The sequence below is a fragment of the Nonomuraea cavernae genome, from assembly GCF_014646355.1.
Lineage (GTDB): Bacteria > Actinomycetota > Actinomycetes > Streptosporangiales > Streptosporangiaceae > Nonomuraea > Nonomuraea cavernae.
Map to the genome: position 1 here is coordinate 359,099 of NZ_BMNH01000004.1, position 45,133 is coordinate 404,231.

At 72.1% G+C, this 45,133-nt stretch carries 39 protein-coding genes, 1 pseudogene and 1 riboswitch; of the genes and pseudogenes, 16 read left to right on the forward strand and 24 right to left on the reverse strand.

The annotated features are described in order from the left end of the window. Positions 1–371: pseudogene (locus IEY82_RS40290) on the forward strand (RNA-guided endonuclease InsQ/TnpB family protein); the annotation flags it as partial. On the opposite strand, the gene IEY82_RS10960 reads toward IEY82_RS40290, so the two are convergent. The 5 genes from IEY82_RS10960 to IEY82_RS10980 form a co-directional block, all read right to left on the reverse strand. Further along, positions 341–496 carry a hypothetical protein gene (locus IEY82_RS10960; RefSeq protein ID WP_189123910.1) on the reverse strand — a complete coding sequence of 52 codons (156 nt, stop codon included), beginning with the start codon at positions 494–496 and terminating at the stop codon, positions 341–343. The pseudogene IEY82_RS40290 and the gene IEY82_RS10960 overlap by 31 nt on opposite strands. A 112-nt stretch (positions 497–608) precedes the next feature. Beyond that, positions 609–1,928, reverse strand: a complete 1,320-nt coding sequence (locus IEY82_RS10965; protein WP_189123911.1) for a hypothetical protein — start codon at positions 1,926–1,928, stop codon at positions 609–611. A 71-nt stretch (positions 1,929–1,999) separates the two neighbouring features. Further along, entirely contained in the window at positions 2,000–3,673 is a 1,674-nt protein-coding gene (locus IEY82_RS10970) for an amidohydrolase family protein (RefSeq protein WP_189123912.1), read from the reverse strand. A 145-nt stretch (positions 3,674–3,818) separates the two neighbouring features. Continuing rightward, positions 3,819–4,871, reverse strand: a complete 1,053-nt coding sequence (locus IEY82_RS10975; RefSeq protein WP_189123913.1) for a LacI family DNA-binding transcriptional regulator — start codon at positions 4,869–4,871, stop codon at positions 3,819–3,821. Further along, a complete protein-coding gene (locus IEY82_RS10980; RefSeq protein ID WP_189123914.1) occupies positions 4,855–7,389 on the reverse strand; it encodes a beta-glucosidase family protein in 2,535 nt (844 codons plus the stop codon). Before IEY82_RS10980 ends, IEY82_RS10975 begins: the two co-directional genes overlap by 17 nt. Before the next feature lie 352 nt (positions 7,390–7,741). Here IEY82_RS10980 and IEY82_RS10985 point away from each other — a divergent pair, with 352 nt between their 5' ends. The 6 genes from IEY82_RS10985 (at position 7,742) to IEY82_RS11010 (ending at position 14,744) form a co-directional block, all read left to right on the forward strand. Further along, positions 7,742–9,088, forward strand: coding sequence for an extracellular solute-binding protein (locus IEY82_RS10985; RefSeq protein WP_225264333.1), 1,347 nt, complete (start codon positions 7,742–7,744; stop codon positions 9,086–9,088). Then, complete coding sequence (locus tag IEY82_RS10990) at positions 9,085–9,996, forward strand: carbohydrate ABC transporter permease (RefSeq protein WP_189123915.1); 912 nt, start codon at positions 9,085–9,087, stop codon at positions 9,994–9,996. The genes IEY82_RS10985 and IEY82_RS10990 overlap by 4 nt, the downstream gene beginning before the upstream one ends. Positions 9,997–9,998: 2 nt before the next feature. Further along, positions 9,999–10,901, forward strand: coding sequence for a carbohydrate ABC transporter permease (locus IEY82_RS10995; protein ID WP_189123916.1), 903 nt, complete (start codon positions 9,999–10,001; stop codon positions 10,899–10,901). A gap of 82 nt (positions 10,902–10,983) precedes the next feature. Further along, on the forward strand, positions 10,984–13,017 hold the full coding sequence (locus IEY82_RS11000; RefSeq protein ID WP_189123917.1) for a M14 family zinc carboxypeptidase: 2,034 nt from the start codon (positions 10,984–10,986) through the stop codon (positions 13,015–13,017). A gap of 139 nt (positions 13,018–13,156) precedes the next feature. Then, on the forward strand, positions 13,157–14,128 hold the full coding sequence (locus IEY82_RS11005) for a DUF2157 domain-containing protein (protein ID WP_189123918.1): 972 nt from the start codon (positions 13,157–13,159) through the stop codon (positions 14,126–14,128). A gap of 106 nt (positions 14,129–14,234) precedes the next feature. Then, on the forward strand, positions 14,235–14,744 hold the full coding sequence (locus IEY82_RS11010; RefSeq protein ID WP_189123919.1) for a hypothetical protein: 510 nt from the start codon (positions 14,235–14,237) through the stop codon (positions 14,742–14,744). A gap of 77 nt (positions 14,745–14,821) precedes the next feature. On the opposite strand, the gene IEY82_RS11015 is transcribed toward IEY82_RS11010, so the two are convergent. Next, a complete protein-coding gene (locus tag IEY82_RS11015) occupies positions 14,822–15,547 on the reverse strand; it encodes a SpoIIE family protein phosphatase (protein ID WP_189123920.1) in 726 nt (241 codons plus the stop codon). Positions 15,548–15,831: 284 nt separating this feature from the next. Between IEY82_RS11015 and IEY82_RS11020 the strand changes: the two genes are divergently transcribed. The 3 genes from IEY82_RS11020 to IEY82_RS11030 are packed head-to-tail and all read left to right on the forward strand — an operon-like array spanning position 15,832 to position 18,796. Beyond that, on the forward strand, positions 15,832–16,986 hold the full coding sequence (locus IEY82_RS11020) for a sensor histidine kinase (RefSeq protein WP_189123921.1): 1,155 nt from the start codon (positions 15,832–15,834) through the stop codon (positions 16,984–16,986). Further along, complete coding sequence (locus tag IEY82_RS11025) at positions 16,983–18,101, forward strand: hypothetical protein (protein WP_189123922.1); 1,119 nt, start codon at positions 16,983–16,985, stop codon at positions 18,099–18,101. Before IEY82_RS11020 ends, IEY82_RS11025 begins: the two co-directional genes overlap by 4 nt. Beyond that, complete coding sequence (locus tag IEY82_RS11030; RefSeq protein ID WP_189123923.1) at positions 18,071–18,796, forward strand: sigma factor-like helix-turn-helix DNA-binding protein; 726 nt, start codon at positions 18,071–18,073, stop codon at positions 18,794–18,796. The genes IEY82_RS11025 and IEY82_RS11030 overlap by 31 nt, the downstream gene beginning before the upstream one ends. Before the next feature lie 17 nt (positions 18,797–18,813). Here the strand turns inward: IEY82_RS11030 and IEY82_RS11035 are convergent, their stop codons facing one another. Further along, complete coding sequence (locus IEY82_RS11035) at positions 18,814–20,223, reverse strand: amidase (protein ID WP_189123924.1); 1,410 nt, start codon at positions 20,221–20,223, stop codon at positions 18,814–18,816. Between the two features lie 323 nt (positions 20,224–20,546). Further along, positions 20,547–20,696: riboswitch (cyclic di-AMP (ydaO/yuaA leader) on the forward strand. 11 nt (positions 20,697–20,707) lie between these two features. Here IEY82_RS11035 and IEY82_RS11040 point away from each other — a divergent pair. Further along, positions 20,708–21,376: a CHAP domain-containing protein gene (locus IEY82_RS11040; RefSeq protein ID WP_189123925.1), complete on the forward strand. Its 669-nt coding sequence runs from the start codon at positions 20,708–20,710 to the stop codon at positions 21,374–21,376. Between the two features lie 385 nt (positions 21,377–21,761). After that, positions 21,762–25,082 carry a LamG-like jellyroll fold domain-containing protein gene (locus tag IEY82_RS11045; protein ID WP_189123926.1) on the forward strand — a complete coding sequence of 1,107 codons (3,321 nt, stop codon included), beginning with the start codon at positions 21,762–21,764 and terminating at the stop codon, positions 25,080–25,082. Between the two features lie 37 nt (positions 25,083–25,119). On the opposite strand, the gene IEY82_RS11050 is transcribed toward IEY82_RS11045, so the two are convergent. From IEY82_RS11050 to IEY82_RS11125, 16 genes are all read right to left on the reverse strand, one after another. Continuing rightward, on the reverse strand, positions 25,120–26,109 hold the full coding sequence (locus IEY82_RS11050; protein ID WP_189123927.1) for an endonuclease/exonuclease/phosphatase family protein: 990 nt from the start codon (positions 26,107–26,109) through the stop codon (positions 25,120–25,122). Positions 26,110–26,169: 60 nt separating this feature from the next. Beyond that, complete coding sequence (locus IEY82_RS11055; RefSeq protein ID WP_189123928.1) at positions 26,170–26,529, reverse strand: WXG100 family type VII secretion target; 360 nt, start codon at positions 26,527–26,529, stop codon at positions 26,170–26,172. A gap of 24 nt (positions 26,530–26,553) precedes the next feature. Beyond that, positions 26,554–27,459: a WXG100-like domain-containing protein gene (locus tag IEY82_RS11060; protein WP_189123929.1), complete on the reverse strand. Its 906-nt coding sequence runs from the start codon at positions 27,457–27,459 to the stop codon at positions 26,554–26,556. Then, the gene (locus tag IEY82_RS11065; RefSeq protein ID WP_189123930.1) at positions 27,456–27,836 is read right to left on the reverse strand and encodes a YbaB/EbfC family nucleoid-associated protein; all 381 of its coding nucleotides are present in this window, start codon (positions 27,834–27,836) and stop codon (positions 27,456–27,458) included. Before IEY82_RS11065 ends, IEY82_RS11060 begins: the two co-directional genes overlap by 4 nt. Before the next feature lie 82 nt (positions 27,837–27,918). Continuing rightward, complete coding sequence (locus tag IEY82_RS11070; RefSeq protein ID WP_189123931.1) at positions 27,919–28,335, reverse strand: hypothetical protein; 417 nt, start codon at positions 28,333–28,335, stop codon at positions 27,919–27,921. Between the two features lie 97 nt (positions 28,336–28,432). Next, the gene (locus IEY82_RS11075; RefSeq protein ID WP_189123932.1) at positions 28,433–29,323 is read right to left on the reverse strand and encodes a diacylglycerol/lipid kinase family protein; all 891 of its coding nucleotides are present in this window, start codon (positions 29,321–29,323) and stop codon (positions 28,433–28,435) included. A gap of 96 nt (positions 29,324–29,419) precedes the next feature. Continuing rightward, positions 29,420–30,478, reverse strand: coding sequence for a GNAT family N-acetyltransferase (locus IEY82_RS11080; RefSeq protein ID WP_189123933.1), 1,059 nt, complete (start codon positions 30,476–30,478; stop codon positions 29,420–29,422). After that, the gene (locus IEY82_RS11085; RefSeq protein ID WP_189123934.1) at positions 30,465–31,682 is read right to left on the reverse strand and encodes an ATP-grasp domain-containing protein; all 1,218 of its coding nucleotides are present in this window, start codon (positions 31,680–31,682) and stop codon (positions 30,465–30,467) included. Before IEY82_RS11085 ends, IEY82_RS11080 begins: the two co-directional genes overlap by 14 nt. Then, positions 31,679–32,401 carry a hypothetical protein gene (locus tag IEY82_RS11090; RefSeq protein WP_189123935.1) on the reverse strand — a complete coding sequence of 241 codons (723 nt, stop codon included), beginning with the start codon at positions 32,399–32,401 and terminating at the stop codon, positions 31,679–31,681. Before IEY82_RS11090 ends, IEY82_RS11085 begins: the two co-directional genes overlap by 4 nt. Next, the gene (locus tag IEY82_RS11095; protein WP_189123936.1) at positions 32,398–34,218 is read right to left on the reverse strand and encodes a carbamoyltransferase family protein; all 1,821 of its coding nucleotides are present in this window, start codon (positions 34,216–34,218) and stop codon (positions 32,398–32,400) included. Before IEY82_RS11095 ends, IEY82_RS11090 begins: the two co-directional genes overlap by 4 nt. Then, positions 34,206–35,471: a hypothetical protein gene (locus IEY82_RS11100; RefSeq protein ID WP_189123937.1), complete on the reverse strand. Its 1,266-nt coding sequence runs from the start codon at positions 35,469–35,471 to the stop codon at positions 34,206–34,208. The genes IEY82_RS11095 and IEY82_RS11100 overlap by 13 nt, the downstream gene beginning before the upstream one ends. Beyond that, on the reverse strand, positions 35,468–36,445 hold the full coding sequence (locus tag IEY82_RS11105; RefSeq protein WP_189123938.1) for a glycosyltransferase family 2 protein: 978 nt from the start codon (positions 36,443–36,445) through the stop codon (positions 35,468–35,470). Before IEY82_RS11105 ends, IEY82_RS11100 begins: the two co-directional genes overlap by 4 nt. Further along, positions 36,442–37,578, reverse strand: coding sequence for a UDP-galactopyranose mutase (gene glf / locus IEY82_RS11110; protein WP_189123939.1), 1,137 nt, complete (start codon positions 37,576–37,578; stop codon positions 36,442–36,444). The genes IEY82_RS11105 and glf overlap by 4 nt, the downstream gene beginning before the upstream one ends. 257 nt (positions 37,579–37,835) lie before the next feature. Then, positions 37,836–38,753 (reverse strand): DNA-3-methyladenine glycosylase family protein, encoded by a 918-nt coding sequence (locus IEY82_RS11115; protein WP_189123940.1) that lies wholly within the window; start codon positions 38,751–38,753, stop codon positions 37,836–37,838. Between the two features lie 177 nt (positions 38,754–38,930). Beyond that, positions 38,931–40,559 (reverse strand): FAD-dependent oxidoreductase, encoded by a 1,629-nt coding sequence (locus tag IEY82_RS11120; protein WP_189123941.1) that lies wholly within the window; start codon positions 40,557–40,559, stop codon positions 38,931–38,933. Between the two features lie 202 nt (positions 40,560–40,761). Further along, positions 40,762–41,526, reverse strand: coding sequence for an SDR family NAD(P)-dependent oxidoreductase (locus IEY82_RS11125; RefSeq protein WP_189123942.1), 765 nt, complete (start codon positions 41,524–41,526; stop codon positions 40,762–40,764). Between the two features lie 94 nt (positions 41,527–41,620). Here IEY82_RS11125 and IEY82_RS11130 point away from each other — a divergent pair, with 94 nt between their 5' ends. From IEY82_RS11130 to IEY82_RS11145, 4 genes are all read left to right on the forward strand, one after another. Continuing rightward, the gene (locus tag IEY82_RS11130) at positions 41,621–42,178 is read left to right on the forward strand and encodes a TetR family transcriptional regulator (RefSeq protein ID WP_189123943.1); all 558 of its coding nucleotides are present in this window, start codon (positions 41,621–41,623) and stop codon (positions 42,176–42,178) included. A gap of 483 nt (positions 42,179–42,661) precedes the next feature. Then, a complete protein-coding gene (locus IEY82_RS11135) occupies positions 42,662–43,060 on the forward strand; it encodes a YbaB/EbfC family nucleoid-associated protein (protein ID WP_189123944.1) in 399 nt (132 codons plus the stop codon). Positions 43,061–43,121: 61 nt separating this feature from the next. Next, positions 43,122–43,508, forward strand: a complete 387-nt coding sequence (locus IEY82_RS11140; protein WP_189123945.1) for a hypothetical protein — start codon at positions 43,122–43,124, stop codon at positions 43,506–43,508. Continuing rightward, a complete protein-coding gene (locus IEY82_RS11145) occupies positions 43,505–44,152 on the forward strand; it encodes a hypothetical protein (RefSeq protein WP_189123946.1) in 648 nt (215 codons plus the stop codon). Before IEY82_RS11140 ends, IEY82_RS11145 begins: the two co-directional genes overlap by 4 nt. A gap of 205 nt (positions 44,153–44,357) precedes the next feature. On the opposite strand, the gene IEY82_RS11150 is transcribed toward IEY82_RS11145, so the two are convergent. Continuing rightward, on the reverse strand, positions 44,358–44,822 hold the full coding sequence (locus IEY82_RS11150) for a hypothetical protein (RefSeq protein ID WP_189123947.1): 465 nt from the start codon (positions 44,820–44,822) through the stop codon (positions 44,358–44,360). Positions 44,823–45,133 lie beyond the last annotated feature (311 nt).

A 45,133-nucleotide genomic window follows, 5' to 3' on the forward strand; every position in this document is an offset into this window, starting at 1 on the left:
TGCGTCCTGGCGGGAGCTGTGCGGCATGCTGGAGTACAAGAGCCGCTGGTACGGGCGACGACTTGTCGTGGTGGACCGCTGGTTTCCCTCCTCCAGGCTGTGCTCTGTGTGCGGGACTCTCCAGCCGTCCATGCCGCTGAACGTCCGGACCTGGGTGTGCGCCTGCGGCGCCTGCCATGACCGGGACGTCAACGCGGCCAAGAACATCCTCGCCGCCGGGCCGGCGGAGAGCTGAAACGCCTGCGGAGCCGATGTAAGACCTCAAAGGAAGTCCCTTTCCTGGCGGGCGACCGGCTATGAAACAGGAACCCTCACGGGCGACCGTGAGAATCCCCCTCGTTCACGAGGGGGAGAAGGTCAAGTTCTGGTAGGGCTTCTCGCCGCTCACGATCAGGATGAACGTGCCGGGAACGATCCCGGGTACGACCTTCGCCTCGTCGAAGTCGATGAGCCGCACCGACTGAGGCTGTGGGAGCCTGCCGAAGTCCTGTGCCATGGTTGAGCCCCTCTCCGAATGGATGCGCCCGCGCCGGTCACCACCGGTAGCGGAGCTGTCACTCAGTGATGCTACTCTCCGCGGGCTCGAAGCTCTCGGGACCTCGGAGCCGTCACTTCGCGCAGGCTTCGCGGCAGCCGCCGAACCGACCGGCATCCGGCTTCACGAACGCCGTCTCCTCGGTGCCGCGCACCGCCGTGGTCATGGAGTCCGTCCAGATGTGGGCGGGGATCGAGCTGCCGGGCACGCTGGAGTAGCGGCGGCCGCCGATGGTCACGTCGGTCAGCGGGTGCCGGAAGCCGCCGCGAGGATCACCGACGCCGACCGCCGAGGCCAGAGCCGGGGTGTAGCCCGCGTACCAGGCGGCGGCGTGGGCGTCTACCGTCCCCGGCAGGCCCGCCGCGTCACGGCCGAGGCCCTTGACCGCGTCTCCGGCCGCGTCGGCCAGCACGCCGGTCACCGCGTCGGCGACCGCCGGGTCCAGCACCTGCCGGCAGCGCGGGACGAAGGAGCGCGCGGCGCCGGAGCCGTCGCGGATCTCGGTGACCGCCATCGGGGCGCAGTGCCGGCCGCGGGCGGCGAGGGTGGCGTAGGAGATGGCCACCGAGACCGGCTCCACCTCGTTGACGCCGAGCGTGAAGGTCGCGTACTCGGCCAGGGGATGGCCGTCGGCCCGGCCGAGGCCGAGCCGCCGCGCCATCCGCACCGTCTCGCACAGGCCGACCCTCTCCTCCAGCTTCATGAAGAAGGTGGGGACCGTCTCCCGGGTGCCCGACCGCAGGGTGTGGAACCGGTCGGCTCGCCGCGGGTCGACGACCCGGTGGGTCGGATCGCCGACCTTCACGTCCTGGCAGTTCCTGAACGCCGCGAAGCCGGGCGTCCGGTACTCACCGGAGACGGCGAAGCCGTCCTCCGACCGCATGCCGTTCTCGAACGCGGCGGCCAGGGTGTAGGCCATCGCCGTGCTGCCCTGCTGGAGACCGCTCGGGTCGCCGGTGCCCCTGCTGGTGGCCATGGCCCTGATCTCGCCGCTGCCCGGGACGACCATCGCCTGGCCGGCGACCTGCGGATCGTCGCGGTGGACGTGGTCGTCCACGGCCCGCTGCGACGCCTCCTGCATCGCCTGGTCGAGCGTCGTCCTGATGGTCAGGCCGCCGCCGGCGAGCAGCCGCTCGTCGTGCGCGCCGACCTCCGTCCGCACCCGCTGGCAGAAGTAGGGGTATCGGCTGTCCTCACAGCGGTCGGGAAGCTCCTCGACGACCGTCCCCTGGGAGTCCAGCCACACGTTCTTCCGCACCACCAGGGGCGCGACCGGCAGCCGGTCGCGGACGGGCTTCCCGTCGGCGTCGTCCCACAGCGACGGCGACACCGCGGCCCCCGCGACCACGGCCCCCGCGACCACGGCCACCGCGACAACGCGTAACCGTTTCATCGGCCCCCTTCGGCGCGCACCGGCTCATGGGCGATCATCCAAGCCCTGCCGGAACCGAACGTCAACCTGGATCATCCGGCCGTCTCGCCGGCCCGTCGCGCCGCGCGGGCCGTGGCCGCCTCCCAGGTGCGCAGGTAGGATTCGGCGCCGGCCGCCAGGTCCCGCACGAGGTCCGGGCCCGCGATGATCCGCATGTCCTCGATCCAGTCGGGCACCAGGCCGTAGTTGGCGACCCCGTCGGTGTTGACGTCCCAGACCCGTTGCCCGGTCCGCTGCCGGTCCAGGGTCACGCTTCCGTCGAAGGAGGCGAACGGGTACGTGACCGGGTCGGCGGAGTTGCCGGCGCGAGGGCCGGGCAGTTGGCCCATGCCGTTGACGTCCAGGCCGTAGCCGTACCCGGTGATCTGGCGCGCCTGCCTGAGCGGCTCGGTGCGGCGCCACTCGGCGACGAAGTGCGACGCGTCATGCCCGTACTGCGTGATCATGCCACCGAGGGCGTAGATCCGGTCGAAGTAGCCCGGGTCGGTCCAGCTGTGGGAGGAGATCACGCCGGGGTAGCCGGCGGCTTCGAGGATGCCGAGCGTGCGGTCGGCGGCCTTCACGCTCATGTGGTCGACCTCCACGAGCATGCCCCGTCGCATCAGCCCCTGGACCATGTACTCGCCGAGGGAGGTCAGGCCCTTGGTGTTGCAGTGGGGAGCGGGGGGATAGACCGGCAGCGAGATGCCGGGGGGCAGCAGTCCCGCGAGCTGGTCGGGCAGGATTCCGCCGGGTTCGATCGGGTTGTCGTGATAGGGCCCGGTGCAGGTGCGCGCCTTCCAGAAGGAGCCGCCGCTGAGGAAGTTGCCCAGGTTGACGATGGCACCCTGGGTGCCGGAGTCGAAGCGGACCCCGCACAGGGCGTTGTCGTACTTGTGGCAGACGAACATGCTGCGGACGCCGAGCTCGTACATCTCGTCCAGGCCGCGGTCGATCTGCCCCTTGGTGCAGTGCGGGATGCCGAGGGTCTGGCGGCAGCCGAACGGCTCGGAGGTCTCGATCCCGAGGACGACGGCGAGTTTGCCGGATTCGGCCGTGCGCCTGGCCTCGGCCGCGTCGCGCACGATCCGGAACCAGCCCAGGCCGGGACCGCCGTGCTCGGCGTCGATGTGGTCCTGCATTTCGCGGGCCCGCTGAGCCTGGAGCCTGATCGAGCTCATCTCGTCGCAGGAGTTCTTCTTGAGCGGGTAGATCGCGCACAGCTGGCGGTTGGCCACCAGGTGGTTGACCATGATCCGCAGCCCGCCCCGCCAGGCCCGCTCCACCCATGTGTAGTAGGCCTGCTGGTGGGTGAGCGAGTCGTGCGCCGGCCAGTCGCGGAAGGTGGGCCAGCCCACCGGGTCGTGGGTGCCGGTCGGCGAGCCGGTGCGGGTGAAGTTCTCGAACCAGGCCAGTTCGCCGTTGGGGTGGTGGTCGGCGCAGTCCGTCAGGGCCTTGGCGATGCCCTCGGCGTGGAACGGCCTGCCGCACATCAGGCTGCCGCCGAACGCCTCGTAGGAGAACAGGTGGCTGTGCGCGTCGACGAACCCGCGGACGTCGCCGCCGGCGGTCGCACCGGCCTGCGGCGGGGTCGCCGCGACGGCCTTCGGCGGGGCCGCCGCGACGGTTTCCGCCTGCGAGGCCAGCGAGACCAGCGAGGCGGACAGGATGAGGACGACGGCGACCGCCTGACGGGCGAGGCGGTGGGCGAGGGAGCGGGGAGACATCACGGACACCTCACACAGGACGGGGGTACCGGATCCATCGCCAGCATCCGCCCCCGCCGGCCCCCCTACAAGGCCCAAACATGAGGGCATCTCATCAATCTTGCTGAATCAGGCGCTCGGGCTGGGGCTCCGTGATCGACCCGCGTCACGCTCCCCGGTGTCCGGGCCGCCCGCCCGACGTGGCCGACGCGGGGGCGGTCGATCCTCGTACGACCAGCTCGGTGGCGAGCTCGACGTGATGGGAGTCGACCTGCTCGCCGGCCGCCAGCCGCATCGCGGTGCGCAGGGCGACCCGGCCCATCTCCCGCAGGGGCTGGCGGACCGTGGTCAGGGGCGGCGAGGCCATCCGGGCGATCTGGGTGTCGTCGAAGCCCACGAGGCTGAGGTCCTCGGGGATGCGCAGGCCGCGCGCCCGGGCCGCCTCGATGACGCCGAGGGCGGTCTCGTCACTGCCCGCGAAGATCGCCGTCGGCGCCTCGGGCAGGTCGAGCAGGGTGGCGCCGCCCGCCACGCCGTCGGGGTAGCGGAAGTGCCCCGTCTGCACGTAGCCCGGCGGCACGGGCACCCCCTCGGACTCCATGGCGGCGCGGTAGCCGTGCAGGCGGGCCTGGTTACAGGCGGCCGTCGCCGGGCCGCCGATGTAGGCGATGCGCCGGTGCCCGAGGGAGAGCAGGTGGTGGGTCGCGGCCAGGCCGCCGGCGAAGTTGGTCGAGCCGACGCTGGTCACGCGGGCGCGCGGCAGGTTGAGCGGGTCGATCACGACCAGCGGCAGCCGGGCCCGGGACAGGGCGGCCAACTGGCCCGAGGTCAGCTCGCTGGTGACCGCGATCAGCGCCTGACGACCGGCGGCGACCAGGTCGCGGGCCCAGGCGGCGGTGCGGTCGGTGTCCTTGCGGATGCTGACCACGACCCCGACGCCGACCTCGGCGCCGGCCTCCACCGCACCCTGGATGATCTCGGAGGAGTAGGCGTTGAGGTCGGTGTCGAACTGCACCTCGATCGTGGCGGACGGCGTGGCCTCGGCCCGGCGCGGTGACGGCGCGACGTAGTCGTGCTGCCGCAGCAGCGACTGCACCAGCGAGCGGGTCGCCGGCGCGACGTCGCTGCGGCCGTTGAGCACCTTGGAGACGGTCGCGACGGACACCCCGGCCGAGGCAGCGACGGTGGCCAGCGTGGTGCGTCTAGGACTGACCTGCATCTCTTCCCTCCTGTCGCCGGGCGGCGGAACCCGGCGACGAACCCACGTACACGGGCGTGACGAGCCGCCGGCCGTGGCCGACGACCCGCGTCGGGCCGGTCAGCCGGATGCCGGCGCGGCAGGGCAGGTCGGCCGCGGACGTGCCGACGAGTATGTCGAGGTCGCCCGGCTCGACGATCCGGCGCAGGTCGCGGCCGGTGAAGGCGGTGCGGTCGGCGTGGACGCGGAAGCTCACCTCGGTGCTCGCGCCGGGCTCCAGCCGGACCCTCGCGAAGCCGGTCAGCTGCCTCACCGGCCGGGTGACCTGGGCGAGGACGTCGCGCAGGTAGAGCTGGACGACCTCCTCACCCGCTCTGCCGCCGGTGTTGCGGACGCGGACCGACACGGTGAACTCGCCGTCGGTGGGCACCTCGGTGTCGCTGACGCGCAGGTCGCCGACGTCGAAGGTGGTGTAGGAGGCGCCGTGGCCGAACGGGAACAGGGGGGTCGGGTCGAGGTTGCTGATGCCCTGGCTGTCGGTGCCGAGTGGCGGCTGCAGATAGGTGCCCGGCTGGCCGCCCGGCCGGCGGGGGATTTGCACGGGCAGCTTGCCTGCGGGCTGGACACGTCCGGAAAGTATACCGGCGATCGCCCCTCCGCCCTCCTCACCAGGCATGAACGCCTGCACGAGCGCCGCGGCCCGGGCGTGTGTGTCGCCCATCGCGTACGGGCGGCCCGAGACGACGACCACGACGAGCGGCGTGCCCGTGGCGGCGAGGGCGGCCAGCAGGTCCTCCTGCGCCCCGGGCAGCCGGAGGTGCTCGGCGTCGCAGCCCTCACCCGAGGTCCCCTGCCCGAACATGCCCGCGAGGTCGCCCACGACGGCGACGCACACGTCCGCGTCGCGGGCCGCGTCCGTCGCGGCGGCGAAGCCCGAGCGGTCGTCGTCCCGGATGTCGCAGCCCCGTTCGTGGACGATCTCGGTGCCGGGCAGCTCGGCCCGCAGGGCGTCGAGGACGCTGGGCGCGTCGATGCCGAGCCCGAGGCCGGGGTGGCGGGGCAGCACGTGGTTGGGGAAGGCGTAGCAGCCCATGAAGGTGCGCGGCTCGGCCGCGCCGGGACCGACCACGGCGACCCGGCGCGGAGCCGGGCGGCCCTCCCCGAGCAGGGGCAACGCCGTGCCGGCGTCGAGCAGGACGACGGAGCGCTCGGCCAGTTCGCGGGCCAGCGCGCGGTTGGCCGGCGAGTCGAGGTCCACCTCGCCGGCCGCGGCGACCGAGCCCTCGGGGGTCCAGTCCCGGTCGAGCAGGCCGAGCTGCGCCTTCTGGGTGAGCAGGCGGCGCGCCGCCCGGTCCACCAGGGACTCCGGCAGTTCGCCCCGGCGTACCCGCTCGGCCAGGTGCCGGCCGAAGCCGCGGGTGTCGGGGAGCTCCACGTCGAGGCCCGCGGTGAGCGCCTGGACGCCGGCGTCCTCCGTGTCCGCGGCGACCCCGTGCGTCGTCGCGAGGAACGGCACCGCCCAGTAGTCGGAGACGACGGTGCCGGTGAACCCCCACTCCTCGCGCAGCAGGTCGGTCAGCAGCCAGGAGTCGATGGCGGCCGGGACGCCGTCCACGTCGGAGTAGGAGTTCATCACCGAGCGAGCCCCGGCCTCGGTGATGGCCGTCTCGAACGGCGGCAGGATCAGGTCCATCAGCTCGCGCCGTCCCATCGGGACGGGGCCGTGGTTGCGGGCCGCGCGCGAGGCGGAGTAGCCGGCGAGGTGCTTGAGGGTGGCGATGATCCCGGCGCTCTCCAGCCCCCGGACGTAGGCCGCGCCGAGCATCGTGACGAGGTACGGATCCTCGCCCATGGTCTCCTCGACCCTGCCCCAGCGGTAGTCGCGGACCACGTCCAGCACCGGGGACAGGCCCTGGTGCACGCCCACCGCGCGCATGTCGCGGCCGATGGCGGAGGCCATCCGCTCCACCAGCTCGGGGTCGAACGTCGCGCCCCAGGCGATGGCCGCGGGATAGACGGTCGCGCCGTAGGTGGTGAAGCCGGTGAGGCACTCCTCGTGGGCGAGCGCGGGGATGCCGAGCCGGGAGCCCTCGATGACCGAGCGCTGGAGCCGGACCAGCTCCGCGGCGCCCTCCGACACGGTCACCGGCCTGCTGCCGAACACGCGGGTCAGGTGGCCGAGCCCGTGGCGGACGGCCTCCTCGAAGGGGAGCGCCCCGAATGCCCCGAAGGTGTCCTGCGCCGGCGCCACGCTCGGCGTCCCATCGGCCTCGGAGCCGGTGCCGTCAAGTCCCGTGCCGTCAAGTCCCGTGCCGTCAGGTCCGGGGCTGTCAGCTCCGGGGCCGTCAAGGGAGGCATCGGCCGGTCCGTCGCCGGCCTGCGTGTGGTTGCCCACCCACAGGCTGCCGAGCTGGGCGACCTTCTCCTCCAGCGTCATCTCCGCCAGCAGGGCCTCCACCCGGTCGGCCACGGGAAGCGCCGGGTCCTGCCAAGGGCGTAGGTCCTGTCCCGCGGCGGGGATCCGATCGAGCGCCGTCATTGTTGGTCTCCTTAGCAGACGGTTCCTGACACATGTTTCGCAATGTTTCGGCGCTGTCGGGTGGCCTGGCCGAAGGACTGTCCCTGGCCTGGATAACCAGCTAAGCGCCCATGCGAGGGTACCTCAACGACCTGCCCTGCGCCGAGCCGAATTCGTGTCCCCGCAGGGGGTTGACAGGCCAAGGGCCGAAATCTAGATTGACGTGCCGCGCGGTCATTTCGGAAAAGTTTCGAGACCTGCTCAGACGATGGGAGGAACGGCATCGGGGGGTGCTGACCCATGACCGCCGGCCACCGCAACCGATGATCAACGCGCCGCGGCCCGCCCCCGGCATTCGAGTACGGAGATCAGCGTGGAGACCAGGACAACATCCCGCCGTACGTTCCTCAGCCTCTCGATGGGCCTGCCGCTCGGAGCCGCGCTCGCGGCGTGCGGCACCTCGGGACCGACCAGACCCGGTGGCGGCCCGAGCGGTGGCGGGGGTGGCGCCACCGCCACCTACTGGTACCTGTCGGTCCAGCCGCAGGAAGGCGTGCGCACCAGGACCATGGAACGGTTCAACGCGGCCAACCCCAACGGCAAGATCGTCGGGACGATCCTCCAGAACGACGCCTTCAAGACGAAGATCAAGACGGCGATCGGCGCCGGCCAGGCGCCCACGCTCATCTGGGGCTGGGGCGGCGGCGGCCTGCGCAGCTACGTCCAGGCCGGCCAGGTCGAGGATCTCACCTCGTGGTTCGACCAGAACACCGCCCTCAAGGACCGGTTGTTCCCCTCCTCCTTCGGCGCCGCCACCATCGACGGCAAGATCTACGCGATGCCCTGCGAGACGATGCAGCCGATCGTCCTCTACTACAACAAGCAGGTGTTCGAGAAGGTCGGCGCGCAGCCGCCCCAGACCTGGGGCGACATCATGGACCTGGTTCCCAAGTTCAACGCCAAGGGCATCGCGCCGTTCTCACTCGGCGGGCAGTCGCGCTGGACCAACATGATGTGGCTGGAGTTCCTCTTCGACCGCATGGGCGGACCCGAGGTGTTCCAGGCCGTGTTCGACGAGGAGAAGGACGCCTGGAACAACCCGATCGCCCTCGACGCCCTCGGCAAGGTGCAGGAGCTGGTCAAGGCCGACGGGTTCATCAAGGGCTTCTCCTCGATCACCGCCGACTCCAACGCCGACCAGGCGCTGCTCTACACCGGCAAGGCCGCGATGATGCTGCACGGCGGCTGGACCTACGGCGGCATGAAGCAGGACGGGGGCGACTTCGTCTCCGGCGGCCACCTCGGCTACATGAACTTCCCGCCGATCGACGGCGGCAAGGGCGACCCCGGCAACACCGTCGGCAACCCCGGCCAGTACATGTCGATCTCCTCCCAGGCGACCCCCGAGCAGAAGGAGATCGCCAAGAAGTTCTTCGCCACGGAGCTGATGGGCGACCAGGCGATCAAGGAGTGGGTCGGGACCGGCGCGGTGCCGATCGTCAAGGGCGCCGACAGCGCGTTCGCCAGCGCCGAGGACGCCGAGTTCCTGAAGTTCGTCTACGGCATCGCCGTCAACGCCAAGTCGTTCGCCCAGTCCTGGGACCAGGCGCTCAGCCCGACCGCCGCCGAGGTGCTGCTGGACAACATCTCCAAGCTGTTCCAGCTGTCGATCTCGCCGAAGGAGTTCGCCACGAACATGAACGCGGTCATCGGCAAGTGAGCACGGTCGCGACCTCCGCCACGGCCGCCTCGCGAGCGGGCCGCTCCGGCTCGCTCGCGTGGCTGGCCGTGCCGGCCCTGGTCATCTTCACCGGGTTCGGCCTGATCCCGCTGGCCGGAGTCCTCGTGCTCAGCTTCACCTCGTGGGACGGGCTCGGCGACATCGGCTTCACCGGTCTCGACAGCTGGCGGGCCGTGCTCGCCGACCCGCAGCTGCCGCACGCGCTGTGGGTGACGTTCCTGGTGATGGCCGCGTCCTGGGCCGTCCAGACGCCGGCGAGCATCCTGCTGGGCACGTTCCTGGCCGGTGACCAGCGCTACCGCGCCTTCCTGTCGGTGCTGTACTTCATCCCGCTGCTGCTCAGCTCGGCGGCCATCGCGATCACCTACAAGGCGCTGCTCGACCCCAACTTCGGGCTGGGCGCGGGGCTCGGGATCCCCCTGCTCGTCCAGGACTGGCTCGGCGAGCCCGTCCTCGCCTTCAGCGTGGTGATCTTCGTGGTGTCGTGGCAGTTCATCCCGTTCCACGCGCTGATCTACCAGGGCGGCGTACGGCAGATCCCCCGCTCCATGTACGAGGCCGCCGAGCTCGACGGCGCCGGGCGGGTCCGCAAGTTCTTCAGCATCACCCTGCCGCAGCTGAAGTACACGATCATCACGTCCTCGACCCTCATGGTCGTCGGCTCGCTGACCTTCTTCGACCTGATCTTCGTGCTGACCGCGGGCGGTCCAGGGGACACCACCCGGGTGCTCGCCCTGGACATGTACAAACGGGGCTTCCAGGCCAACCTCATGGGCCCGGCCAGCGCGATCGCCGTCATCCTCGTCCTCGTCGGCCTCGTCCTGGCGCTGCTGCTGCGCCGGCTCGGCGGCCGCGACGCCGCCCACAGCCAGCTGGAAGGCGCCTGATCATGCAGACGACGCTGACGACCCGGCCCAAGGGGGCCGCCGCGCGGCCACCCAGACACGCCCGGCACGCCCGGCGCGGCCCGGCCACCGGTCGCCGCAACTGGCCGGCCGGTCTGGCCGGCTGGCTCTGGCTGGCGGTCGTGATCGTGCCGATCTACTGGATCGTCATCACCAGCTTCAAGTCGCAGAGCACCTACTACGCGACCAACCCGCTGGTGCCGTCCGGCGAGCCGACCCTGCGCAACTACCAGCTGGTCATCGAGTCGGACTTCCCGCTGTACTTCCTCAACAGCCTCATCACCACCGTCGGCGCGGTGGTCCCCGCGGTCGTGATCTCCTTCATGGCGGCCTTCGCGATCGTGCGGGGCGGCTCCGGCAGGTTCCTGCGCTCGGTGAACGGCCTCTTCCTCATGGGCCTGGCCATCCCGCTCCAGGCCACGATCATCCCCGTCTACCTGATCATCATCCGGCTGCAGCTCTACGACTCCCTGCTGGCCCTGATCCTGCCGTCGATCGCCTTCGCGATCCCGCTGTCGGTGCTGGTCCTGTCGAACTTCATCCGCGACGTGCCCAGGGAGCTGTTCGAGTCGATGCGGATGGACGGCGCGACCGAGTGGATGACGCTCTGGCGGCTGGCGTTCCCGCTCACCCGGCCGGCCGTGGTGACGGTGTCGATCTACAACGCGCTGACCATCTGGAACGGGTTCCTGCTGCCGCTGATCCTCACGCAGAGCCCCGACAAGCGGACCCTGCCGCTCGCCCTGTGGACCTTCCAGGGGCAGTACAGCGTGAACGTGCCGGCCGTGCTCGCCTCCGTCGTCCTCACCACGATGCCCATCCTGCTGCTCTACGTGGTGGGCCGCCGCCAGCTCGTCAGCGGCCTGACCGTCGGCTTCAGCAAGTGACGCCCTCGCGGTCCGGCTGGGTCTTGCCGGTCGCGTCAAGTCGGCCTTCAATGATCCCCATACCGGTGATCTGGAGGAGCCGATGCGTGGCTTACGGGCATCCGCGGCACTACTGACGATCGTTCTCGCGACGGCCCTGTCCGCAGGGCCGTCCACGCCGGCGGTCGCCGGCCCGGCCGACCCGGAGCCGGCCTCCCTGGTCACGCTCTCCGTGCCGGACCGGGCCGCGATGGAGCGCCTGGTCGCCTCGGGCGCCGACCTGACCGAGCGGATACGCCCGCAGCCCGGCGGCGGCATCCAGGTCGACGCGGTCGTCACGGCGAGCCAGCTGGCCGGGCTCCGCTCGCTCGGCGCGACCCTCGCGCCCGGCTCGCCCTCCGCGTCCCACCCCGCGCAGGAGCGCACCGCGGCCGAGGACCAGATCGTGGTCGAGCGCGCCGTCTGGTTCAGGTCCCACGACGGCTACTTCCTGTCGGTCGAGGCGTCCAGCGGCGCCGGGGCGGCGGCCACGCTCAGCGTGACCTGGAAGGGCAGGCGCGGCTCCACCGGGCAGGCGCCCATGGTGCCGTACGTCGACGCGGGGGCGTACCTGGGCCATCAGCTCAGCACCCCCGTGCCCGCCACCGACCAGCCGCAGTGGGTCACCGTCACCTCGGCGGGCGGCGGCAGCGCGGAGGCGCGCGTCAGGGAGTGGCCCGACGGCGAGCGGCCCGATCGCACGGGCCCCGGCTACCAGAAGGACTTCGTCAGCCAGTACATGCCGCCCGCGCAGCTCAACGAGCGGATCAAGGCGCTGCACCGGCGCTTCCCGCAGCTCACCGACATCATCACGCTGCCCAACCCGACCAACGGCTACCGGCGGCACGCCCAGGCGCTGATCGGCGCCCCGCCCGGCGCCGCGGTCGTGGTCACCTCCAACGCCTACGGCTCCGAGGGCGGCAACGACCTGGCGGTCGAGCTCGTCACCCCGGGCGCGCCCGACCGTCCGCTCCAGGTGACGGTGAACGGCAAGCAGATCACCGTCACCCTGGCCACCGACGGCTCCGGCGCGGTCACCAGCACCGCCGCCCAGGTGGCGGCGGCCATCAGCGGCACGCCGGGCAGCCCCGTCAAGGCCTCGACCTACCGCACCGACCCGGGCTCCGGCGTCATGGCGCCCGCGCCGCTCACCCAGCTCAGCGACTTCCTCCAGGCGCCGGCCGACGTCTCCCGGCAGCCCATGCGGGTGCTGGCCCTGCGCATCGGCGCGCACCGCGACGGCTCGCGCCCCGGCGTGCTGGCCTACGCGCAGGAGCACGCCAGGGAATGGGTGACGCCGCTGGTCACCATCGAGGCGGCCGAGCGGCTGCTGCGCAACCACGCGCGCGACGCGGCGACGCGCAGGCTGCTGAGGAACACCGACGTGTTCATCGTTCCGACGGTCAACCCCGACGGCGCCAACTACAGCTTCTACGACTTCAACTCCCAGCGTAAGAACATGACCAACCACTGCCCGCCGCAGCAGTCCGACCCGGCGCTGCGCAACACGTGGGGCGTGGACGTCAACCGCAACTACGCCGTGGGCTCGCTGTCCGACGGCTACTTCGGCGCCTCGGCCAACTGCCAGAGCGGCACGTTCGCCGGGCCCGCCGAGCACTCCGAGCCCGAGAGCCGCAACGTCATCTGGCTGGCGCAGAAGTACCGCAACATCAAGTTCGCGCTGAACGTGCACAGCTACGGCGGTTATTTCATGTGGCCGCCCGGCGCCTACAAGCTCGACGGCCGCGTCACCCTGCCCCGGCCCACGGCCGAGCAGGAGGCGTACTTCCTGCGTTCGGCCCGCACGATCGAGGAGGCCATCGCCGCCGAACGCGGCACCGTCACCTGGCCGCAGCAGACCGGGCCGGTGACCGACGTGCTCTACTCGGCGGCCGGCAACTCCGCCGACGAGCTCTGGTACGACTACGGCGTCTTCGGCTGGGACTTCGAGGTCGGCAGCGACCTGTGGAACCCCGCGACCGGCCGATGGGAGGGCGTGGGCTTCCAGCCGCCGTTCAGCGAGGGGCACGAGGAGGCGATGGAGTTCGCCTCGGGCCTCATCGCGCTGATCGGGGTCGCCGCCGACTACCGGCGCTGACGGCGCCACCGGCCGCGGCGGCGGCCAGGACCGCCGCCCGCGCGGGCCCGGTCGATCCCCGGCCGGGCACCCTCGTCCCGGAGGCGGGAGGATGGAGGCAAGGGCCGTCGCGGCCAGGTGGGCACGGAAGGAGCGCGCGGTGGCGGAGAGCCGGGACGACGTCCTGCGGCGTCTGGTGCGCGAGAGCGTGCTGTCCGCACAGCAGGCGGCGGCCGTCAGCCAGGCGCTCGACCAGGCGGAGCCGCCCCGCGCGCGGGTGCGGTGGGTGGAGGTGGCCGGATACGTCGGGGGCGGCCTGGTGCTCATGGGCGCCCTCTCACTGGTCGGCCTGTCCTGGGCGGAGCTGAGCCGCACCGCCCGGATCGTCATCCTGCTGGCCACGACGGGCGGCCTGCTCGCCGCCGGGGTGGCGCTGGGCGGTGTGCGGCTGCCCTGGCGCCCGCCCGCGCGGGTCGGGGCGGCGCAGGCCCGCTCGGCCGCGGTGTCGCTGGCCCTGGCCTCCGGCACGGGCGCGCTGGCGGTCGACGTGCTGGTCTCCGACGTGCTGCTCGCCGACGGGGGCACGATCGCGGCCTCGGCGGGCCTGGTGCTGGCCGCGGCGGGTTACGCCCTGCTTCCCGCCGTGCCGGGAGCTCTCGCCTGCGCCGCCTTCGCCGTCCTGACGGCCGGCACCCTGGCCGGCGAGCTGACCCACTCCGCGCTGGCCGTGGGCCTGTCCCTGATCGGCGCGGGCGTGCTCTGGACCGTCCTGGTGCTGACCGGGGTGATCAGGCAGCGGCGGCTGGGGCTCGGGCTCGGCGCCGCCATGGCGCTGCTCGGCGGCCAGTGGGCGCTCGGCCAGGAGCACACAACCGCGTGGGCGTACGGGCTGACGTTCGCGGTCGCCCTGGCCTGCCTGCTCCTGTACCGGTGGGAACGGGCCTGGGTGCTGCTCGTGGCGAGCGTGATCGGGTTCACCGTGGCCGTCCCGGAGGCCGTCTGGGACTGGACAGGTGGCGCGGTCAGCGGCTCGGTCATCCTGATCATCGCGGGCGTCGTCCTGGTGACCACCGCGGTGGTCGGCATCAGGCTGCGACGCGGGCCCCGGAACGGCCCCGATCCGGGACACTGACCCGGCTCGGCCGGACCTGACGGGGCCCGGCTCACTCCCGAGGGCTGGCAGGCTGGTCGCCATGGGATTCGGGGTTCGACAGTTCGAGCTGACCTTGATGCATCGCATGCGTGATCTCAACGCCGAGCGGGTGGAGGACGCGCTCGGCGACATGGGCGCGTCCCGGGCCGAGGTGCGCGCCGCGCACGCCCGGTGGACGAGGCGGGCCTGGTCCGCGCGGGCGCCCAAGGGGCGGGCCGCGCTGCGGACGGCGCTCGGGCCGCCCGCCTACGAGGGCACGAGGCCGATCGGGAGCGTGACCTGCCGGGTGGCCCGCTGGGCGCTGCCGTCCTGGCCTGGCCTGGAGTTCGAGCTGCTGTCCGGTCCCGGCGGCGAGGTGTGGAACCAGTGGTTCGTCCGGCCCGGCGGCGACCGGGCGCTGGCCTTCGACGACCTCGTTCCGTGGCGGTGCGTCGTCGGCGATGTCGGCACCAGTTTCCCAGGGGCGTCGCAGCGGGAGGGGGCGGCCCCGCACCACTGGGCGGTCGACTTCGTCCACGAGGGCACGGACTACCGCGCCCTCTTCGTGTACGGCCTGTTCCAGCGTCTCGACCGGCTCGCCCGCCCGCCGTACTGACCGGTCAGGCCGCCGGCGGCCGGTGCCGCATCGTGAGCCGCGTCACCCGGAGGTGGCCCATCGCCGGCTCCAGCCGTTCAGACCGTGACGAACTCCGCGATGACCACGGTGGCGTCGTCCTTCGGCTCGACCGCGGCCATCTCGTCGTACAGCCGGTCGAGGCAGGCGGCGGGGGAGGAGCCGTCGGTGAAGAGCTCGGCCATGCGCGGGATGCCGACGGCCTGGATCACGCCGTCCGTGACGATGACGACGCGGTCGCCCGGACGCAGCGGCACGGTGCCGACCTCGGGAGCGATCCCGCGCGGCGGCGGGCCGCCGTCGAAGGAGTGCGACGTGGTGAGCGGCTGAGGCGTCTCGCCTTTAGCGACGTGCCAGATGGCGCCGTTGCCGACGTGGGCGAAGCGCAGGCACGGGTTCTCGCCGGGGTCGAGCATGATCAGGTCCAGCGTGCTGACCAGGCCGGTCCTGGTGGGGGCGCGCGGGGCGGTGGCGCGCGCGGCGCGGTCTTCCAGGTCCGCCTCCCGTGCGCCCGTACGGTCGGGGCCGGCGGCGACCAAGGCGCTCAGCGCCAGGGCCGCGGCGGCCGGGCCGTGCTCGCCGCCCCCGCCGTCGGCCACCGCGATCAGCCGTTCCTGGATGACGTACGCGTCGGAGGGGTGGCCGTGCGAGCCCTCGTACGTGCCGCCCGCCGCCACCAGTCGCGGCCGCGGCACCGGCAGGCCGGGCGGCCAGGCCGCGCGACGGCCGCTGACCGCCATCACGGGCAGGCAGGCGAGCAGGATCGTGATCACGACGAAGGTCATGGGCCCCCCTTGCGACGAGGTCATCGCGATGCCAGTTCAGTAGACGCCCGCGCGGGGGCGCGGCGACTGACGGCCGATCGGCCGTCATGCCGCCTGGAGACCGGAGGGCCAGGGTGCGAGAAGGCGGTGCAGACCGCAGCCGAGCCGGACCGAGGAATCAGCCATGCGACCCAGCATCTCGTCCGCCGCGAGGACCGGAGAAACCTCCTTGCACTCCCTTCTCCTCCTTAACAGGTGCGTTAGGGTGAAGTCCGTCTTGTGCTCTCATAGCGGGCGGACGGCACATGGCTCACCCCGGCTCCACGAGATACGACTCGGCGACCAGGCAACTGGAGCAGGCCGTCGCGCGCACCGGCGCGGGCGCGCGGGGCGCGGTGGGCCTGGTGGCGGTCCTCGCCGCGACGCTCGGCGCCGATCCGCCGGTCTCCGCCCTGTGGCTGGTGCCCATGCTCGCGGCCGACCTCGGGTTGACCGCCCTGTTCCTGCGCCTGGCCTGGCGCGGCGGGCCGCTGCCCGGCCGGCTGGTGGCCGGTGATGTGGCCGTCACCGTCGCGCTCTGCCTCGCGCAGCGCCATCTCGTGGCGGAGGAGGCCCTCGAAGGCGGCGCGAGCTGGGTCGCGGGGCTGGCCACGATGAGCATCGTCGTCACCGGGGTCTCGTGGCGGCCGAGGGCGGCCGTTCCCGCCGGGCTGGTCGTGGCGGGCGCGTACCTGGCCGGTGTGCGGCTCGCGTCCCCGGGCCAGGACGTGACCGGCACCCTGGGGGTGCACCTGGTCCAGATCGTGTCGATCGCGGTGCTGATGACGCTGCTGCGCCGTTCCGCGGCCCTGGCCGACGCCTTCCTGAGGGAGAGCGCGCGCGCCGGGATCGCGCTCATGGTCGAACGGCTGCGGCGTGAGGACGAGCTGAGGCAGGTCGGCAGCGTGCACGAGACGTCGCTGCACACGCTGACGATGGTCGGCCTGGGCACCTATGACGAGCCCTCGCCCACCCTGCGGGAGCAGGTGGCGACCGATCTGGCGGCGCTGGAGAAGCTGCGCGACACCCCTCGGGCCGCCGCCGCGCCCATCGCGCTGGACACGCTGCTGGAGGAGGTGGCCGGACGGGCGCCGGGCCTGGTCGTCCACCGGCGGCTGACACCCGGGACGGTGCCCGGGGACGTGGCCGAGAGCTTCGCCCGCGCCGTCACCGAGGCTCTGGCGAACGTCGCCCGGCACGCCGGCGTCGGCGAGGCCGAGCTGGTCTCCAGCCGGCGCGACGGCGAGATCCGCGTGGAGGTCGCGGACGAGGGCCGAGGGTTCGACGAGCACCGGCTGCCGCCCGACCGGTTCGGCGTGCGCGGGTCGATCCTCGCCACCATGCGCTCCCTGCCGAACGGCGGCGCGGAGATCTCCTCCGGCGGCCACGGCACCCGCGTCAGCCTGTGGTGGCGGCCATGACCGACGACATCGAGCAGGTCGCCCAGCGCTACTCCCGCTACACCGCGATCGGCGCGGTGGTGATCGCGGCGGTCTGGCACACGGGCTACGACCTCACGGTCACGGTCACCGGCTGGCAGTCCTTCCGCTGGCCCGCCCTGGCGGCCGCGGCCTGGGTCGTCTACACCGCCATCGGGGTGGTCGCCGCGCTGGCCATGCTGCGCGGCTCCCGCCCGCCGGCCAGGGCGCGCGCGCTCGCCGTCGCCGTGCTGGCCGTGGACGTCGCGGTGATCGTGTCCTGCCGGCCGGAGGACCTGCTCGGCCCGATCGACTGGGGCTGGGGCTCGGTGGGCTGGCTCGGCGTCCTGCTGGTGTGGAACCGGCCGCGCCGGCGGCGCGACCTGATGGTGTTCCTCGCCGCCAACGCCGGCATCATGCTGGCGGCCATGGCCGTGACCGGGACGTACGACCGCGTCTCCATCGCGAAGTACCTGGTCGTCATGGTCGGCGCGGTCACCCTGCAGCTCGGCTACCTGGCGGGCTGCCACACCCTGCGCGAACGCGCCGAGGACGCCGTGCTGCTGGCCCGCAGGCTCGCCTCCGACGACGCCTGGCGGGAGTCGGCCCGGCGCATCCACGCCGACCGGCTGCACAGGTACGCGGTGATCCGCGACGCGGCGGAGTCACTGCTCAAGGAGCTCGCCGACGGCGCCGATCCCGGTGATCCCCGGGTGCGGGCCGACTGCACGGCCGGGGCCATGCGGCTGCGCCGCCTCATCACCGAGCGGGAGGACGTGCCCGACGAGCTGGTGTCGGCGCTGCGTGAGCGCATCGACGCGGCCGAGCGGCGCAGGGTCCTGGTGACGGCGCCGCCGTTCGGCGAGCACCTGCCCCACCTGCCCGACGGCGTGCGGGAGGACCTGCTCAGGGCGCCGATCCGGGCGCTGGACGGAGCCAGGTCGCGGGCCAGGGTCACCGTGTCCGCGATGTCCACCATGGTGAGCGTGGCCGTCGTGGCCGACAACGACGACCTGCCCATCAGCGCGACCTCGGTGCGTGAGCCCAGCGGGGTCGTCGTCACGTACCAGCGGCAGGAAGGGGAGGTATGGATCAACAGCATCTGGCAGGGCCCGTGACGGTCGCCCTGGTGGAGGACCACCAGGTGGTGGTGGACGGCGTCAGGTCGTGGTTCGCCCCGCCGGGGCCGGTGGAGCTGGTGGCGCAGGGGCCCACCATCGAGTCCGTCCGCGACGTGCCGGCCGACGTGCTGCTGCTCGATCTCCACCTGAACGGGACCATGGTGATCGACCGCGTCGCCGAGCTGTGCGGGGGCGGGCAGCGGGTCATCGTCTTCTCCGAGCATGAGGAGCCGGAGACGGTGCGCGTCGTGCTCGACGCGGGGGCCTCGGCGTTCATCGGCAAGGGGCGGGCCACCCGCGAGTCCTGCCTGGAGACCGTCCTGGAGGTGGCCGCCGACCGGCCGAGCGTGACGCCGCCGATGGCGCAGGCGATCGCCACGGACGAGAGTCCGCACCGGCCGCAGCTGTCGGACAAGGAGCGGGCCGCCCTGCTGTTCTGGTTCCAGTCGATGTCGAAGGCGTCGGTGGCGGCCCGGATGGGGATCAAGGAGCGGACCGTTCGTCAGTACATCGACCGGGCCCGGGTCAAGTACGCGGCGGCGGGACGGCCCGCGCCCACCAAGGAGAAGCTGCTCATCTGCGCCATCCAGGACGGCCTCATCCGTCCCGACGAGGTGAAGGTCTACACCTCGCTGGCCGCGAGGGCAGGGGAGGAGCCCGTCCCGTCGGAGGAGGCCCGCGGCCCGCGCTGACCAGGGTCGTGGCCGGGTCAGGGCTGAACGTCCCGGCCGGGGGCGGCGGCGCGATGCGGCGCGGGCCGGCGGGCGGCGGCCGCGAAGAGCAGGTGCTCCCGGCCGGGAGGACAGACCAGCTGCAGCCCGACCGGCAGGCCGTCCACCGTCCCGGCCGGCACGGTCAGCGCGGGCAGGCCGAGCACGTTCCACGGGCTGGTCAGCGCGAGCAGGGCGGCCCGCACGGCGACGGTCTCGCCGCCGAGCCGGGTCTCGCGCCGGTCGAGCGGCGGGGCGGTCAGCGGCACGGTCGGCAGCGCGAGCACGTCGTGCCGGTCGAACAGCGCGCCGACGATCTCGGCGAGCCGGGACCGCTCGTCCATGGCCCGGACGTATCTCCAGCCGGGCATCTCGAACGCGACGCGCAGGCGTTCGAGCACCTCGGGGTCGAACAGCTCGGGCGCCTCGGCCAGGCGGCCCGCGTGCACGGCCGCCGTCTCGGCGCTCTGGACGGCGCTGTAGGTCTCCCGCAGCTCCCCCGCGATCCCCGCGGGCAGCCGGACCTCCTCCAGCGGCCCCGCCGCCGCGCGCACGGCGCTCACCACCCGCGCATCGCAGGCGAACAGACCGGTGGGATCCAGCCAGGCCACCCGCGCGGCCCCGGCGTCGCCGGGCGGGCCCGCCGGGGTGCCGTGATCCGCGCCGGACTCGGGGTGACCGCCCTCGGCCGGGGCGGTCGCGGCCAGAAGGCGGTAGGCGAGCAGGCAGTCCCGCTCGTCGCCCGCCAGGACGCCGACGTGGTCGAGAGTCCGCGACAGAGGGAAGACGCCGTCCGCCGGGATGGCGCCGTACGCGGGCTTGAAGCCGGCCACCCCGCACAGCGCGGCGGGGATGCGCACGGAGCCGCCGGTGTCGGTGCCGAGCGCGAGCGGGACCAGGCCGGCGGCCACGGCGGCCGCGCTGCCGCCGCTGGAGCCGCCCGACATGCGGGCCGGATCGTGGGGGTTGCGTGAGGGGCCGGTGGCCGACCGGTCGCCCGTGGGGCCGTAGGCGAACTCGTGGGTCGTGGTCGTGCCGACGATGACCGCGCCGGCCCGGCGCAGCCGCGTCACGCACTCCGCGTCGGTCTCGGCGACGTGGCCGGCGAAGTGCCGCGATCCCATGGTCACGGGCAGGCCGGCGACCATGATCAGATCCTTGACGCCCACCGGCACGCCGTGCAGATGGCCTCGATCGGCGCCCTCGGCCAGCTCGCCGTCCGCCCGCCGCGCCGCCGCCCGGGCCCCGTCGGCGTCGACGGTCACGAACGCGTTGAGCTGCTGATCGAGCCGGGCGATGGCGTCGAGCGCCAGCTCGGTCAACTCGGCCGACGTGGTCCGGCCCGCGCGCAGGTCACGGGCGAGCTCGGTGATGCCGCGGCCGGCGAACGGGCCAAGGGAGATCGGCATGGGGGTCCTCACGGGTGTCACGACAGTGGACAGTCTCCATACCATGCCGGTCGCGGTTCGATCTATCGCGGGGTGGTCTGGAGCGCCCCCGCTTTGCCTTTCCGAGAGGCCCGTTTGAGGGTGGAAAGGTAAAAGTTCGGGCCGACATCCGTTGCGGGATAGGGGATTCCGTTAGGGGGACCCTAACCGCGCTTGCAGTGCTCTATACGATTCGCATACCTTGGTGGACATATGCGGTAGACGTCAGGGCTGAGAGAGACGTCCACGTTACCGTTCAATTGCCGGAGACTACGTCCTGACCTGCGTGAACCTTCAGCGCAGAGCGACGTGGCCCGCCGAATCCGCGACATCGCGAAACCGGGGACCCACTTCATTTCTGGGGTGAATCGGTCGATCTCTTCCAGAGACGGTCCGTAGGGCACTTCCACGCCCGAACCCGGCAGCTAACCCGGTAGGCGGAATGGAAGCAAGGAGCAATCTCTGCATGGCCAAGAACATCCTGAACCGCGCCCAGATCAAGGCCAACGCCTCCCGGATCGCAGTCGGGCTGACCATCGCGGCCGGTGCGGCCTTCGTCGGAGCGCCGGCGATGGCGGCCCAGCACCCGGCGCAGACCAACGCCTCCCAGCAGCAGGTCGCCGCGGCCCCCGCCAACCAGGTGAGCACCCAGAGCGTGCTGCAGATCGCCGAATCGCAGATCGGCGTCAAGGAGAACGCGTCCGGCGGCGGAACCCCGTACCACAGCTGGTACATGTCCTCGCCGCGCGCGGCCGAGACCCTCGCCCGTGACGGCGGCGGCAGCCCGAAGCTGTACGCCAACGCCCCGTGGTGCGCCATGTTCATCTCCTGGGTCGGCGAGCAGGCCGGCGCCCGGAGCACGATGGGCTGGGACGCCTACACCGTCACCTACGCCGACTGGTTCAAGGCCAACAAGCGCTGGGGCGACGTCGCCAAGCCCGGAGCCGTGGTCTTCTACGACTGGAACGGCGGCAAGTCCACCAGCGGCATCGACCACGTCGGCCTGGTCAAGAAGGACAACGGCGACGGCACGATCACCGCGATCGAGGGCAACACCGGCAACGGCAAGGTCGAGGAGCGAGTCCGGCCCAAGACGCAGGTCACGGGCTACGGCTACCCCGCCTACAAGGCCTGACCGGTTGACCTCCTCCTGACCTCCTCCTGACCCCCTCCGCCGGAGATCCCCCGTCCGGACGACATCCGCGCCCCGCACACCGGGGCGCGGATGTCGTTTCCTCGGGACGGCGGACATGTTGCCCGAAGTGGGCTGGTGACGGGATGACCACGGCGTCGTATAGTGCGGTCAAGATCGTAGTTCGGTCGGATCGGCCGGCGGCCGTGACGGCCCCTTCCCTCGTCGGACACCATCCCGGGGCCGCCCCGTACCAGCCGGAGGAGAGTCGAGTGGATCCATGCGGACACCCGCCTGTCGCGTTATCGGAGCGGTGATCGCGGTGCAGGCGAGAGGGCACACCCCATCAGGTCCCGGTCACAGCACCCGACGTGTCACAGCAGTCGCCATGGCGGCTGCTTTTTTCGTCGCCGGCACCGCCGTCGTCCCGCCGGCGACCGCCACCTCCGCCACCTCCGCCACCTCGGGCGCTGAGCGGGCCGAGCGGGCCGAACCACCCGCGGCCGGGGCCGCCACCGAGCGGGAGGCCCTGTCGGCGGCGCGGCTGACCGGGGAGCGCGTCGAGGTCGGCTCCCTGCGGACCGAGACGCGCACGGTCCACGCCACCCCCGGTGGCGCCCTCGTGCTGGAGCAGCACGCCCGGCCGATCCGCGTGCGCCAGGACAGCCGCTGGGTCGAGGTGGACACGACACTGCGGCGCCTGCCCGACGGCTCGGTGGCTCCGGTCGCGACGGCGGCCCGACTGCGGTTCTCCGGCGGCGGCGCGGCTCCGATGGCGACGGTCACGCGAGGGGCCAAGTCACTGGCCGTGTCCTGGCCGGGCGGCCTGCCCGCGCCTGCCCTCGACGGCCCCACCGCCACCTACGCCGAGGTGCTGCCCGGCGTGGACCTCCATGTCACGGCCGACGTGGACGGCTTCTCGCACGTGCTCGTGGTGAAGACGCGGCAGGCGGCCCAGAACGGCCGGCTGGACCGGCTGCGGTTCGCCCTCCGGGCCGAAGGGCTGTCCGTGCGGCGCAGCCGGGGCGGCGGCGTCGAGGCGGTCGACCGGGCCGGCGCGGAGGTGTTCGTCGCCCCGGTGCCGCTGATGTGGGACTCGCCCGCCACTCCCGACGGCCGCCGCGCCGCCCCCGCCGTCCGGCCGGGCGAAGGGCCGGCCCCGGGCTCGCGGCACGAGGCGATGGGCCTGGAACTGGCCGGCGAGACGCTGACACTCGCCCCCGACCGGGCCATGCTGACCGCGCCCGGCACCCGCTATCCCGTCTACCTGGACCCGTCGGTGTCGGCCCCGCGCGGCTCGTGGACGTCGGTCTGGAAGAAGTACCCGACGACCAACTACCTCAACTCCAGCGACGTGGCCCGCGTCGGCCACGAGAACGAAACCGGCCAGACCAACCGCTCCTTCTTCACCATGAACACCGGCACCGCCATCCACGGCAAGCAGATCGTCAAGGCCACGCTGCGCACGTACGAGACCTGGTCGTGGTCCTGCACCAAGAAGGCGGTCGAGCTCTGGCTCACCGGCGCGATCAGCAAGTCCACCACCTGGAACAACCAGCCGTCATGGTCGCAGAAGCTCGACACCGAGACCGTGGCCAAGGGCTGGAGCTCGTCGTGCCCGGCCGGCGGCGTCGAGTTCGACGCGACGGCGGCGGCGGTCAAGGCGGCGGCGGCCAACTGGGGGACGATCACGCTGGGCCTGCGGGCGACCAGCGAGACCGACACGTACGCGTGGAAGAAGTTCCGCAACAATCCCGTGCTCGTCGTCGAGTACAACAGCGTCCCGGCCACGCCGGTGGCGGCCGACGCCTGGACGGACCCGGGTGGCCCGTGCGTGTCGGGCGCCGCCCGGCCGGTCGTGGGCACCGCGACGCCGAAGCTCTGGGCCAAGCTCCGGGACGCCGACGACTCGGTCAGAGGCCGCTTCGAGTGGCAGGACGCCGCCGGAAACCCGGTGGGCGAATGGCTGACGCCGATGGCCTCCTCCGGCAACGCGTTCACCGCGAGCGTCCCGGCGGGCGCGTACGGCGACGGCTCGCTGATCCGGTGGCGGGTGCGCGCCGAGGACGCCATCACCACCGGCGAGTGGAGCCCGTGGTGCGAGCTCGACGTGGACACCAGCGAGCCCGGCCGCGAGCCGGCGGTGAGCTCACAGCGGTATCCGGAGAACGGCTGGGGCGACGGAGTCGGCCGGGCCGGGAGCTTCACCTTCGCCGCCAACGGGGCGGCCGACGTGACCGCGTTCCTCTACGGGCTCAACACCGGCCCGTCCACCGAGGTGCCGGCCGACGCCCCGGGAGGGTCGGCGACGGTCCGGCTCACGCCGAGCGACGACGGCCCGAACGTCCTGTCGGTGCGCGGCAAGAACGCCGCGGGCGGGCTGGGGCCGATCCGCAGCTACGTCTTCAACGTCAGGGACGGCACCGCCCCCGCCGGCCACTGGCGGCTCGACGAGGGACAGGGGACCACGGCGGCCGACTCGGCGGGCGCTCACCCGGCCACCCTCGGCGGCGGCGCCTGGGTCGACGGCCGCGCGGGCAAGGCGCTGCGCTTCGCCGGTGCCGGGCAGCACGCGGCGACCGGCGCGCCGATCGTGCCGACCGAGGACAACCTCGCCGTCTCGGCCTGGGTACGGCTCGCCGGCACCGCCCTCCCGGCGCGCAACGTCGCCGCGGTCAGCCAGAGCGGCCAACTGCACAGCGGGTTCTGGCTGGGTTACCGGACCGACGTCAGTTCGTGGGGGTTCATGATGAACCACTCCGGCGGCACCTCGCAGTCGGTGTGGGCGCTGAACCCCGCGGTGGTGCCACGACCCGGCGAGTGGACCCACCTGACCGGCGTCTACGACTCGGCGGCGAAGGCGCTGTTCCTCTATGTCAACGGTGTGCGGGCGGCCGGGCCCGTGGCCTACCACGGCGGCGCGGGACCGGCGACCGCGCTGCAGTTCGGGCGGGCCCTCTACCAGGGCGGCATGACCGACCCATGGCCCGGTGACGTGGACGACGTGCGGGTCTACGACCGGGCGGTGTTCGGCGAGGAGGTGGCGCTGCTGGTCAGCCAGGCGGCCACGCTGACCGGGCACTGGAAGCTCGACGAGGAGTCCGGCCTCACCGCCGCCGACGCCGCCGCAAGGACCGGCCCGCTCACCCTGGGCGGGACCGCGACCTGGACCAGCGGCTGGCTCGACGGCGCGCTCTCGCTGGACGGGACCGGCGGTCACGCCCAGGCCGGCCGCGCCGCCACGCGCACCGACCAGAGCTTCACCGTCACCGCCTGGGCCCAGCTCGACACGCTGCCGGCCGCCGACGCCGCCGCGGTCGCCCAGAGCGGCACCCGCGCCAGCGGCTTCGTCCTCGGCTACGCCGCCGACGGACCGCGCTGGATGTTCGGCATGGCCGGCGCCGACGCGAACGCGGCCTCGATCGTGCGGGCCCGCTCGGACGTCGTGCCGTACGTGATGGAGTGGACGCACGTCGCGGGCGTCTACGACGCGCTCGCGCGCAAACTCCGGATCTACGTCGGCGGGCACCTGGTGTCCACCACCGAGGTGAGCCACTCCAGCACCTGGAACTCCACCGGGCCGCTCCAGCTCGGCCGGGCGCTGCGCGACGGGGTGATGGCCGGTCACTGGCCGGGCACCCTCGACGACGTACGCACCTACCAGGGCGCGCTGGGCGACCTGGACGTCGCCCGCCTCGCCGCCGAATGACCGTCGGCGGCTCTCCCCGCGGCTCTCCCCGCGGCTCTCACGGCCGGACGCGGAGGTCGGCGAAGAGGGCGCGGTGATCGGAGCCCGGCAGGTCGTGCACCTGTACGGCGACCGGCCGGACGCGGGCGTCGCCGAGCACGTGGTCGATGGCCACCAGCGGCGGCAGCCCGCGCCCCGCCGGCCAGGTGGGCACCAGGCCCTGTCCGGTGGCCGCCGCCGCGTCGGTGTAGCCGGTGGCCAGCAGCCGCCGGAAGACCGCGTGGTCGAGCGTCGCGTTGAAGTCGCCCGCCAGCAGCCGCGGCGGCCCAGCGGCCGGGGCGGGCGGCAGGGTGGCGATGCCGGCCTCCCACTCCGGCACCGTCGGGGGCACGGGCGCGACCGGGTGCACGACCACCACCTCCACCGCCGAGCCGCCGGGCAGCGCCACCTCGGCCACCGGCATGCGGTGCCCGACCGGCCGGAACAGCCCGCCCCGCTCGCGCAGCGGATGACGCGCGTACACACCGCTGCCCTCCGGCCCGCGCGGCGCCGGCTGGGTGACCTCGTACGGCAGCAGTCCCTCCAGCCCGGCCGCGTCCAGCCGCTGCCGGGCCGACCAGGTCAGCTCCTGGATGCTCAGCACGTCGACGTCCAGCCGGCGTACCAGGTCGACGATCACCGTCACGTCCCCGCGCCCGCCGTTGAGGTTCGCGGTCAGCACCCGTAAGGGCCGGCCTTCGGCCACGGCGGTGGCGCCCACGGCGCGCGGCGCCACGCACCAGGCGAGGCACGCGCACACCGCCAGCAGGAGCGCGATCGCCACCCTGCTCCGCGCGGCGACCGCGATCGCCAGCACCACCAGCGCGGCGACCCCGAAGTACGGCGTGAAGGCGACCATCGGCACCAGGAACACGCCCCACTCCAGCCCGCCCACGCGCATGGCCGTCCCCGCCGCGAGCAGCACGGCCACCCCGGCGGTCACCCGCGCGGCCCGGGTCCGGCGGGGCCGCGCCCGCCGCGTCGTCTCTGTGTCACCTTGCGTCAGCACAGCCGCACACCCTAGGGGGCCATCCTTAAACGCGGATGAGGAGACGCCGCGCGAGAACCCCTACGGCTGCCCCCAGATCGGCTGTCCGGGCTCGGCCGGGGGCAGCGCCGACAGGACGAGGGCCACGTTCGCCCAGTCGGTCACCTGGACGTTGTCCGCCATGAGGCGCAGCCGCCTCGGGATCTCCTCGTGCGCGTCGAGGAGCATCTCGATGGCCTCGATGATCTGACCGGTGACCGCCTCGTAGCCGCTGCCCCCGCCCTGGCCCTTGAAGAACGTCACGCCCTCCTTGCCCTCCCCCCAGAAGGCGCCGATGGCGTTGAGCTGCTTGGCCGCGTCGTCGACGAACCCGCCGAGCTCCTCCCTCTCGATGTCGAACGCCTTGGCCGCCGAGCGGATCTGGGACGGATGGTTCTCCACGCTCTCCTCCACATCGTCATCGCGTCAGCCCGCCGGCTTGTGGGCCATGGTGAAGTACAGGAGCATCCGGCCGAGGGTCTCCTTCCAGGTGGGCACGAGGTCCGAGCCTTCCTGGCCGTTCAGGGCGTCGTAGGTGGGGCCGTAGCCGAGCGACCCGCCGGCCAGCCGGTTCAGGAAGTACTGGACGTCCACGTTCGCCGTCGCCCTCCTGGCCAGCGGCGCGGCGGCGTCGAACACGCCGTAGAAGGCGAACGACGCGGCGAACTCCTTCAGGGCCTGGGTCGCGTTGTCCCCGAGGGAGCCGGGGTCGTCGCCCCGCGCCGCCTTGACGCCCGCCACCACCGCCACGTCGCCGACGGCGAAGAAGGCGCTGCCGATCGTGTACTCCGTCAGCTTGCTCAGCAGGATCCGGGCGAGGCTGTGCTCCAGCAGTTTCGCCAGCAGGCCCGCCTGTGCCCGCCGCATGAGGAACTGGGTGATCTGGTAGGCCGCGCCGGCCTGCCAGGGGAAGGTGGTGATGTAGACGAAGCTGGCGAAGTTGGCCAGGGCGAGCGTCCAGTACGCGTGCCGGGCCGTCTCGATCACCTCGGCGAACTCCGCGCAGGCCGCGCTGTTCCGCCGGCAGCGGTCGGCGAGCCGGCCGGCGAAGCCCGACTCGGGGGGTTGCGGATACAGTCCTGCCGTCACGGCCTTCCGGTAGGCGTCCACGTCGTCCCCGGAGTTCTTCCTCCACACCGACTCGGCGGCGGCGAACGTCCTGTCCGGGGCCTGCTCGATGCGCTCGGCCAGCCGCGACCAGACCTCGGCGGCCTGACGCGCCTTCGCCGGGTGGCCCTCGGGGTAGTCGACCGCGAGCATCTTGAACACGAAGGCGGCGATGCCGATGGTGCCGAGCCCGTAGACGCTCACGCGCGCCGGGTTGACGCTCATGGGCGGCTCCCCCGCGCGCGGCGGGCGTCCGGCGGTCCGGTGTGGTCGAGCACGGTGCCGGTGACGAACGGGGCCATGAGGTCGCCCACCGCCCGCTGTGCGTCACCGGCCGACTCGGCGGACGCCTCCAGGATCGCCGCCGCCAGCTCGGCGGAGTCGAGCCGCATGGCGCGCGAGTCGATGACGAGCCCGGCCAGGGCCCCGGTCTGCGTCGTCTCGACGACGACGCGCCCGTCGGCCGCCACGCCCCGGCCGCGCACCGCGGCGATCCGTTCGCGTAACCGCTCCAGCTCCGCGGTCTCCTGGCGGAAGCGGTCGAGTAGCCTGCTGAACTCATGGTCGCTGGTGTCGCTGAACGGATCGGCCGGCGATGTCATTTCCGTCTCCTGACTCTCTTCGACTCGTCGAGTCACTCAGGTTACAGAAGTAAACAAGCCGGAAATATATGTTTATCCTGCGTCAGCCCCCCTGGGTGTAGATCGTCTTCCAGCGGGAGCACTCGCCGACCGGGCGCGTCGCGTTGCCTCGGCACACCTGCACCCTGATCTGCAGCGCCCCGCCGACGCTCTTGCTGAACGAGCCCGTGCCCGTCACGCAGTTGTACACGCCGTGCGTCCGCCAGCGGCCGTTCTGCCCGCTCTGGCGCCGGATGAGCACCCACGAGCAGCCCTTGCCATGGGTGTCGTCGAGGTATCCCTTCACGATCAGCCCCGACTGTCCGGCCACGACGCGCCCCCACGCGGTCGCCTTGCCGTCGGTGGAGTGGACGCCACCCCACTTCCAGGACGTGGGATCCGCGGCGGCGGGGGCGCCCTGGACGGCCAGGGCGATGGCGGCGGCGGTCATGCCGGTCAGCAGGCGGGCGGCGATGCGCATGAGAGGTCTCCCGGGATCGTGGGTCGTTCGTCACCCCAAGGACTACCGGCGCGCTCTTGTACACGGCTTGGAGCTCAGTGAGCGGCCCGCTTCCGGCTCAGCCGCCGGGGGCGATCACCCGCCAGGCCGCGGGGCGCAGCGTCCAGGACCAGCGCGGTGCGGCCGGGCGCAGCTCGCCGTCCAGGTTGGCCGGGACGGGCTCGCCGTCGATGGCGATCGACGTCCCCCTGACGGTCGTGACCTCGTCGAGCCGGCCGTGCCCGCCGCGCCGCAGCAGCAGCCCGTAGACGAGGCGGGACCAGGGCGACACGGCGTAGGAGATGACGACGTCGGCCAGCCCGTCGTCCGGCCGGGCGTCCGGTGCCAGCGGGGTGCCGCCGCCGATCGAGCCGCCGTTGCCGACGCCCACCATGAGGATCCGCCGGCGGCCGTCGGCGATCACCCGGCCGTCCACGCGGACCCGCAGCCGCCACCCCCGCGCCCGGGTGCCGGCGACCAGCGCGCCCACCGCGTACGCGGCCCGCCGCAGCAACGGCTTGAGCGGGGTGGCCTGCTCGGAGGCCAGCGCGCCGACCCCGACGTGCACGGCGTTCAGCACGATCCCGCCCTGGTCGTCGACGAGCAGATCCAGCGGCCGCTCCACTCCGCGCGGGACGAGCGTCGCGGCCTGCCGCGGATCCAGCGGGATGCCGAGCGTGCGGGCCAGGTCGTTGCCGGTGCCCATCGGGACCAGGCCCACCGGCCGGGTGCCGAGCTCGCCCCGCGCGAGCAGCGCGGCCACCACCCGGTGCAGCGAGCCGTCGCCGCCGAGGACGACGGGGGCGCGGTCCGGGTGCCGGTCCAGCACCCGGTCGATGTCGCCCGGCTCCTCCACGACGCAGGTCACCACGTCGGCCTCGTCGCCCAGCGCGCGCAGCACCGCCCGGCGGGTCTCGTCGTCGTCCCCGCCCGCGGCCGGATTGCCGATCGCCACCAGCTTGCGTGACACCCCGTCCCCTCCGTTCTCTGGCCCGCCTGGTGCCCCTGATCCATCAGGCGAAACCCTCCAGGTCGCGGAGCCGGGTGTCCGGGGCGGCGCGCGTCCTCAGCCGGCCGGGAGGTCAGGCGGGTCGAAACGACGGCTGAACAGGCCCATGAGCGAGGTGACGGCCCGGCTGCGGGCGGCGAACAGCCGGCTTCGCGGTTCCAGGCTCACCCCGAACTGCTTCTTCGTCTCGTAGGCCGCCGCGCCGAAGCGCAGCGTACGGGCGCCCGACGAGATGGCGTTCCGCACGCACGCGGTCAGGAGGGCGTGATAGGCGGCGGTGCCGGCGGTGCGCTCGTAGTCACGCCCGATCCACCTGACCGCCAGGTCGTCGTCATCGCGGAGCAGGGCGATGCAGCCGACCAGCGTGCCGTCCCGGTGGGCCGCGAGCAGGGTGAGGTCGGCGCCCAGGACGGTGGCCGCCTTGACGAACAGATCCGGCCCGTAGTGCCGGACCGCGCCGTGACGGCGCGTCACGTCCGCCACCATCCGGTCCAGTGCCGGACCGTCCTCGGCCGTCGGGATCAGCGGCCGGACGACGATGCCCTCGCGTTCGGCGCGCCGCTGCGTGCGGCGGATCTCACGGCGCCTCTTGCTCGGCAGGTCGGCCAGATAGTCGTCGAACGACGGCCAGGTCAGATCCAGACGGGTGTCCGGCAGCCAGCCGAGCCGGAGATAACCGCGTTGTTCCGCATGGGCCGGATCCGGCGCGGGCAGATGGTCGACGACGCAGAACGGCGACCGCTCTCGTCTGGCGAAGTCGCGGATCTCCCGCAGCAGCACGTCGAGCTCGGCCCGTGGGTCGGGGCCGTCACCCACCAGCAGCCCCGGGGACGCCGTCATCGGTACGGCCACGTGCAGGAAGGGCGAGCGGCGCAGCAGCCGGCCGAACCGCGCGTCGAGCCGGGGGTTCTGCAGCCGGTGTTCGAGCGCGCCGACGGCGGCGGCCACGAGTCTTCCCTGCCGGCGTACCAGCAGATATCTGGGCCGGTGATCGGCCAGGACGGTCTCGGCCAGGTGGAGCCAGCGATGCCCGGCGAAGGGGAGCTCGCCGCGGAGCGAGTCCCATTCGCCGGGTGACACTCCCTCGATGGAGGTGAGCACGTCAACCGTGTGCATCGCTGTTCTCCGGCCCGGCCACCTCGAACCTCATGGTCCCGGCCACGAGGTCGGCCGAGGCGTCCAGCGCGGCGGTCGTGGCCGCCCGCACGACGAACCAGCCGAGCCGGTCCGACACGTCCTGGTAGGGCCGGACTCGCCGGCCCGGCCGGGCCAGCACCACCAGCTCGGCCACCTCCGGGACGGCCCTGACCCGCTCCTCGCCGGACACCGACACCAGGGTCCCGGCCCGCTCGGCGGTGATCACCTGCCATCGGACCGGACGTGGCGGGTGCGGATCCAGCTCGATCGGCAGACCGGTCGCGGCCTGCACGGCGGCCCGTACGGGGTCCACGCCGTGGCAGAGCCGTACCAGGTCGTCGGTTCCGTTGCCTCCCGTGCGCAGCCCCAGCTCGATGAGGTACGGCTCGCCGTCCGGAGTGACGATCAGGTCGAGGTTCAGCGGCCCGCGCCGATAGTCCAGGCGGGCGCAGACCTTGTCCACGACGGAGCGGACGGTGTCCTCGACGTCCGGGGGCAGCGCGACCGGCATGTCGCGGCGCAGGGTCAGCACCAGAGGCGGTGGGCTCACCGTCTGCCGGCTCACCGCCATGAACACCACGCGTCCGTCGTCCACGACGCACTCACAGTTGTAGAGGACTCCGGGGATCTCCTCCTCGACCATGATCATGCCGCTGTAGGAGCGGTCACGGGCCGCCATCGCGGCGGACAGGACAGCGCCGGGGGAGACGCATCTGGTCACCCCGCGCCCGCTCTGCGCGTCGGCGGGCTTGACGAAGACCGGGAAGCGGAGCGCGCGGGCCCGCGCGGCGAGTTCGGCCGGGTCGTCGCCCATGATCCAGGGATAGGACGACACGCCGAGTTCGTCGAGGATGCCGCGCACCACCCACTTGTCGAGCGAGGCCCGGGCCGCCTCCTCGGAGAGCCGGCTCGGCAGCCCCAGCGCGACGGCCAGCTCGCGCAGCGCCGGCACCGCGACGTCACTGGACGGCGCCACCACGCCCGCCACGTCCGTACGGCCGCCGAGTGCCGCCAGGATCGCCCCGGCGTCGCGGGTGCTGACCGGCAGGTACTCGTCGGCGAGGGCGACGCCCGGCGCGGTGGCCGACTGGTCCACCGCGATCGTCCGGTAGCCCATCTCGGCCGCCACGCGGTAGGTGGACAGCGCGCCGTCGGCGGCGCCGAGTATCAGCAGTGAGGTCATGCCGTGTGCTTCCGGTGCCGGGCGACCGCCTGGTCGACGTAGCGCCCCAGCGGCAGCGACAGCACCGCGACGGCCAGGGCCAGGTGGATCACCATGAACACGACGGCGGTCGCGATGCTGGGCGGTCCACCGGTGAAGACGATGATGTGGGAGGCGTAGTGGAGGTGCGACGGCGGGCCGTCGGGCCAGTCGTAGGTGAGCCAGAACGTGAGATCGTTCAGCCCGGAGATGACCACCAGGACCGAGGCGAGCCCCAGCTTGAGGACCGACGTCGTACGGGCTCCCCCCATCCGGTAGCCGAGCAGCGCGAACAGCACGACGAACGTGACGGTCAGCAGGATCCACTGGTAGATGGTCTGGAACAGGAGGTCCTGCTGATCGCCGGACGCGGCGCCGAAGGGCAGGATCCGCAGCACCAGCCCGGTGTCCAGGACCCCCATGTAGAAGACGACCGCGGCCAGCAGCAGCGGCGGTCCGAATCGCCGCAGGGGCAGCAGCGCGACGGTCACCACGCCGAACACGAACGGGCTGAGCCGGAAGGCCCAGTCGGCCAGGTCGCCCAGCGTCTGCTGGGGCGGCAGCACGAGCATGATCAGCCCGGCGAGCACGGCGGTGGGGACGCCGGACACCAGCCACAGCCAGTTCCGGTTCCGGTGGGCCGCCGCGATCCAGGCGTCGGCGCGGGCGGTGCCGCGGCGGGTGGGGCGAACGGAGGTCATCGGCCGGCACCCGATTCGTCGGCCGGCTTCCGCACCCAGAACGGCCCGAGCGCCAGCGCGTCCACGTCGGTCTTGAGGTAGCAGGCGACCGCGTCCTCCGGGGTGCACACGATCGGCTCGTCGTTGTCGTTGAACGAGGTGTTGACCAGCATCGGCACCCCGGTGAGCTCGTCGAACCGGCTGATCAGCTCGTGGTAGAGCGGGTTGTCGGCGCGGCTCACCGTCTGCACCCGGGCGCTGCCGTCCACGTGCGTGATCGCGGGCACCACGGCCCGCTGGTGCTCCAGCACGTCGAAGACGAGCAGCATGACCTCGGACGGATGGTCACTGGCGAAGTACTCGCCGGACCGCTCCGCCAGGCAGGACGGCGCGAACGGGCGGAACGGCTCGCGATGCTTGACCTTCTCGTTCATCCGCGCCTTGGACTGGGGATCGCGCGGGTCGGCCAGCAGTGACCGGTTGCCCAGGGCTCGCGGACCGCACTCCATCCGGCCCTGGAACCAGCCGACGATCAGCCCCTCGGCGATCCCCGCCGCGGTGTGGCGGGCGATGTCGTCCACCCGCTGGTACTCGACGCCCGCGTCGCGTAACGCCTGCTCCATCCGCTCCTCGGTGAACTCCGGACCGGTGAAGACGTAACCGGTCGTCGGCCTGGGCCGGTCGAACCGGCCCACGCTCACCTCCAGCGCCGCGCCGAGCGACGACCCGTCGTCGGCGGAGGCCGGCTGGGCGAAGAACTCCTCGAACCCGGTCTCCAGCAGGATGCGGCCGTTCATCACGGAGTTGAGCGCCACCCCGCCGGCCACCGCGAGCCGGGTCATCCCGGTCTCCTCGTGCAGCCAGCGGGCCAGGTGCAGGCCGGCCCGTTCCAGCGTGGCCTGAAGGGCGTAGGCGATGTCCATGTAGTGCTGCGGGACGGGATTGTCCTGGGTGATCCGGGTCTGGGGACGGGGCGGGCCGAAGGTGTCGATGAACTTCCGCGACACCATGTGCTTGCCGTTGCGGTGGTGCTGGAAGTAGCTCAGGTCCAGCTCGTATCCGCCGTCCGGGGTGAGGTGCAGCAGCTCGGCGAACTGCTCCACGTAGGTGTCGTTCCCGTACGGCGCGAGGCCCATCACCTTGCCCGCGTCGCGGGTGGAGTAGAAGCCGAGGTAGCCCGTGACGATCGCGTACATGGCGCCCAGCGAGTGCGGATACCGGATGCGCTTCAGGTCCCTGATCCGCTTGCCGTCGCCGACCGCGAGGCAGGTGGTCGTCCCGTCGCTGCCGACCCCGTCCAGGGTGAGGACCGCGGCTCTGTCGAACGGGCTGACGAAGAACGCGCTGGCCGCGTGCGAGCGGTGGTGGTCGATGAGGTGGACCTTGAACTTGGTCGGCCCGGTGTGGCCGACGGCGGCCCTGACGTCGTCGGCGAGGGTGTAGGTGCGCTTGATGTGGGCCAGGACCGCCCCGCCGACGTGGTAGTCGTCGTTCTTCTTGGGGCCACCGCCGTGGCGCAGGGTCTCGACCAGGCCGGCCGACTTGGCGCCGTTCTCGCGCTCGTTGCGGAACACGTCAAGGGTGCCGGGGAAGTAGCGGGCGAACACCTTCGCCGCGTGCGCGGCCTCCCGCCAGCGCTGCCAGTAGAACGCCACGTGATCCACCTCGTCGAGGCCGATTCCGGCCTGCTCCAGGCAGAACTGGATCGCCCGGGCGGGAAACCGGCCGTCGTGTTTGACCCGGGTGAATCTCTCCTCCTCGGCGAAGGCGATGATCTCGCCGTCGCGCACCAGCGCCGCGGCCGAGTCGTGCACCCGGGAGATGCCTAGTACGTACATGTCGTTCGCTCCAATTCGCGGAAGATCATCATTCGCCGGATCGTATGAGCCTTGATCGGGATGGACAGGGCTAGAGCCGCCAAGGCGCCGAGCGCGCCCAGCCACGGCACGAGGGCGACGGCCAGCAGGCCCGTCGCGACCAGGCCGACCAGCGCGCCCGACGAGGTCACGACGAGCACGTCGTTGTTGGTGTTCTCCACCAGGTAGCCGGCGTACATCACGATCAGGAAGAGGATCAGCACGACGCCGACCAGCGGCCCGAGCGCGAGCACGGACGGCTCGCCGGCGGTCAGGTGCCCCCGCGTGACCGGTACGGCCAGCAGCAGGGCGAACACCGCCGCGAACCCGGCGCCCAGGCGCTCGCCGAGACGCAGCAGCCGCCGGGCGCGGGACCGGCCCGAGCGGCCCTGGACGCCGCGCAGCCGGTGGGAGGTGGCCGGCTGCGTCACCCGCAGCAGGTAGACGACCACCTGGCAGACCGCGACCGCCGGGAGCAGGGCGAGATAGAGCGTCCCGCTCTGGCCCGCCAGCCCGGAGACGGCGAGCACCAGGTAGACGAGCGCGAAGCAGAGCGCGTCGCACAGGTCGGCGACGCCGAGCAGCCAGGTGAGGCGGGCCAGCTTGCCCAGCAGCCGCCGGCGCGGCGCGCCCGGCGGTCTGCGCAGCCAGTCGCGGGGCAGCGCCGCCACGGCCATGGCGGTGACCACGAGGGTGCCGGCGAGCAGCAGCAGCAGATGGACCTGAGGCGCCCAGCCGACCAGCAGGGTGGCCGCGGTGACGGCGAGCACCACGCCGCCGGTCGCTCCGAACGCGACCGTGTCCAGCCCCGGCCGGCCACGCAGCCGGTGCAGGCCGGACACCGCCATCAGCAGGCCGGTGCAGGCCGACCAGGTCCCGGCGGCCAGGTAGGCGGTCGCCGCCGACAGCGGGGCGAACACCGCCACCGGGACGAGCGCGGCCAGCAGGACCAGGGTGGGGACGGCCGCCATGGCGAGCGACAGCCGTGCCACCGAGGGGCCGAGCCGTCTGGTGCGGGGCAACGTCTTGAGCGCCGCCTTCTCCGGCGCGTCGCCGGCCAGGAGCAGCCACGCGCACTGCCCGACGGCGCCGGCGTAGAGACTGAACGCGGGCCCGTCCCACACGGTCACCAGGGCGACCGCGGTCACCTGGACCCCGACCCGGAACGCGCCCCGGCCGATCAGCAGCCGCAGGATCGTCGCGGTCCGGGGGACGGCCACCGTCACGGTGGTCACGACGGCGCCCTCGTGGTGTCCGCCGGGCCGAGCAGCCGGTCCTCGTCGCGGACCGGCACGGTCGACTCCCGCACGTAGAACAGCCGGGGACGGGCGGCCTGGCCCGCCGCGATCGAGACCAGGTGGCGCACGGTGAACCCGAGGACCGCCAGCGCCACCGCCGCGAGCAGGAACCCGGCGGCGCGGCCGGCCGCCGGGCCGAGCAGCCCGAGCGCGGTGGCGAGGGCGCACAGTAGCGCCACCGCGCCGGCGCCCACGGCCAGGCCGGTGACCGCCGTGGTCAGCCGCCGGCCGACGCTGACGTACAGGTCGACGGCGTGCCGCGCGAGCCCGCGCACGTTCATCTTCGACGTGCCCCGCAGGCGGGCGCGGTGGCCCACCGGGACGGTGGTGTAGCGGTTCGTCAGCCGTGGCACGGTCGCCAGGAAGTTCGGGGAGCCCAGCCGGAGGTCCACGACGGTGCGCGCCAGTGATGTGCGCACCAGGCGGAACGCGGTGGCTCCACGGGGGACCTCGATCCCCAACCGGGCGGCGAGGACGTGGAAGCCGGCCGAGCCGAGGCGTCGGAACCACGGGTCGTCGCGGCCGGCCCGGACGCCGAACACCGCGTCGTGCCGCCCCCCCGCCGCCGCCTCGATCAGCCGGCGCGCCTCGGCGGCGGGGAACTGCTGGTCGGCGTCGAGGTGCAGGACCCACGGCCGGCTCGCGTACCGGTATCCGGCGGAGAACGCCGCCTCGAAGCCGAAGTTGCGGGTGAAGGAGATGTACTGCACCCGGGGGTCGGCGTCCGCCAGCGCCTTGAGCGCGGGCAGGGTGCCGTCGCCGCTGCCGTCGTCAACGAAGATCACTTCGAGGTCGAGGTCGCCGAACTCGGCCACCACCTCGGCGTAGACGTGGCCGACGTTGTCGGCCTCGTCGAAGCAGGGGATCACGATCGAGAGCCCGGCGTCGGCCGGCCCGTCGCCCGTGGTCAACGCCGGCCCGTGGCGAAGTGCGGGCGGATCCGGTTGTCGTACATGGTCAGCGCGGACGCGACGGCGGTGTGCATGTCGAGGTACTTGTAGGTGCCGAGCCGGCCGCCGAAGAACACCCCGGGCTCGCTACGGGCCCGCTTCCGGTACGCCTGCAGCCGGGCCCGGTCGGCAGGGGTCCCGATCGGGTAGTACGGCTCGTCTCCCGCGCCGGCGAAGCGGGAGTACTCGCGCATGATGACGGTCCGGTCGTCCGGATGGCCGCGTTCCGGATGCAGATGGCGGAACTCGTGGACGCGGGTATGGGGGACGTCCTCGTCGGCGTAGTTCATCACCGCCGTCCCCTGGAAGTCGCCCGTCGGCGCGACCTCGATCTCGTAGTCCAGCGTGCGCCAGGTCAGGGCGCCTTCGGCGTAGCCGAAGTACCGGTCGAGCGGGCCGGTGTAGACGACGGGGACGGCGCCCGCGGCGTCCAGGTCGAAGAAGTCGGTGCCGAGCCGGATCTCGATGCGGGGATGGTCGGCCATCCGCTCCAGCCAGGCCGCGTACCCGTCGACCGGAAGGCCCTGATGGGTGTCGTCGAAGTAGCGGTCGTCGAAGGTGTACCGGACCGGCAGCCGGCCGATGATCTCCGGTGGCAGGTCGCGTGGCGAGGTCTGCCACTGCTTGGCCGTGTAGCCGCGGATGAGCGCCTCGTACAACGGGCGCCCCACCTGGGAGATGGCCTTCTCCTCGAGGTTGGCCGGGTCGGGGAACTCCGCCGCCTGCTCGGCGACGAGGGCGCGGGCCTGGCCGGGCGACAGGACGCGTTCGAAGTATTCGCAGATCGTGCCCAGATTGATGGGCATGGAGTACACGCGGCCTTTGAACACCGAGAAGACCCGGTGCAGGTACGGGGTGAAGGCGGTGAACCGGTTGACGTACTCCCAGACGCGTTCATTGGAGGTGTGGAAGACATGGGTGCCGTAGGTGTGAATCTCGATGCCGGTGCTCGGCTCGATCTCGCTGTGGGCGTTGCCGCCGATATGGTCGCGGCGCTCGACGACGAGCACCCGTAAACCGAGCTCGCGCGCTGATCGTTCGGCCATGGTGAGGCCGAAGAGCCCGGCGCCGGCTATGACGAGGTCAATCTCCACTGCCGTCCTCGCGTTCTTCACGCCGGCTGGCACGCCATAGGTCTTGTGAACTGCCGGCGAGCAGACGGTCGTATCGCCCAGAGAGCCACCCGCTCTGGGTTGTCACCCGGTCCGCCCCCGCGCGGTCGAGTCGCGGTTGACCGGTGTTGATGTTGCCGGTGTCAGTATCACTGGATATGGGGCAGTGTCCGAAAGTCCTTTGCGGGCGGTTGTAATGGAGTTGTGACGCATTGCTGAACGTGGGGTAAAGATCGCGGTCAGTGATCATCCGTCGTCAGGCGCCGGGCACCGGCGCGATCGTCCACGGCGCCGTAGGTGGACGCCCGGAACAGGAAGGAGGCCCAGGAGCGGTAGGGCCGCCACGCCTCGGCGAGCCCGCGGTACGCGGCCGGCGGGGTGTCCTCCGGCAGGCCGTACGCCTCGCGCAGGATCGCGAACAGCCGCGGCTCGTCGCCCGGGAACGCGTCCGGCGCACCCGCGCCGCGGATCAGGATGAGCCCGGCGGAGAACGGTCCCACGCCGGGCAGGGCGCGCAGCTCGGCCAGGGCCTCCTCCGGAGCCAGGGAGCGCAGGTGCTCGGTGGTGAGCACGCCGTCGAGCGCCGCGCGGGCCAGCCCGCGCACCCACTCCTCCTTCTGCGCGGGCAGACCGAGCCCGCCCGCGTCCAGCAGCGTCACGGGCGGCGGGAAGACCGGGTACTCCCGTCCGTCCAGGGTGACCTTCGCTCCCCACCGCTCGGCGATGCGCTGCTTGATCCGGGAGGCGATGAGCATCGACGAACGCTGCACGATCACCGCCCAGCAGGCCGCCTCCCACGGGCTCCAGAAGCACACCGGCCGCAGGCCGGGGCTGAGCCGGTGCAGCTCGCCGAGGACCGGGTCGGCCTCGCCGAGCTTGGCGAACCCGGCGCCGTCCACGTCGAGGGACAGGATCCGGGCCACCTCGCCCCGGATCCCCGGCCCGGTGGGCCGCGTCGTGGCCACGGCGACCCCGCCCGGCGCGGCCGTCACGGTCACGCCGATCGGCCGCCAGTCGGTCTCCGCGCAGTAGGCGAAGCGCAGCGCCCGCCCGTCGGAGGGCAGCGCGCTGGTGGCCGGCCAGTCCTCGACGAAACGCAGCGAGGCGTCGAAACTGAACGGTCCCTCGGCGGTGAGCGTGAATCCGTGCGTGGTCATGCGCGAATGGTAAGAGTCCTCGCCGACCACCCGGACCTCGCGGACCCTCTGGACCTCGCGGCCCCCCGGACCTCGCGGACCCCCGGACCGCCCGGACCGCCCGGACCGCCCGGACCGCCCGGACCGCCCGGATTTCGCGGATCGGCGTGGGCCGATCCGCGAGATCCGAGCCTGGGCTCAGCGGGACGCGGCGTGCCGCGCGGCGCGATAGCCGAAGACGACGGCGGGGGCGATGGTCGAGCCGGGGCCCGGATAGGTGCGGCCCATGACCGAGGCGGTGGTGTTGCCCGCCGCGTACAGGCCCGGGATGACCGACCCGTCCTCGCGCAGGACGCGGGCGTGCTCGTCGGTGAGCAGGCCGCCCTTGGTGCCGAGGTCGCCCGGATGGATGCGGACGGCGCGGAAGGGACCCCGCTCCAGCGCGCCCAGGTTGGGGTTGGGCTTGACCCGTGGGTCGCCGTAGTAGTTGTCGTAGACGGTCCGGCCGCGGCCGAAGTCCTCGTCGACCCCGGTGCGGGCGAAGCCGTTGAACCGCTCGACGGTCGCGGCCAGCCGTTCCGGATCGATGCCGATCTTCGCGGCCAGCGCCTTCAGGGACGGCTCCTCGACGAGCAGGCCCGCCTCGATCCACTTCTTCTTGCGGCCCAGATAGGCGGTGTTCAGGTAGCGCCGCGCGTGCCTGACGTCGGTGATCATCCACATCGGGCCGGGCACGTCGTGCCGGAGCATGTCGTGCCCGAGGTCGATGTACGACTGCGACTCGTTGGTGAAGCGTTCGCCGTTGGCGTCCACCATGATGCTGAAGGGGAGCGAGCGCTCGGCGACGAGGAAGCTGCTCTTGCCGTCGGGGCCGATCAGGCTCCCGCCCCACCAGGCGTCGTCCATGAGCGCCAGCGCGCCGCCCGCCCGGGTGCCCGCCTCGATGGCGGTGCCCAGGTCGCCTTCGGGGGCGGAGGAGTATCCGGGGACGCCGTGATGCTTCAGGCGCCACTCGCGGTTGTTCGCGAAACCTCCGGCAGCCAGGACGACGCCGTGCCGGGCTCGGACCCTCCGCCGCCGGCCGTCCCGTTCGACGACCGCGCCCACCACCTCGCCGTCCTCCACGATGAGGTCGACGATCGGCGTGGAGAGCCAGACGGGGGTCTGCTGGGTGCGCACGATGTGCATGAGCGAGCAGGCGAGCGCGCCGCCGATGCCGACCGGGCGCTTGCCGGCGGCGAGCTGGCCGAGCGAGCGGAAGACGAACTGCGCGCCGCGGACGAAGCCGCTGGGGGTGGACCAGGCGCGGGCCAGCAGCCACACGTCGTCGGTCATGAGCGGGAGCGGGATGCTGTCCTTGGCGCGCGAGCTGGCGTACCAGTCGCCGAGCAGCCTGGTGTCGAAGGCCGCGACCTCGAGGGAGCGGCCCACCTTGCCGCCCGGCCGGTCCGGATAGTAGTCGGGGTAGTCGGCGGACCTTCTCCACCTGACGCCGAGGCGGCCGAGGAAGGTCACGACCTCGGAAACGGTCTGCAGGAAGGCCGCCCTGCGCTCGGGCGAGGAGGCCGGCCCGACGTCGCCGATCACGTCGTCCAGGTACCGGCGGGCCTCGCCGGTGGAGTCCTGGACGCCGGCCCGGATCATGAGCGGGTTGGCCGGCATCCACAGCCCGCCTCCGGAGATGGACGTGGTGCCGCCCCATTTCGGGGTGCTCTCCACCACCAGGACGGTCAGCCCTTTGTCGGCCGCGGCGATCGCCGCGGTCAGGCCCGCCGCGCCTGAGCCCGCGACGAGTACGTCGACGAGGTCGTCCCACTGATCGGTCATAAGCTCCCTCGTTTCACGCGAGACGGCCCGGAAGGCGATCTCACCAACCGGACAGTTCTGTCCGGTTAACGGTTCGTAGTCTGTGCGATGAGCGTTCGCCGAGTCAACAGGTGCGCGGACCGCCGGCCTCAGCTCGCCGACCGGCCTCGGCCCCGCCGACGGAACTCAGCTCGCCGACCGGCGTCGGCCCCGTCGACGGAGCTCAGCCCGCCGACCAGCCGCCGTCCACCGGGACGATGGCGCCGTTGACGAACGAGGCGGCGTCGGAGGCGAGGAAGAGGGCCGCGTCGGCCATCTGCTCGGGCTGGGCCATCTGATCGCCCAGGGCGAGCACGGGCCCGAGCCGGGTGACGCCGGCAGTGTCGAAGGCGGCGGCGCCCTCCGCCGTGGCGATGTTGGTCAGGGTGGGGCCGGGCAGGATGGCGTTGCAGCGGATGCCCTCCTTGGCGTACGCCCAGGCCACGCTGCGGGTCAGGCCGACCACGCCGTGCTTGGAGGCGGTGTAGGCGGCGCCCGCCGCGCCGCCTCGGATGCCGGCCTCGGAGGCGGTGTTGACGATCGCGCCGCGTCCCTCGCGCAGCATGTGCGGCAGGACGGCGTGGGTGACCAGGAAGGTGCCGGTCAGGTTGACGCGCAGAACCCTGTCCCACATCTCGATCGAGATGTCGGCCGGCAGGGCCATGTTGTCGATGATGCCGGCGTTGTTGCACAGCACGTCGATCCGTCCGTACGCGCTGATCGCGGTCTCGACCATCGCGGTGACCGACGCCTCGTCGCCGATGTCGGCCGTCACGGCGAGGGCGGCCTCCCCGATGTCGGAGGCGGTCAGCTCGGCGCTTTCGGGCTTGATGTCGCAGACCACGACACGGGCGCCGGCCTTGGCGAAGGCGATGGCCATCGCTCTGCCGATCCCGGAGCCGGCGCCCGTGATGAGCGCCACGCGGTTGTCGAAGGTGTCGGTCGTCATGGTTCGTCCTCCTGATGGGGGCGCGGCAGAGGGGGTGAAGGCGAAGCGGGTCACAGCAACCGGACAACAATGTCCGGTTGCTACGATAGCCGCCATGCCTGCCGCGCGTCGACCGAACAGAGGGCCCAGTGCCGCGGCGGAGAACCGCGCGGCACTCATAGCGGCGGCCCGTGAGGTCTTCGCCGACGCCGGATACAACGCGCCGCTCAGCATGGTCGCCCGCGCCGCCGGAGTCGGGCAGGGCAGCCTCTATCGGCACTTTCCCGATCGCATCAGCCTCGCGCTGGCCGTGTTCGAGGACAGCGTCGCCGACCTGGAGGCCCTGGCCGCCGAGCCCGGCGCCGGTCTCGACGACGTGCTGGCCCTGATCACCGAGCAGACCATCGCCTCGACCGCGTTCGTCACCATGGTCAGCACGCCCTCGCATCCCGACCCGCGCGTCATCGTCCTGCGCGATCGCGTGGCGAGGCTGCTGGAGGGCGGGCTGGCCGAGGCCCGGCGGGCAGGGCGCGTCCGCGCCGACGTGACGGCCGAGGACCTGGTCCTGGCCGTCGGCATGCTGGCCAGCCTCCTGGCCAACCTCCCGGCCGCCGAGCGACCCGAGACCGCCCGGCGCATGTGGAGCCTGCTCCGCGGCGGCATCGAGCCCTGACCGCCGCCACGGCCCACCTCCACGACTACGGGTCCCACGGGTTTGGTTTCGCCTTGCGGTGACCCTGGGCCAAAGGCCAGGTCCGCGGCCGTGCACGCTCCGCATCGGCTGACCATGGTCTGGCTGCTTCGCTGATCGATGGCCTCAGGTCGGTCGCGATGTACGGCTATCGTGCGACTTCTCCCCTTTTTTTGACGATCTTTATATAGGATCATGCTGGTTTCAGAGCCGCTACGACATTCGCGGTGGCTCATCTCTTCGCGTGCGGTGCCTCTGTGGTCCTGGTGTAATCCGAATGTCATTCGGTGAGGATGTTCCCGGTCGTGGAGATGGGCGCGGGGTGAAGCTGGAGGCGATTGTGGTGGTGGCAGGTCTTGGCGGCCAGGGGCATGGACGGCATCGGCGTCGTCGCGGCTGCGCCCGAGCGGTCGTCATGCCTTCCTGTCTGCGATCGCGAACGACGAGTGCCGTATCGGAGCAGAGATGAACGACCGTTACCCGGCTGAAGTGGGCCATTCCATGGAGTCGGTCTTTCCCGAATCGCGTGAGTTGGCTGCTCAGCTGGTGGGGCAGGGGTTTTCGGGCGACCAGAGTGTCCGAGTGACGATCGGCGGGAACGGGCTGGTCGAACTCGTCGACATGGACCCCCGGGTGATGCGCAGGGGCTCCGAGGAGCTCGCCGAGTTGGCTGCGGAGGCGCTGCGGAACGCCCAGGAGGACTGGTTCCGTCGCTTCGCTGAGGCGACCGCCCCCCTGCGTGAGGAGCGGGCGCGCGTCATCCAGGAGCGCCTTCGGAAGAGCCTGGAGGAGAACGCGCAGATGTACGCGTATCGAACGCGGGAGATCCAGGAGACGCTCGCCAAACTGTCGCAAGACCGCTGAGCTGTCGATCCCGTCCGTCGCGGCCGCAAAGGCGTCGGCCGCCGAACAAGGAGAGTGTTGATTGGCCGGCCCCGAAGGCGCCATGTGGAACCCCGATTCCCTCAACAAAGGATCGAAAGCGATAGAGGGCATTGCGGGTGCCGTAAGTGAGCTGATCATAACGAATGATCGCATTTACGACCGGCGCGCCCCCCGGCCGTCGGACCAACGCGATCCGATTCCGCACCACTACAAGTTGTTCTATGCCGACGGACTCGCCGTGGAGGTGAATGCGGCGGCTAAGGCGGTGCTGGACGCGCTGCGGAACCTGCGGAGCCAGGTCACGTGGGGGTCGGACGGGCTCGCCAGGATGGCTAAAAAAGAAACCGCCGTGGAGGACCACAACCTCGCCGCGGCGTACGGGAAGCTTGAGAAGAAACTTGATCGGCCGGAAGGGGAGACGTCGTGAACGATATCGACTTCCGCGGAACTCCGTACTACCTGGACTTCGCAGATCATGAAGAGGTGGAGGAACTTCTCTCGCACTGGGGCCAAAAAGGCATGAAGTTCAGGTGGCCGGCGGACGACAACTGGGAATACTACCAAGCGTTCGAGGCCTGGGGTGAGGTGTGCGATGCGCTGCTGGCGCAGCTGGGAAATAATGACGCCTTGAAAAAACAGTTCAAGGAGATGGGGGAGAAGAACGACGGGGTGGCGTTGGACGCCTTCGTGGCGTACTGGAATTCCATTCCTCTGCAGAATGCCAGGGAAATCTCCCACTCATCCGAGGTGATCAGGGGAGCGGTCTGGGCGGTGAATCGAAACCTTTCCGCCTTCAAGGAGACCGCCATGCTGAGTCTTCTGGATCTCAAGAAGGCGCTGGACGACACCGAGGGATGGTGGTGGTCCCGTTGGTTCTCGATCGGGGTTGACCGCAGCGAGGTGGAAAAGAAATCCCGGTCCCTCGTCCATGAATTCGACCTCGGCATGAAGCCGCTCACGTCCCAGCTCGAGCAGAACGTGGGCCAGGCAAGGGAACTCATCGTCAAGCAGAAAGCGGTTCTCGAGCAGATCGCCAAACCCATGCCGAAAAACCTCGGATTAGGCCCGTGATTCATGCGTGGGACCACTCAGGGCGGTCGTGACCGCCACCGCTTTACGGCAGGATGTCGATCATGAGTGGCTCCCGCTACGGGACCGGCCCCTGAGCGCAGCCGCCGGTCCCAGCGGCTGCGACCGCCGAGCCCATGGCCAAGCACGTCGGCGCCGCCGCCCGCTTCCCCGTCCGGGCGACGGCGCTGACAGGCATCAGATGCGCCTACCAGGGACGGTTGATGTGCAGTTGCGTGCTGTAGCTGACGCTCGAGGTGTAGAGGTCGAGGTCGACCCGGGCCCGGTGAGACGGGCGGGCGTAATGCGTGTAATTCGCGGAGAGTGTCCTGGTCTGCCAGACGCCGTTGCATTCCTTGGCGTAAGCCGGTTCGTTACCCGGCGTGGTCCAGTCCACGAGCCGGATCCGGGCGCACCAGCCGTCACCCGGCCCGGAGTCGCGGAGCTGCGCGGTGACCGTGATCCACTCCCGGCCTTCGGTGCGGTCGATGTACCAGGTCACCCTGGCGTTCCGGATCTGCGCCTTCGCCCGGCCCGATGACGGGTTCTGCAGGTTCGGGAGATTCCACGTCTTACTGATGACGCCCGTCTGCGCCGACGCGGCGGGCGACGTCGCGCAGAGTCCGGTGAACGTCAGGCCGGCCACGAGCGCGGTGTGGAGAAGTCGTTTCACTGTGCCCCCAGTGCTGGTGAGGTGTGGCCGTCGCCCGGATTCCCCGTCCGGGCGACGGCGTCGAGATGATCTGGCGTGCTGTGAGGGTGCGGGCCCCGTGCACAACCTCAGGTGCGACCAGTGCGGCCGGAGAAGGAGCCGACGGCCCGTGAGACGACCTGGCCGGACCGTCAGCGTGATCTGGCGTGGAACCCCGGGCGTTTACGCCTTTGTTGGTCGATTCGGTTGATGATTGCCGGGTCGCGGGAGACGCTGAGGGGACTTGGGCCGCGGAGAGGACGAAGGAGGTTCTGTCGTGTCTCTGCGACCTA

Coding starts and splice junctions, on each gene's coding strand:
- IEY82_RS10960 (WP_189123910.1), bottom strand. CDS start 496: ATGGCACAGGACTTCGGCAGGCTCCCACAGCCTCAGTCGGTGCGGCTC.
- IEY82_RS10965 (WP_189123911.1), bottom strand. CDS start 1,928: ATGAAACGGTTACGCGTTGTCGCGGTGGCCGTGGTCGCGGGGGCCGTG.
- IEY82_RS10970 (WP_189123912.1), bottom strand. CDS start 3,673: ATGTCTCCCCGCTCCCTCGCCCACCGCCTCGCCCGTCAGGCGGTCGCC.
- IEY82_RS10975 (WP_189123913.1), bottom strand. CDS start 4,871: ATGCAGGTCAGTCCTAGACGCACCACGCTGGCCACCGTCGCTGCCTCG.
- IEY82_RS10980 (WP_189123914.1), bottom strand. CDS start 7,389: ATGACGGCGCTCGATCGGATCCCCGCCGCGGGACAGGACCTACGCCCT.
- IEY82_RS10995 (WP_189123916.1), top strand. CDS start 9,999: ATGCAGACGACGCTGACGACCCGGCCCAAGGGGGCCGCCGCGCGGCCA.
- IEY82_RS11000 (WP_189123917.1), top strand. CDS start 10,984: ATGCGTGGCTTACGGGCATCCGCGGCACTACTGACGATCGTTCTCGCG.
- IEY82_RS11010 (WP_189123919.1), top strand. CDS start 14,235: ATGCGTGATCTCAACGCCGAGCGGGTGGAGGACGCGCTCGGCGACATG.
- IEY82_RS11015 (WP_189123920.1), bottom strand. CDS start 15,547: ATGACCTTCGTCGTGATCACGATCCTGCTCGCCTGCCTGCCCGTGATG.
- IEY82_RS11020 (WP_189123921.1), top strand. CDS start 15,832: ATGGCTCACCCCGGCTCCACGAGATACGACTCGGCGACCAGGCAACTG.
- IEY82_RS11025 (WP_189123922.1), top strand. CDS start 16,983: ATGACCGACGACATCGAGCAGGTCGCCCAGCGCTACTCCCGCTACACC.
- IEY82_RS11030 (WP_189123923.1), top strand. CDS start 18,071: ATGGATCAACAGCATCTGGCAGGGCCCGTGACGGTCGCCCTGGTGGAG.
- IEY82_RS11035 (WP_189123924.1), bottom strand. CDS start 20,223: ATGCCGATCTCCCTTGGCCCGTTCGCCGGCCGCGGCATCACCGAGCTC.
- IEY82_RS11040 (WP_189123925.1), top strand. CDS start 20,708: ATGGCCAAGAACATCCTGAACCGCGCCCAGATCAAGGCCAACGCCTCC.
- IEY82_RS11045 (WP_189123926.1), top strand. CDS start 21,762: ATGGCGGCTGCTTTTTTCGTCGCCGGCACCGCCGTCGTCCCGCCGGCG.
- IEY82_RS11060 (WP_189123929.1), bottom strand. CDS start 27,459: ATGAGCGTCAACCCGGCGCGCGTGAGCGTCTACGGGCTCGGCACCATC.
- IEY82_RS11065 (WP_189123930.1), bottom strand. CDS start 27,836: ATGACATCGCCGGCCGATCCGTTCAGCGACACCAGCGACCATGAGTTC.
- IEY82_RS11070 (WP_189123931.1), bottom strand. CDS start 28,335: ATGCGCATCGCCGCCCGCCTGCTGACCGGCATGACCGCCGCCGCCATC.
- IEY82_RS11080 (WP_189123933.1), bottom strand. CDS start 30,478: ATGCACACGGTTGACGTGCTCACCTCCATCGAGGGAGTGTCACCCGGC.
- IEY82_RS11085 (WP_189123934.1), bottom strand. CDS start 31,682: ATGACCTCACTGCTGATACTCGGCGCCGCCGACGGCGCGCTGTCCACC.
- IEY82_RS11090 (WP_189123935.1), bottom strand. CDS start 32,401: ATGACCTCCGTTCGCCCCACCCGCCGCGGCACCGCCCGCGCCGACGCC.
- IEY82_RS11095 (WP_189123936.1), bottom strand. CDS start 34,218: ATGTACGTACTAGGCATCTCCCGGGTGCACGACTCGGCCGCGGCGCTG.
- IEY82_RS11115 (WP_189123940.1), bottom strand. CDS start 38,753: ATGACCACGCACGGATTCACGCTCACCGCCGAGGGACCGTTCAGTTTC.
- IEY82_RS11120 (WP_189123941.1), bottom strand. CDS start 40,559: ATGACCGATCAGTGGGACGACCTCGTCGACGTACTCGTCGCGGGCTCA.
- IEY82_RS11125 (WP_189123942.1), bottom strand. CDS start 41,526: ATGACGACCGACACCTTCGACAACCGCGTGGCGCTCATCACGGGCGCC.
- IEY82_RS11130 (WP_189123943.1), top strand. CDS start 41,621: ATGCCTGCCGCGCGTCGACCGAACAGAGGGCCCAGTGCCGCGGCGGAG.
- IEY82_RS11135 (WP_189123944.1), top strand. CDS start 42,662: ATGAACGACCGTTACCCGGCTGAAGTGGGCCATTCCATGGAGTCGGTC.